This window comes from Pedobacter rhizosphaerae (assembly GCF_900111155.1).
Taxonomy (GTDB): Bacteria; Bacteroidota; Bacteroidia; order Sphingobacteriales; family Sphingobacteriaceae; genus Pedobacter; species Pedobacter rhizosphaerae.
Map to the genome: position 1 here is coordinate 57,672 of NZ_FOGG01000014.1, position 57,671 is coordinate 115,342.

Here is a 57,671-nt window from a genome sequence, read left to right on the forward strand (position 1 = left end):
CGTCCGGGTTGTAACCTTTGTATGGGTAACCAGGAGAAAGCAGCTAAGGGCGATACTGTAATGGCTACCTCTACACGTTTATTTCAGGGCCGTGTGGTAGAAGATAAAGATGGTAAAAAAGGAGAGTCTTTATTGGCCTCAACGCCAGTAGTGGTTCTTTCTGCTATTTTAGGTCGTATTCCAAGCATTGAAGAATATAAATTAGCAGTAGAAGGGATCAACTTAACCAAGTTTACACCTCTTTCTACGAAACAATAAGGTAGTTTATCTTGTTCAGCACGTACAATTAAGAACATTTAAAAATTTAAATATTATGGCTTTTGATATAGACATGATTAAAAAGGTTTACGCTAATTTTGGCAGCCGTGTAGATGCAGCTCGCAAAATTGTTGGCAGACCTTTAACATTATCAGAAAAAATATTGTATGCTCACCTTTGGGATGGAGATCCTAAGAAAGCATTCTCTCGTGGAACTGATTACGTAGATTTCGCACCAGACCGTGTAGCCATGCAAGATGCTACGGCTCAAATGGCGTTACTACAGTTTATGCAAGCTGGCAGGCCTAAAGTTGCTGTACCTTCAACAGTACACTGCGACCACTTAATCACAGCAAAAGAAGGCGCAGCAATTGACCTTCCTCATGCTAAAACGGAGAGTAAAGAGGTATTTGATTTCTTATCATCTGTTTCAAATAAATATGGCATTGGTTTCTGGAATCCGGGAGCTGGTATTATCCACCAGGTAGTTTTAGAGAATTATGCTTTCCCAGGCGGAATGATGATCGGAACTGATTCTCATACAGTAAATGCCGGCGGCTTAGGCATGGTCGCTATCGGTGTTGGTGGAGCTGATGCCTGTGATGTAATGGCTGGTTTACCCTGGGAGCTTAAATTCCCTAAGTTAATCGGTGTTAAATTAACCGGTAAATTAAATGGCTGGACTGCTGCTAAAGATGTAATTCTTAAAGTTGCCGGTATCTTAACTGTAAAAGGTGGTACTGGAGCTATTGTTGAATATTTTGGTGATGGTGCAACCTCTATGAGCTGTACAGGTAAAGGGACGATCTGTAACATGGGTGCAGAAATTGGTGCAACTACTTCAACCTTCGGTTATGATGAGAGCATGGAGCGTTATTTACGCGCTACAGACAGAAACGAAGTGGCTGATGAAGCCAACAAAATCAAAGCCTATTTAACCGGAGATTCAGAAGTGTATGCAAATCCTGAAAACTATTTCGATCAGGTAATTGAAATCAACCTGGATGAATTAGAGCCTTATTTAAACGGTCCTTTTACACCAGATTTAGCAACACCTGTTTCCCAAATGAAAGTGGAAGCCGAGAAAAACGGCTGGCCTTTAAAAGTAGAATGGGGATTAATCGGTTCTTGTACGAACTCTTCTTACGAAGATTTATCAAGAGCAGCTTCCATCGCTAATCAGGCCATTGCTAAAGGTTTAACTACAAAGGCAGATTTTGGTATTAACCCAGGTTCTGAGCAAGTTCGTTATACCGCAAACCGCGATGGTTTCTTAAAAACTTTTGAAGATTTGAATGCTACAATCTTCACCAATGCTTGTGGTCCATGTATCGGTATGTGGGACCGTGTAGGTGCAGAAAAAGCAGAAAAAAATACTATCGTTCACTCGTTTAACAGAAACTTTGCTAAACGTGCGGATGGGAACCCGAATACCTTTGCTTTCGTAGCATCTCCAGAAATGGTTGCTGCAATCGCAATTTCAGGTAACCTGGCATTTAACCCGCTAACAGATACCTTAACTAATGATAAGGGCGAGCAGGTTAAATTAGATCCACCAACGGGAGATGAATTACCTAAAAAAGGTTTCGCTGTGGAGGACGCCGGTTTCCAGGCTCCTGCTGAAGACGGTTCAAAAGTGGAGGTTTTAGTTTCTCCAACTTCTCACCGTTTACAATTGTTAGATCCTTTTACCCCTTGGGAAGGTACAGACCTTAAAGGCTTAAAACTATTGATTAAGGCTAAAGGAAAATGTACTACCGACCATATTTCTATGGCTGGTCCATGGTTAAAATTCCGTGGTCACCTGGATAATATTTCTAACAACATGTTAATCGGTGCAGTGAATTACTTCAACGATAAAACCGATACTGTTAGAAATGAATTGACTGGTGAATATGGCCCTGTTCCTGCAACTCAGCGTGCTTATAAAGCTGCTGGCTTAGGTTCAATCGTAATTGGTGATGAAAACTATGGTGAAGGATCATCTCGTGAACATGCTGCCATGGAGCCCCGTCACTTAGGTGTTCGTGCCGTATTGGTAAAATCATTTGCCCGTATCCACGAAACGAACCTTAAGAAACAAGGGATGTTGGGTTTAACTTTCGCCAACAAAGAAGATTACGATAAAATTTTAGAAGGTGATACGGTAGATATCTTAGGTTTAACTGAGTTTGCTCCGAATAAACCATTAACATTGGTTTTACACCACCTTGATGGTACTACTGAGCAATTTGATGTTAACCACAGTTATAACGACCAACAAATTGAATGGTTTAAAGCTGGTGGTGCATTAAATATCATTAGAGCTGAAGCTGCCGCTAAGGCTGGACTTTAACAGTCTAAAGTTTAAAATAAAAATCCCGTTTTGAGTAAAAATCAGAACGGGATTTTTATATTTTAGCCACAAGCTAACAAAGTTGGCGATAAAACCTTCTTTTCAGGTACCATCTTACACGAATAAGTTTATTTCAAATTATTCAGTTGTATTAGCAACTATTATAATTCCATTACTCAAACTCATGTCCACAGGTATAACAGTGATAACACTTGTTTGCCCCAACTGGATAAGTTGCGGTTAAAAAAGCCAGAATTTTGGCCCACAGTGTAAATTTATTCTTGGTGGCCATGCCAAATCCCACATTACTTGAGCCACATTTCTCGCAGAGGGTGGTTTCAACGGCATTACCTTGCGCCTGACCCTCATCCTCTACTTCTAAAACATTTTCTTCTGCTAGAAGCTGGTTTATTTGCTCAACGTCGCGCTCGAAAACAATTAGCTTCACTCCTCCAATCGCCTGATTATATAGCGGATTAAGCGTTGCTACATTTTCATCTGCCAAAAAGCAGGCAAAGCCGCTGTCATCCAGCCTGGCCTTAACAATATTAGCTTCAATGGGGTTATAATAAGTACTGTAAACTATGGTTCTGTCGTTCATTTAGATGCGCATTAAGTGTAATTATGACCTTAAGATACAATAATTGTTACACCTAAACCCCTAGCCCTAATGATCCAAAAATTCCTGCCACCAGTAACCTGATCTTTTAATCGTACGTTGTTGTGTTTTAAAGTCATTATACACCAGGCCGAACCTTGCATTATAACCTTCGGCCCATTCAAAGTTATCCATGAGTGTCCAGGCCATATAACCCGTAATATTAAGTCCCTCTTTTTTTGCTTTCAATACAGCCTCCAGATACAGTTGAAAGTAATGAATGCGTTCTGGATCATCCACTACATTATCAATCAGTTTATCGTGATAGGCAGCCCCGTTTTCGGTTATCATGATATTCTTTACGTTAGGATAAGCCGCAAACTGTTTGATAATATTGTAAAAACTATCGGCATTGATTTCCCAACCCATGGCAGTATGTGGCTTTTTCCTGCTTTTAGCCTTTACCTCCCAGGCCTGAATAACGGGAATAAAAGCATTGTATTTTACCGTTAGTGGAAAATAATTCTGGAGCCCTATAAAATCAAAATCAAATTTCATGCGGTCATTCTGCCTCCAGGTACCGTATTCCAATTGAAATTTCTCTAACACATCCCAATCAGCCGTTGGAAAACCCATGCCCAGTGTTGGTTCGATAAAAAATCGATTGATGAGGCAATCTACGCGTTTTGCTGTTTGAATATCATTATCGCTCTGGGTGTAAGGAATAATTTCGGAGCAGGAATAGGTGGTGCCAATATTGGCCATGTTAACTTCTGCACGAATAATTTTAGCCCCATCTGCTTGTGCCAGTGCAGTATGTAGCGCAGCAGAGAAAAAATTGCCTAATCCGGTTTTCCCGGGTGCATGCACGCCCAGCATGTAACCCAGCGAAGTAAAACCGAAGGGTTCATTCAGGATGATCCAGTTTTTAACCTTGTCGCCATACTCTAAAGCGCAGATGCTCACAAAGGTATTGAAAGCTGAATTGATGCTGAAAGTCGTCCAGCCCCCTTCCTCTTCTAATGCCTGGGGCAAATCCCAATGGTAAAGCGTAACATAAGGTGTAATGCCATTGGTTAAACATTCGTCAATGAGATTATGGTAAAAACGGATCCCCTGTTGGTTAACCTCGCCCCTCCCCATTGGTAAAATACGCGACCAGGCAATGGAAAATCTAAAAATTTTAAATCCCAACGTCTTAATCAGTGCAATGTCTTCCACATAGTGATGATAAAAATCGCATGCTTGATCTGGCTTATGCCCATTTTTAATTTTACCGCTTTTGGCTGAAAAAGTATCCCAAATGGATTTACCTTTACCATATTGCTCTGCTGCCCCCTCAATTTGAGCTGCTGCCGCTGCAATACCCCAATGAAAGTCTGAACCGAAATCGCTTGCCTTTATCATATCAATTAATTGCCAGCATAATTTGCAAGTTTAATATTAACAAATCATTAAAGATAAAGTTGATTTTTGAATTCCCGATGATTTAGGGTAATGGCGGTAATTCAGTCTCCTCCCTAGTCTTCCAATGCCATTAACTTAAGAAGGTCTTCGACAGGCTCAGACAGCATTTAGCTTAAGTTAATAGCATTGCCTAGTCTTCATCCAGCGATAGGCCGATCTGTTTCAGCAAAATACCGGCATTAAAGGTAGTACAAGGACCTTGTTTCAGCTTGTAATCAAATTTCATCTCGCCTGCCAGGAGCTGGATGTCAAAGTGAAAATTGCGAAGCGTTACGGGATTTTTGTCCTTTAAATCGGCCAATTGTAAATCGTGAGTGGCAAATAATGCAGGAGTCTTTTCGGCAATAAGCTTTTCTACAAAAACCTTCGAGCCCAGATATTTATCGCGACTATTGGTTCCACGCAACATCTCATCAATCAATACCAGGGTACTCTTATCCTTAACTACATGATCCAATATCATTTTCAGGCGGTTGAGTTCTGCCTTAAAGGTTGAAGTACTCTCGTTGAGTGAGTCTTTTATTCTCATATAGGTGTTCAAAGCAAAAACCGAAGCAGACATTTCGCTTGCACATACTGGTGCCCCCGCATAAGCCATAACCAAATTAATCCCAACAGTTCTTAAGAAAGTACTCTTACCCGCCATGTTAGAGCCTGTAACAATATCTACCGTGGGTTTTGCTTCAAAGTTAAAATCATTGTTCACCCGATCCTGAATCCTGATTAAGGGATGCCCCAAATGCTTGGCATCAAGTGTAAAAGATTCTACTAGCTCTGGGTAAACCCAGTTAGGCTGATTGTGAGCCAATGTGGCAATAGAGATGAGTTCTTCAAAGTCGCCAAGGTGATTAAGCGCAGACACCACGTCTTTACTACAGGATTGATACCATTTATCTAAGCTAATACTACACCTTAGGTCCCAAAGAAAAAGTGCGTTTAAGATCCCTCCAACAATAATATTTAATCGGGCATCGAAATTCTGAATAATTTTGGAAAGTGCCTTAATTTCTTTACTCACCGGGATTTTCGAATCAAACAGATTCAAGATATAGCTGCTTTTCCAATCGATCTTTTCTGTCCACAGGATAGCTTCAGCGTAACCATTCAACAGATTGGAGCCACCTCCAAAACCGTAGAAAACCTGGTTAATTTTTGCATTTAACAAAATATTCCAGCCCATATGGATGATTAAATAAATAACCAGGATGTTCCAAAATGCTCCACTAATCAAAATCCCCGACAAAATTAATCCCAATGAAATATAGGGCACTAACTTTACATAGAAGCGAAGAAAACCATGACGCACAAAATTTAGTTTTTTGTCCAGCTGATGCGTTAATTGTTCCTTGATTAATTCAATTTGATTCGACTCATGACCATGAAGGTTAGCCCTAAAATCAAAGATTTCGTCAATTTTAGTAGCTACTTCCTTTATTGCTTCTTGCCGTTGATGTATCACTGCCAGCGAGCCGGCTTTCGAGAGCTTGAGTGCCAGTTGATCATTTCCATTTTTAGTACTACACCTATTGATCAGGGCAAACAATGATGAGGAGCCAAATATGTCAAGGTCGGAAGTATAAGGATGCAACTCTGATTCATATTTAACACCATGGTCGTAGCCATTTGGCTTTCCGTTCAACACATTAGATTCATTCTGATAAACCCAAAGCAGGTCTTTTTGATAGGACACTTCAATATCTAATAAACTTTGCTTGCGTACAATAAAAGCAAAAACAAGAACTGGTATAACTAAGGCAATCTGAATAAGTGCGCGCCAGCCGTCGTTCTCCGACTTTAGCAATAACACAAAGAAAAAGATCTCCAGTAAAAACAGTCCTACTCTGTAAAGTGATAGCTTATCTATCAATTTTTGGAGTGCAGAAATATGTTTTTCTATCTCGCTTATTTTCTGGCTGTATCTGGCTAAAGTATTTTCTTGCATGGTCAACATGGTTATTGGGCGCTTTTAATCTATGTGTTGTGATCGATTAAATTGTTTTTTTAAAAAACAATTCTCTAAGTTTGAATCTCAAAAAAGCTAAGATAGGGAAATAATAGATGAAGATCACGCTTATTGCCATTGGTAAAACGGAAGATAAATATTTAATTGAAGGCATTGACAAGTACATCAACCGCCTGAAGCATTATATCAATTTTAATTTTCTGCCTATACCCGATGTAAAGAATGTTAAGAATTTAAGTGAGGCACAGCAAAAAGCCAAGGAAGCGGAGTTACTGCACAAACAAATCAATAATGGCGATGTTGTTATCTTATTAGATGAGAAGGGAAAGAAATACTCTTCGGTAGAATTTTCCAACTATCTAAATAAGCAAATGGTGGGCAGTGTTCAACACTTAATCTTTATTATTGGTGGCCCTTACGGTTTTGACGAATCGATTTATAAAAGGGCTAATGGGCTAATTTCGCTTTCGGATATGACTTTTTCACACCAGATGATCAGACTGTTCTTTGTTGAACAACTTTATCGTGGCTTTAGCATTTTAAAGGGCGAACCTTACCACCATGCTTAATGAATCTATGGAATACTTAAGCATTTATCATCATTAAAATAAAGACTATGTTATTAGATAAATATAAAAGAGAATACCGCTATAAAAGCAATCAGCGTGGCAACAGTAAAGCTTTATGGATCAGCATTATTATCTCGCTGATTATTGTAGCCATACTTTGGTATTTTTTTTAATAAAAAAAGAGGCTGTATCACAAAGATCAATTATCATCCTAAGCTTCCCGAAGTAAAACCGGGACAAGTTGCCGATGGACCTGATGAAGCTTTATTAAAGCGTTTCGGCAGGCTCAACGTGGCAGGTTAGAATGAGGATTAACTGGTGAAACAGCCTCTTTAAATAAGATTAAAAAGGCTTAAACGCCTTTTTTACTTGTCATGTTTGCTTTTTTAGCTGGCGCTGATGTTTTAGTGGTTGCCTTAGCATTAGCTGGCTTAGCTGCTGCTTTAGGTTTTTTGTCTAATTTCTCCTCAGCTATCTTCGTTTCCGCATCTGCAGCAGGTACTTCCGGAGCCTCTTCAGTAAACAAAGGAAGGTCTTTAAGTAAGTTAAACCAAGAAATGATTTTCTTCATATCAGAGGCATAAACTTTCTCCACATCGTGATTTGGCGCAACCTCATTGAAAAACGAACGCAATGTTGTTCCATCTGCCTTCACATCAGGAGTACTTCCTTTTGCAGAAATTCTGTTAAAAATATCTACCAGTTTAATCTCTTCGTCCTCACCATAAACAGTAATGTCTTCTAGTGATGCCAATTTGGTATTGGTCATGTTGGCTACGATTTTAGTTTTAGCCTGATCAAGACTTTCTAAAATATAACCCACTTTATTTTGACCTACCAGTTTGAATAGACCTGGTCTGCCTGAAACGGCAACAATTCCTCTTAAATTCATATTTTTTTGAGATATGAGATTTGAGCTATGGGAAATGAGCACTTACTCAAATCAAATAACTGAAACTCTTGTTCTTTATTAAATGAGATTGGGGCACAACCGAAGCAATCAAATCTCCAATCTAATGTCACCAATCTCACTTCTATATTTAGTCTTCTAAAACTTCAATATTTAAAATTTTATCGCCCTGGCGGATATCGTCAACCAAATCAACATTTTCTACTACTTTACCGAAACAAGTATGGTTACGATCTAAGTGAGCAGTATTGGCTCTGCTGTGGCAGATAAAGAACTGTGAACCACCAGTGTTACGTCCGGCATGGGCCATAGACAAAACACCACGATCATGATACTGATTATCACCATCTAACTCACAATCAATTTTATAACCCGGACCACCAGTACCTGCCAGGTGTGCTTTAGCTGGGTCTTTTGAATTTGGACAACCACCTTGAACAACAAAATTAGGGATCACACGGTGAAAGGTAATTCCATCGTAAAAGCCTTCTTTAGCTAATTTTTTGAAGTTTTCAACAGCTTTTGGTGCATCGTTATCGTAGAATTCTACGGTCATGTCACCTTTTTCAGTTTTTATTATTGCTTTACTCATGTCAATACGTTACTAATTACAATTATTAATCACACCCGAAAACTCAAGCGTTTTCAAAGTAGAGGGCAAAAATAACAAAATTGTGTAACTTATAACATCATTAAATTTTTCTAAGTAGTTTAAATGCGGTATTTTAGTGTTTTAAGCTTCTGCCGTTTTGATAAAGAAATTCTATATCCTGTTATTCTGTATCCTCTGTTCGTTAGGACTTAGGGCTTCCTCTCTGTTGGTTTATATGGACGAGGAGCAAAAAAACCATTTAAAAGCTTACGGTATTGCCTATTGGACTATTAGTAAACAGGTAGAAGTAGATTGGTTATTGAACTACAGGGGAGGAAGCTTCTTAATTAAATATAACAAGACCGTTGAAGACGAACTTAAAATCAGAGGCGTTTCTTACGAGGTTTTAGCGGATGGTAAAGTGATCAGTCTTCTAAATGAGATCAGCGATCCATCGGTAAACATGGAGATGGTTAAATTGGAGAAAACCCCGAAGATTGCCGTTTACTCACCAAAGAGCAAACTTCCCTGGGATGATGCAGTAACACTGGTTTTAACGTATGCTGAAATTCCTTATGATGTAATATACGATGATGATATTATTCAGGATAAGCTAAGTAAATACGATTGGTTACACCTTCACCATGAAGATTTTACAGGACAGTATGGGCGTTTTTGGTCTTCCTTTAGATATGCCAATTGGTACCAGGAAGATGTTAAAAATCAGGAAGCATTGGCCAAGCGCTTAGGCTTCAAAAAAGTTTCAGAAATGAAACTGGCCGTTGCCAGGCAGATTAAAGAATACTGCGCAGGCGGAGGCTTCCTTTTTGCCATGTGCTCTGGTACAGACAGCTTTGATATTGCTTTATCTGCAGATGGCGTAGATATCTGCGCACAGATGTTTGATGGAGATCCCGCCGATCCAAATGCCCAATCTAAGTTGGATTTCGGCAAAACACTGGCCTTCCAGAATTTCAGGCTAGACAACAATCCCATGAACTACGAGTTTTCTGATATTGATGTTACGCAAAACAGATCTTTGAACCAAGGCAACGATTTTTTTACCCTGTTTGATTTTTCGGCCAAATGGGATCTGGTTCCCACCATGCTTACCCAAAATCACGATAAAGTGATTAAAGGCTTTATGGGTCAAACGACTGCTTTCAGAAAAAGTTTGGTGAAGCCCAGTGTCACTGTGTTAGGAGAGAACAAAGGCGCGGCAGAAGTGAGGTATTTGCATGGAGAGATTGGCAAGGGTCAATTCACCTTTTATGGTGGCCATGATCCGGAGGATTATCAACATGCTGTAGGCGATCCACCCACTGATTTAAATTTACACCCCAATTCTCCTGGATACCGGCTCATTTTAAACAATGTGCTTTTTCCTGCGGCAAAGAAAAAACCTCAAAAAACATAAAGGCTTGCTTTTGGCACAACCATATGGTTTGAAAAATTAGGTGGTTTATTGCCAGATTCCTATTATCTATACAATAAAATCTCGGACGGCAGCTGTTGATGCCGCATGTTACAGACCTTCCTAAATATAAAAAAATACACTGTAAACCAGCAGGTTACAGCTGTTAAATGTAACACAAATAATACTTTGGCACAGCTTTTGGAATTGAACCTGATAATTAACAACAGGTTTTTACCTGATTTTGAAAACAAAGATTCTTTTACCTAAAGAAAATATTATGAAAAAGTTACTATTCGGTGCCACGGCACTTTTATTCACAACAGGTGCATTTGCACAAACAACTATGGGCGGAAATGATGCTAGATTTGGTTTAAAAGCTGGTGTCAATTTATCTAGATTTCATTTAAGCAACAACGACGCATTTAATGATAACATCAAAGATAATGTAGGCTTTAATGTTACAGCCTTCGGAGACTTCGGTGTTGGTAATAACTTCTTTATTCAACCTGGAATCTCTTTACAAAATAAAGGGGCGAAAACTGAATCAACTACTACCGTTGGAAATGTAACAACCACCAGTACGGGTAAAACCAATTTAATGGCTATTGAAGTTCCTATTAACGCAGTATTTCGTATCCCTACGGGCGATGCCGGAGCTATTCAAATCAGTGCCGGTCCGTATGTAGGTTTCAATATCTCTGGTAAAAACAAAGTAGAAAATACCATTACTGGAGGAAACTCAGCGGGAACAACCTCAACTGAAACGGATTTAGATTTTGGTAGTGGTACTGATAAAGATTTTTCAAGTACCGAATTTGGGGCCAACTTCGGCTTAGCTTACAGATTAAATTCTGGCTTTACAGTAGGTGCTAATTACGGCTTGGGGTTAACCAACCTTGTACCGAAAGACAATAGAGTGAATGACAACAAATTAACGAACCGTGTATTAGGTTTCTCTGTTGGTTATTCTTTCTAAGCTAACCTAAAAGAATAAAAAAGGCCTGTTGAAGTGATTCAACAGGCCTTTTGGTTTTTAATCGTAAAAGTTCCAGTAAACACCGAACTTGAGTAAGGCATCTTGCATAGGGTATCGGTTAACTGTATAATATCCTTTTTGAAAAAGCCCCTGGTTTACAAAGTCGTACTTAACAAACAGGTTAGCCCTTTTTAAATTCGCTTTTAAAAACACATCCACAATCGGTTTTGAGGTAAAGCTAACCGGATTCTTTTCGTCGATATAAAATTGTGCGGTTGCAGGCGAATAAAGGTAGTTCTCATATTCAGAGTTATACCTTACATCTATACCAATATCAGCCTTAAGCACCTTAACAAAGGTATTTCTAAAGTAAATACTGTTGTAGGTATAAAATTCAGGTGTTCTTAAAATGGCATTTTTATCTGTTTTCTGATAGGCAACATAATTTTCCATCCTAAACTTTCCAAATGACCATTTTTTAGCAACGTCAATACGGATCAAGCTGATATCGCTGGTTTCCTGTTTTGGCAAAATGGCATTGGTTCCATTAGAGTCATCAAGTGTAAAATATAAATAGTTGCTGGTTAGATAATATTTTGCGCCAGCTGTAAAGCCATACTTATCATTAATATAATTGAAAGATAGATTATTAACCTTGGTATTTTTTAAATCATTGTTGATCCACTGATAATGGTTACCCTGAAAATTCTGGAATAAAGCTGAAGGACTTTGATTCTGTGCATAAGCCCCTAGCTCAATTCGCCCGATCTTATTCCCGAGCTGGATATTACTTCTAGCCTCATATAGATAGTCACCACCATTCTCCCCTTGAAGGATCTGTTGAACATCCAGATTAAAATCTATGTTACTGGTAAAGCGATATCCCGCAGCCCCCAGAATAGTGATGTTCTGATAGGAATAGTCTGTGGTTAAGTAATTGTTTCCATCAGTTTTAATCCCCATAAACCGTTGATTGTAATGATCGTGACGAATCCCTGCATCAATTTTAAGCTCATTCTTAATTACTGCTGAATTTTTTGCTCTGAGAAAGAAGCTATAAATAAACTCATTTTTTAAATGCTGAACATGCGTAGAGTCATTGGTGAAGGTTGCATCTGCAACACCAGGAGGCAATACGTTATAGGTATCGACCTCGTTTTTATAAAAATCGTAACTATTATTATCCAGTTGTACCGTATAAGTAATTTTATTTGTAGGTAACACTGAAGATGCTTTGGAAGAGCTATCTATCCTGCCTACATAATAACTCTGTTTTAAAAAGAGTATATTTTTTTTATACATATTGCGGCTACTCGAAAGCTTAACTGCCTCGGCATCCCTGGCAATTTTGGTGTAGTTATCGGCAAAAATATCCTCCTCCACTACCGATCCATTTTCGTAAGCCCGCATCGTATTGAATATAGCCGATGCCCACATATTATATCTTTTGCTGGGCGATTGGTACCATGAAAACAAGGCAACATTTAAGTTATCCCCCCTTTGCCTGGCGTAAAAGCCCTTAGAATCGGCACGATTAAAGTTTAAACCAACGTTCCAGTTGGGTTTGATATTTTGCGTATGGATGGCCCTAAAAATTTGTTCCTTCTGTCCGGCACTAACAAAGTACAGGCTGGTGAAAGGTGTTCTGGCCTGATAAAAAATAATATCTTCGGGTGTTAAGGCATAATAATCTAATGAATGATAGCCTTCGTCATAACCAATTCGCTTACTGGGCTCGTATAATAAAGGACGTGCAGAAAGCCCCATATTTCCATTACTGATGGTGGGGTGCAGGGGTTGCAGCAAGGGGCTATAATTCTGGATGTTAACCGTTGAAGTATCCAGTGGCAAGAGGATAATACTATCCTTACTTAAAGCCAGCTTGGTAAATTTGATATATTTTGCGGTAAAAACAACAGAGTCTTTGCCTGCGTCGAGTTTTTTACGAACAGAGTCCATTTCTTTATTGGTACCCACATTTGTCTTCAGATCTTGCGCAAAGGCACCATTGAAGCCCAAAAAGAGCAGTATAAAGAAGCAGATATAAACGATTTTCCTCATCTTAAAGCTCAGCGATTAAACGCGTTAAAATTTCTGTCATTTTAGGTTCTGCCTTGGCTGCAGCTTCTAAGATCTCATCCAGATTAAAAGGCTGCAAATCTTCAGGAAAACCTTCATCGGTTAAAACAGATATGGCAAAAACAGGTAAACCAGCATGGTTGGCAACAATTACCTCTGGCACGGTACTCATTCCAACAGCATCGGCACCAATTAATCGCAAATATTTATATTCGGCCTTAGTTTCTAAGTTTGGACCAGAAACCGCAACATAAACACCTTTGTGGCACTTTACATCTACCGTGGCTGCAATATCCAGTGCTTTTGCAATGATTGAGCGTTTATAAGGTTCGCTCATATCGGGAAAGCGCGGGCCTAAAGAGCTTTCAATAATTCCGCGCAATGGATTATCGGGTTGAAGATTAATATGATCTTCGATAATCATCAGGTCTCCCTTTTTAAATTCCGGGTTAAGTGATCCGGCAGCATTAGAAACAATAAGATTTTCAATACCCAGGCCTTTCATTACCCTCACCGGAAAAGTGATCTGTTGCATGGTATAGCCTTCGTAGTAATGTAAGCGACCCTGCATGGCAATGATTTTCTTTCCGTTAAGTGTTCCAAAAATTAACTTGCCACTGTGAAACTCCAATGTTGAAATTGGAAAATTTGGAATATTAGAGTACATCAGTTGGTGCTCAACTTCTATTTCCTTCACCAGGCCACCTAAGCCCGTACCCAGGATAATACCAACTTCAGGTTTAAAATTTTCAGTTTTACGTTTTATATATTCAACGGTTTCTTCTATAGCTCTTAACATAGTTCAAAATAAGTTCATCAAAGGTAATCTTATCTTCCTCAAATAATTCAACCTCGATGGGTAAATAATATATCGGTAAATTTACCAGTAAATCCTCAAATCTAGTAGCTCTTAAACGCTGGCTATCCTTTTCTGTTGTGATGATGATTTTTTCTTTTCGATTCTCTGCCTCAAAAGCTTTTTTAAATCGTTTGATATCATCTGTTGTAAAGGCGTGGTGATCAGGAAATTCCTCGTGTTTAATATCTTTTGTATACTTGCCCAGTTCCTCAATCAGCGGGGCTGGATTGGCGATGCCTGTGATTAAAAAAAACGTATATCCTTTAACCGAATCTAACGAACGGGTATCATTTTGCTGGAGGTGCTGAAGCTGTCCGTATTTCAAATAGGAATGTAAAACCGGTTGATTTTTATTCGGCTGTAGTTCGTTTATCGATGCCTGCTGCGCCACATGCAGCAAGGGTACAGGAGATTTGGTTACCAGTAAAACATCAGCCCTTTTGCGGGCGGAAAAAACATCTCTCAAATTACCTGCAGGAAGTAAGAACTGTAAAGTACCGAGTTTCCTGAATTCAAAGAGTAAAATATTAAAACCAGCCTGTACTGCCCGGTGTTGAAAGGCATCGTCTAAAATAATAACCTCATGATTTTCCTTTAATTGATTAATTCCCTCCACCCGATCTTCGCATACCGCAACGGTAACCTCAGCAAATTTCTGATAATATTGCAGGGGCTCATCCCCTATTCTCTCTGCAGTAGCGGTAGCATCTGCGAGAATAAAACCTTTGGTTTTCCTACCATATCCCCTGCTCAGGATGGCCACCTTATAATTTTTTAATAACCGCAGCAAATATTCGGTAGTGGGTGTTTTACCAGATCCGCCTACTGCGAGATTTCCAACACAGATTACAGGTAAATCAAATTTAACCGAGCGCATGATTCCCCAATCGTAAAGTTTTTTACGAAGAATGATGGCCATTCCGTAAATAAGAGAAAAAGGGAGGAGTAAAAGACGTAAGTAATTTAATAGCATACCGAGTGTTTCAAAAGTACAGATTATTTAAAAAAGAATGGCATAACGATTAATGCCTTTAATTGCAACCGATAATCCCGAAAAAGGTTTGGCAAGAATGTTATAAGTGGTAGACTATAAGCCTGACAGTGCCTCCTTCAGCATTGCTGATTAAAAGCTTTTCAGCCTTAACCGCTCAACCTGAGCCTTAGGTGCTTAATGATGTTTCATTTTTGAGTTTAAGCAGATCTATCTCGCTGGAATAGCTCGTTATGAATGAAATTTCTTATTATTGTTGCTCATCAACCTATATTTTAATGTCTCAGAACAAACGCCTTGTAGTGGGCCAGGGCCAAATTAGTGGCTACATTTCTATTTTTTTAGCTGTTTTAGCCTTACTGGGAATCTTGTGTTTTCATTATCCGGAAAAGCTTACTACACCAGAGTTTCGTGAAGTTTACACCAAAGAAAGTATGGAAGTACTGATGCTTGGTGGCGTAATTGCATCCTTCTTCTTTTCTGCTTTAAGCCTTCTCTTAAGCAAAAAAATGAAATGGGCCTGGCCTGGATTTGTGCTTGCGGGATTGGCGGTGATACTGGGTGCCTTGAGTGTAGAGGGCAGAGATGTAGCGAAATCGAGCTGGCATTTTGGCTTAGACTGGATGATTTTAGATTTACTTTTAATGGTTGCTATTTTTGTTCCGCTCGAACTTTTCTTTCCCAAAAATAATGAGCAGACTAAATTTCATGAAGAATGGCGAACAGATTTAACTTATTTCGTGATTAGCCATCTTTTTATTCAGTTTTTCGGCATCATTACCCAAAAGCCGGCTATTTTATTCTTCGGATGGATGGGGTTGGATAAACTACATACCTGGGTACAAGGCTTACCTTTTATAGTGGCGCTATTTTTAGCCTTCTTTAGCACCGATTTATTTCAATACTGGGCGCACCGCATTTTTCATAGCCGCATTTCCTTATGGCGCTTTCATTCTATACACCACTCTACACAAAACATGGACTGGCTGGCGGGAAGCCGAACGCATTTTATCGATATCTTTTTCACCAGGGCGATGACATTTATACCGCTTTACATTTTAGGATTTTCCTCAACGGTGTTTAACGTGTATATCATTTTTATTGCCATCCATGCGGTGTTGATTCATGCCAATACCCGAATTAATTTTGGTCCCATCAAGTACATTTTTACCACCCCTCAATACCATCATTGGCACCATTGTGAAGACCCAAAGTATTACGGACATAACTTTGCCTCGATATTTCCTTTTATTGATATGATTTTCGGCACCTACCACTTACCGGGCAACGAATGGCCTGCCGGCACGGGCGTACATGAAGGCTCATACCCTAAAGGCTTTATTAAGCAATCTGTTTATCCTTTTACTAAAAGTCCGTTCGATACGGATTTAAACATGGAAGAAAGAAGCGACAGGTAGATTAAGGTTTCCCGCTGATCGAAAAGATTAAGGTTTAATCTCCTAAAACCAGCGGGATAAATCTATTTTTCGCCCTCTTTTTCCAACAAATCTACTTTGGGTGGCATAAGTTTATAAACCACTGGTGTAACAATTCTGGATAGTAAAGTAGAACTGATTAATCCACCAATCATCACAATGGCAAGAGGTGATATAAGTGGATTGCTAGAGAGTGCTATAGGCAACAATCCTCCAATTGCGGTAAAAGTGGTGAGTATAATGGGTAAAAACCTGATCTCCCCTGCTTCCTCAATGGCATCGTTTAAGGGCTTACCTTCCGCTCTGAGCTGGTTAGTAAAATCTACCAGCAAGATGGTGTTCTTCACCTCAATTCCCGCCAGGGCTACAATGCCAATGGTAGCCACAAACGACAATGAATTTCCCGTAATCAGCAAGGCCAATACTGCTCCAACTATCCCCAAAGGAATTACAGACAATACAATTAAGGTACTTTTAAAGGTTTTGAACTCCAGCACCAATACGGCGATAAACATGAAAAGTGTTACCAGCAATATGCTTCCAAAGCCACCAAACGACTGGTTACGGCTCTCAATTTCTCCTCCCATTTCAAATGTATAACCCGAAGGCAGTTTAAAGCCTTTCATTTGTCCTTCTACATCCTGAATCACCTTATCGTTAAGAAAACCTTTTTGCACAAATGCATTTACTGAAATGGTTCGGGTTTTATTGTGGTGGTTAATACTTAAGGGAGAGGTTTCCAATTTTAAAGTAGCCATTTGTAATAAGGGGATAGACAAGCCTTGGTTATTATTGATATACAAATTATTGAAAACCGTTAAATCTGGATAGGACGGTCTATTGGTAGTGAGCAAAATATTGTAATCGTCGCCCTTTGATTTTGGATTAATAAACTTACCTACCTCTAAACCTGCCACCGCCATTCTAACCGTTCTATCGATATTCACTGTAGCTACTCCGAGCGACTGCGCCTTATCTTTATCGATATCTACTTTAATATCCGATTTAAGATTCTTCAGAGGATTATTAACATAAATTGTTCCCTTGGTTTTCAGGAGCATGTTCTCTACCCTGCCAGCCAAATTCCTCAAAGTATCCAAATCATCGCCTAATAAACGAACTTCTACAGGAGATATAATGGGCTGCCCCTGCTCAAAATCCTTCACCTCAATTTTAGCTCCTGGATAAGGTGTCCATTTTTTACGGAGTTGTTCAATAATTTCAATTTTCCTGTCTGATTTAATATCTGGCTGGAGCAATACAAACAGCTCAGAAAAATCACTTCGCTCGTTTTGGGGTAGTACGTTATAATAAATCCTCGGATTTCCCTTTCCAACATTAGCAGCAAAATAGCGCACTTCCGGGATTGTTTTCAGTTCTTTTTCAATCTGTTTGGTAATAGAATCGGTATATTTCAGATTGGATTGCAGTGGTGTAGAAATATCAATCAGGAATTGTGGCTTTTCTGAAGCAGGAAAGAGGCTAAAGCCGATAACGGGAATTAAGGCAATAGAACCTATGAAAATCAGCACCGCAATAATGATAGTCATTACAGGTTTTGCCAAAGCTTTATCCAGTAATTTAGCATAAGAACCATGAATAATCTTCTGCAAGGTACGCAAGAAGATATTCCCCTGCTCGTGTGCATGTGGTTTCAATATTTTGCTCGAGAGGAAGGGTACAACGGTTAAAGCCACCAACATAGAGGCAATAACCGAACAGATTACCGCTATAGGCAAACTCCTGATAAATTCGCCCGAAGCTTCGGGCATGAACATCAATGGCATAAAAGCAATAACCAGCGTGGCGGTACAGCCCATAACAGCCATCCCTATTTGCTTGGTCGCTTTTAATGAGGCTTCCAGCCTGCTATAACCGTCACGCATCCAACGCTCTATGTTTTCCACCACCACGATGCTATCATCAACTAGTAACCCTAAAGAAACCACCAGACCAACGATACTGAGCTGGTTTAAGCTAAAACCTAGCATGCTGATGAGGATAACTCCAATGGCCAATGATAAAGGGATACTCACCATTACCACCAGGGATGCCCTTGTGCCCAAAGGCAATAGCGTAATCATAACCAATAAAATGGCGATTAAGAAGTCAGTGCCAAGTCCACCTAAACGGCTATTCACATTATCGGCCTGATCGAACATTAACTGCTGATCGATATTGGAAGGTAATGCCTTTTTAAAATTCTCGATAACAGGAAGGTAAGCCTTTTGAGCCTGTGTGATATTTCCCCCGCTTTTCTGCGCTGCTACAACAAACACACACCTGTAGCCATTTAACCTGGTGATGTCTTTTTCCTGGGAATAATCAAAATAAACATTGGCTACATCCTTTAGGGCTGTATTTTTCCCATTGCCGCTAAATACAACGGTATTTCTTATTTCATCAATATTCTGATAATTCCCACTGGTTTTAATGTTAAAAGATTTTGTTCCTGCATTAACACTACCTCCGGGAATATTGGCTACTTCACTTTGAATGGCATTGGCAATTAAGGTAACAGGTAGGTGTAATTGTGCCAGTTTCTCTAAATTCAAATCTACCCTTACCAATTGATCAGGAAGTCCAAATATTTCCACATTTTTCAGGGAAGAAACCTTTTCAAGTTCATCTTGAAGATCCTCAGCAGCACTTTTCATTTTGTCTCTCGAGGCATTTTCAGAAACCAGGGCAATCTGCAAAACATTCACATCTGATGGAGAAACCTTTTGAACTTCCATACTGTAGATCTCCTGAGGTAAATTTGCACGCTCTGCATTTACTTCCCTTACCAGTTCCTGATATTTATCATCAACATTTACACTGTACTTATACTCTACAAAAAGTACGGCCAATCCATCTCTAATGGTTGTTTTGATTGACTTGATATCATCCAGACCATAAATCTTTTTCTCCAGGGGCTTAACCACCAGTTCTTCCATATCCTTCGGACTGGCACCCGGGTAAACCACCACAACTGGGTAATTTGGCGCATTCATATCCGGATCTTCCGATCTTGGCATGTTAAAGATTGTGGTAATGCCCAGCGCCAAAACCATGAGCACCATAATTAAGGTGAACTGGTAATTTTTTACCGCATATTCTGATATTTTCATCTTTAATTACTTTATAATCCGAATGAATGACCCTTCAGTTAAATAGGCACTTCCCGAAACAATCAAAGAAGTTGCATTTTCCAGTCCTGCAGTGATATTGATTTTATCATTTTGAACTGCCCCCAACTGCACTTTAACCTTTTGTACCGTTTTATTATCGTTGGTAATGAATACATAGCCCTCATTTTCTCCACCATCCAGCAAGGCATCATAAGGAATGGTGAAAGAACTGGTCTTTTTAGTGGGAATAATAACAGCCTTACCGAATAACCCCGCAGCCAAACCGGGGGTATTGGTTTCATCAAGCGCCAACTCCACGTTAAAAGTTCCACTCTGCGGATCGATCCCCTCAGCTTTTCGGCTTACTTTTGCCGACAGAGTCTTTTGTGGAAGTGCATCTGTGGTGATGGTGGCCCGATCGCCAACCTTCAATACCGACCATTGCGTATCGCTCAAGCCAACTTTCAATATCCATTTGCTCTGCTTTGCTCCGTTAACTTGCAAAACAGGCGTACCTGGCCCAACCACCTGTCCATCACTGGCCAGTTTCTTTAACACGTAACCATTGCTTACTGCCCTTATTTCAGAATAGTTCTGATTAAATTTAGCCGCATCCAACTGTTGCTTTGCTACCTGAAAACCCGTTCTGGCATTTTGCAATTGCTCCAGGGTAGCTACACTATCCTTATAAAGCTGGCTTGCCCGTTTAAAATCGCGTTCTGCTTTTTGGTAAGCTAAGGTAACCTGCTGCACCTGCGCAGAAATTTCAGTAGGGTTTACAGCCGCCAAAAGCTGTCCCTTCTGTACAACATCTCCCTCTTTCACATAAATCCTGTTTATAATCCCCCCGTTCTTGAAAGAAAGAAAAGTTTCATCGTTAGTGGTAAACTGACCAGATGTAGCGATGGTATGGCGCGCATCTTCAACCTTAAGGGGAATAACCTTCACAGGGATCGTATCCTGACCTCCAATTGCAATATCTTTTTCTTTATGGTTTTTGCAGGCTCCCAGCCCTAAAACCATCAGTATAACCGTTGTAAAAATAAAATTCTTCATCATGATTAATTTATTGAGTAGGTAGCGGTTTCTCTTTCTAAATCGGCTAGTGCCGACAGTACTTTATATCTATTGATGTTCACCAGTAATTTCACGGAAGTGTATTGGTTGCGTGCATCAATGGTTTCAATGAAGGAATTGACCCCAGCTTTAAATCCTTTCTCTATCAGCCGCTGGTAGCTCGCCGCAGCCTCAAACTGCTTTAACGATGATTGATAGGATTGATAAGTAGCGCGTAAATTATTTTGCGCAGTTTTTACTGCCAGATTGAGTTGCTGAGCAGTGAGATTAGCATGGAGTGATGCATTCTTTAAATCCAGGTCGCTTTGCTTAACCTTAATGCGGTTTCTATTACCAGAAAAAATAGGGATATCCAGCTGTAAGCCCAGCATATAGTAACGGGTATTGTCATTAAAGTGAAACCCTTCCGACTGAGAGCCAAGATCTACAAATGCACCTAACTTGGGCACCGCAAACTGCCTGTTCATTTTAACTGCGGTTTTGTTGATGGATACCACCTGTTCCAATGCCTTCAACTCTTCCCTACCACTGGCGAGTGATAAATCTGTGAGTAATTTTTCCGCTTGGGTAATGCCATCTTTGTCAACAAAACTTACATTAATCTTCTCCTCTGAATTTCGGTTTAGCAGAAAGTTAAAATATAATCTCGCGTTAATCACTTGTTGTTCGGCACTAACCAATTGTGCATTCACATTTTCAACCTCGCTTTTCGAACGGAGTACATAAGCGGGCAAGCCTTTTCCACCCTCCAGCAGCTTTTCGTTTACCCTAAGTCCTTCCTGAGCCAGCGCCATACTAGATTGATACACCTCAACAGCTTGCATCGCATTCAAATAATTATAGTAAGCCGTTTTGACATCCTTAACCAGTTCACGCTTGTAAATCAACACCTCAAATCCTTGCAGGGTTACCTGTTGCTCCGATATGCGCTTGTTATTGATCAGATCAGAGTTGAGAATAGGCAAAGTAGTTCGCACTTTAGCATCATAATAATTCTTAGGCAAGAAATTAATGCTTTGATTCTCCAACATCGAAAAATTGTTAGTCGCTGTTAATTGATTTAAGGTACCATAAACCGGATTTAACAAATCTCCAAGAGGAAGTGGAATATTCCGGCCACCGTCTGCGGTAGACCAGCTTCCGGAAAAGGCAACAGTAGGCAAAAACAGGCTCTTCGCCGATTTCAGAGCATATTGTGCCTTCTCTAAAGAAATATTTTTCTGCTGTAGTACGATGTTATTCCTGAAAGCTTCAGCCACATACTCATCAAGTACCTGCTGTGCATTGACAGTAAAAACACTCTGCATAGAGAACAGCAAGAGCAAAATATTTTTTTTCCGTTTAATCAAAGCAACCATAATTAACAGTGTTAATTTTTTCTATTTTAATTTTTCCAACATGCTGATAAAACCATCAAAGGTTTGCTCCATCAGATTCACGTTATCGGGTAATGAAATTTTAGTAGAAGCCATATGATCCAAATGTCCCTGAAGTTTTAAGCCACACAAGCCATGCATTAACGACCATATATTTAAAGCAAAGGTGGTAGTATCAAATTGCACAAAATACCCGGCAGCCTTGCAGTGCTCTACCGTATTAATTAATGCGGTAAAAGCCTGCTCTCCTTCTTCCCATTCTTCATCATGACAATGATTTTTGACAAATTCGATAGGCTCTTTCATGATAAACATTAATTCGTAAAAGTCTGGATTACTGAGGGCAAAGCTCATATACACCCTTCCCATCGCCTTTAATCGTTCAAACGGCTCATGCACGTGTTGCAACACTAAAAACTGTGTTCCCAACAACTTAAACCCTTCCTGATGCAAGGCATACATAATATCTGTTTTATCCTTATAATAGAGGTAAATCGTAGTTGGGCTAAACTCTATTTTCTCCGCTATCTTCCGGATGGAAGTAGCATCATAGCCATCCTTCAAAAAAAGTTCCTTTGCAGCATCTAAAATCCGCTGCCGTAAATCCTCTTTATGCTTTTCTTTGCGCTCTTTTATTCCCATGATAAATATTTACAGTGCAAATATAGTTAACAGTGTTAATATTAAAAACATTTGGAAAGAAAAAAATAAAATGCAGTCTTGTTGTCGATAAGACTTTTTTGATTGGAAAAATGTTGAAACTTGATATCTGATCACATGAAGCCTATCCTATCTCAATAGATTTAGCGAATCCATGTAATAGATTACCATTTTACTCAAGGGCATTTCTACAGATATTCTTACTGTATCTACCGCAAGGATTTCATGGACAAGATGATACAAAAATTATGGTGCCAGGATCATCCCTTCACCCAATCAAACGTTTGCCCGATTTTCTTTACAGAAGAATAGATTTGCCTAGCTTAAAAAGCCTTATCTTTGCACAAATCATAAAAAATAACACTATGCTTAAAGGATTTTTTAACGTACCTGTTCCGGTAAACGAACCTATTTTAAATTATGGCCCAGGCAGCAAAGAACGTGCTTTATTAAAAGAGGCATTGGCTGAGGGCCGTTCGCACCAACAAGACATCCCGATGTACATTGGCGGCAAACAGGTTCATACCACCAAAAAAGGTAAAGTAGTTCCACCACACGATCACCAACATATATTAGCGCAATACAGTATCGGTGATAAAACCCATATCCAACAGGCTATTGATGCTGCTTTGGCAGCTAAAGCAGATTGGGAAAACCTTGCTTGGGAACACCGTGCGGCAATTTTCCTAAAGGCTGCCGATCTTATTGCCGGCAAGTACCGTTATAAATTAAATGCAGCTACCATGCTTGGTCAAAGCAAAAATGCTTACCAGGCAGAAATTGATGCCGCTTGCGAGCTCATCGATTTCTTACGTTTTAACGTAAGCTACATGGTAGAAATCTATAAACAACAACCACCAGTTTCGCCTCGCGGAAGCTGGAACCGTGTAGAACAACGCCCTTTAGAAGGGTTTGTGTTTGCACTTACCCCATTTAACTTTACCGCAATCGCAGCCAACCTGCCTGCATCTGCAGCCATGATGGGCAACGTAGTAGTATGGAAACCTGCCGATACACAGGTTTATGCTGCTAACCTTTTAATGGAAATTTTCCGTGAAGCCGGAGTTCCAGATGGAGTAATCAATTTGGTTTATGCCGACGGACCAGAAACCGGTGATGTTATATTTAATCACCCAGATTTTGCAGGTATCCACTTTACAGGTTCTACCAAAGTTTTTCAGGAAATCTGGAAGACTATCGGAACCAATATCCATAAGTACAAATCCTATCCACGCATTGTTGGTGAAACCGGAGGTAAAGATTTTATCCTGGTACATCCATCAGCGCAGATAGATATTGCCAATACCGCTATTGTACGTGGTGCATTTGAGTACCAAGGTCAAAAATGTTCTGCAGCCAGCCGTGTTTACATCCCTGAAAGCCTTTGGCCGGAAATTAAGAAATCAATGTTACGCGATATCGCTACCTTCAAAATGGGGGGTACCGAAGATTTCAGCAACTTTATCAATGCCGTAATTGATGAGCGTTCATTTGATAAATTAGCCAAATACATCGATCAGGCTAAAAAAGATAAAGGGGTAGAAATTATTGCTGGTGGTAACTACGATAAAAGTAAAGGATATTTCATTGAGCCAACTGTTTTAGTGGTTGATGATCCAAAATATACCACCATGTGCGAAGAGTTGTTCGGCCCTGTATTAACCGTTTATGTATATGCAGACAAAGATTTCGATCAGATTTTAACCACTATCGATAACACATCGCCATATGCCCTAACAGGCGCTTTAATTGCCCAGGATAGATATGCTATTGAGAAAGCCAGCCACGCTTTGCGTAATTCTGCCGGTAACTTCTATATCAACGATAAGTGTACAGGAGCAGTAGTTGGGCAACAGCCATTTGGTGGTGCCAGAGGCTCTGGTACTAATGATAAAGCAGGTTCAATGATCAATTTATTGCGTTGGGTTTCACCAAGAACAATAAAAGAAGTTTTCGAATCTCCAACAGATTATCGTTACCCATTCTTAGCAGAAGATTAATTCAAGCATTACTCTCCTTGAGTAACAACAATTAAAACAACACCTTTGGGCAACCGGAGGTGTTGTTTTTTTTTGAAAAGCCATTTTCTACACCATTACAACGTTAGCCGGGCTTTATGCTAAATCTTTTTGTCCCACCTCATCAGCCCGCCTTGGCCAAAAAGAATATCGCTCCAATCCCGTTTAAGGTGGAAAAGCCTGTACTACCTACACCGTCTGCAAATCGCCAGATTATCCAAACCAAACTCATTTTATAATGTTCTAATTAAGCACCTTAATACAGAAACAAAATGAAAAAGGAAGAAAATAAAAATCTCGCCGATCACCAGGAAAAGCAAGATGCGGTTAACTCCAATATGCCCTCCAATCAGGTTCCCAGATATAGGAGCAACAACAATGAGCATAAAAATATTGTAAAATCAGAGGCCGGAAATCTGGCCAGAGATTTCGGCAAGGGAGATTTTGGCTCAGAAGAAGCCAGAACTGATGCCGAAAGGGGGAATGAGGGCAATGCCGGAAATATGCCTAACACCGAAGAAAAATAAAGCCCCAACATGATGTCGGGGCTTTGCTAACAACTAAAAGACAACATCTATAAGATGTTATAAACTAACTTTAAAAGCTGCAGGTACACCTTCTATACCTGTACAGGTTACTTCTAAATCTTTAATAATTCCTGTTTTCAGGCTATATACCCAGGCATGTACAGATAGCTCCTGACCATTTGCCCAGGCATTTTGTACAATAGAGGTATTGGTTACATTTGCCGCCCCTTCAATAGCATTAAGCTCTACCAAACGATCAAACTTTTGTGTTTCATCTGTAATGCCCGATAATTCGCTTTCGTGAACACGATATACGTCGCGAATATTTCTCAACCAGTTATCAATAATACCAACCTGTTTGTTACCCAATGCTGCTTTTACACCACCACAACCGTAATGACCGCAAACAATTACATGTTTCACTTTCAAAACATTAATCGAATAATCTAAAACAGAAAGTAAATTCATGTCGGTATGCACAACAACGTTGGCAATGTTACGGTGCACAAAAATATCTCCTGGTCTGGTATTGGTAATTTGGTTAGCAGGAACACGGCTATCTGAGCAACCTATCCACAATACAGGCGGAGCCTGTCCTGCAGAAAGCTTGTCAAAAAATGCAGGGTCAGTCTGGATCATATCCTTAACCCAATCCTTATTGCCTTCTAATAAGCCTGCGTATGTTATATCTTTCGTTTCTATTGTTTTTGCACACATAATGTTAACTGTTAATTTCTTCTACAATTTTATTGGTTAGTTTCGGAACGTTATATTGTTTCTTTATATTTTCTAATGTTACAATAATACCCTTTGTATAGGCATTATGCTTGTAATTATAAATGGTTTCCAGCACATCCGGGTCAATAAACCTGGAGTTTGTACCGTCTATAATTACATTGGTTTCTTTTGGAATATTCATTAAAACTACTTGTATCGCTGCTTTATTCAAAAAGGACACTTCTTCTGCCAACTTGATTCTGATGTGCTTTTTATCTCCTTCGTTAGTAATGCGATAGAAAAACGGATTGCGCATATTGGTACGTAAAAGGTAAAAAACAGATACCAACATTCCAATAGCTACACCTTTAAGCAAATCGGTAAACAGAACAGCTAAAACAGTTACCACAAACGGCACAAACTGATCCCATCCTTTATGATACATGTGCTTAAACAAGCTTATTCTGGTTAGCTTATATCCTGTCATTAACAAAATGGCTGCTAAACAAGAAAGCGGAATCATATTGATAACCTGTGGAATAAACAGTAAAGATAGCAACAACCATGTTCCATGGAATATGGCTGACATCTTTGTTCTACCTCCTGCATTCACGTTAGCAGAACTCCTTACAATAACTGCTGTTAGTGGCAAGCCTCCGAGCATACCGCTGGTAACATTTCCTACTCCCTGTGCAATTAATTCCCTGTTGGTAGGCGAAACACGCTTGATTGGGTCTATCTTGTCTACAGCCTCAATACTCAGTAAAGTTTCTAAACTTGCTACTACCGCAATGGTTGCCGCAACAATGTAAACATCCTTATTGGCCAGGGCAGAAAAATCAGGCATGGTAAAGAGACCCAAAAATTCTGAGAAACCGCTAACAACAGGGATCTTAACGATCTGGTCAACCCTTAATGCATGAGATGTTCCGGCAAAAAGAAGGGTTCCTACTACACCTAATACCACCACTAATAAGGGTGCAGGTACAACGCTAAGCTTTTTAAATTTAGGCCAAACAATTAAAACGGCAATTGATAATCCACTAATCACTACCGCTGCCAAGCTAAAGTGCCCCAGTGCTGCGGTGATGGCAGAAAATGTATTTTCATGATCTTGTTGAAAGAATCCTTCATCACCACTAAAATTTGAATCTACACCCAAAGCATGTGGAAGTTGCTTTAAAATCAGAATCAAACCAATAGCCGCGAGCATACCTTCAATAACGCTGGAAGGGAAGTAATTTCCAATGGTACCTGCCTTAATTAAGCCTAATATTACCTGAAGAACCCCGGCAAGTACAACAGCCAGCAAGAAAACCTGGTAGCTCCCTAAAGAAGTGATCGCCCCTAAAACAATTACGGTAAGACCTGCCGCAGGCCCACTCACACTCAGTTGAGAACCGCTTACAGTAGATACCACGAGCCCACCAACAATACCAGTAATTAACCCGGCAAATAATGGGGCTCCAGAGGCCAGTGCAATACCCAAACAAAGTGGCAAGGCCACCAAAAACACAACGATACTTGAGGGTAAATCTTTTTTAAGATTCTTTTTTAAGAAATATTTCTTCACATCCGTACCAGTACTGGACGGGTTTAACTTTTGCATAACGATATAATTATCTAGTAAATTTTAACGAATAAATCGATGATGTTTAAAGTTTTCAATGCAGCGCAAAAAGCTATGCATAGCAAAACACTAGTCCCAATAAGTCGATTACAAAAAGACAATCAGGATTAAACACCAAAAAAAATACTAAATAAAGTTGGGAGGTGGTGTAGGAACAGTAGGGTGAAATGGATCAACGTACCGCTTAAAATGCTCAATAAAGCTACTCTTTAAAAAGAAGTGAGAAGAAGAGAACTCATAAGAAATTACTGGATGATGAAGTTCTACCAATTTGAAATCGGTAAATTTTGCTGTGTCTTTGGCGGAGTCTTTCCCGCCTTCATGCTCTAACTCGATCTGCATGATTACGGCGTTCAAAATTTCCTTATCCAGAGTGCTAAAAAATACAGGCGCACCAGATATACACATCTTTGCCATAAAGATGCCCATAAATGCGGCGACAATAATATATCTGTATTTTCTTAAAAGCATATCGCAATTCTAATGCTATTCTAATCTGCTATTACAAAAATAAGCGCATAATTGGTTTTTCAATGCTTTAGGGTGTAAAAAAATTGCAATATAAGTCATAAAAAACCTTAAAAACACTGACTATCAACCTCTTTAATACCAAAAATAAAATAGAAATATTCTAAACAACAACCACAATAAGTCTTGTAGCTATCCTTGTAAATCGCCAAAAAATGGAAAACATCCCAGCAACCAATCATCACTGAACCAATGACTATTGAACTAATGACTATTGAACTAATGAACCATTGAACAAATGAAACGACCTAGTTAACGAACGAGCTATTGAACTAATGAAACAAATCACACTTGTAATACCGCCTGTAATTTTTAATTTTAAAATCTAAAGCATCGGTATGGAAAAGAAACTAGCCTTATTACAAGATAAAATTAAGCAAGCTAAACTGGGTGGCGGACAAGCACGAATAGATGGCCAGCATAAAAAAGGAAAACTTACCGCGAGAGAGCGCATACATTTTTTATTAGATGAGGGTAGCTTTGAGGAAATCGGCATGATGGTTAGCCATCGGAGTACCGATTTCGGTATGGAAAATGAAAAATACCTTGGCGATGGTGTGGTTACGGGCTATGGAACGATAAACGGCAGGCTAACCTATGTATTCTCTCAAGATTTTACTGTATTCGGTGGTTCCTTATCTGAAACCCACGCCGAAAAAATCTGCAAGCTAATGGATATGGCCATGAAGAATGGCGCACCACTGATTGGCTTAAACGATAGCGGAGGAGCCCGGATCCAGGAAGGCGTGGTTTCTTTAGGCGGCTATGCCGATATTTTTTATCGCAATGTTCAGGCATCTGGTGTTATTCCGCAATTATCTGCCATCATGGGGCCATGCGCTGGTGGTGCTGTATATTCTCCAGCCATTACCGATTTTATCTTAATGGTGGAAAATACTTCCTATATGTTTGTCACTGGCCCTAATGTGGTTAAAACCGTTACCCATGAAGAAGTAACCTCCGAAGAATTGGGAGGCGCGAATACGCATGCCACCAAATCAGGGGTAACTCATTTTGCCTGTGCAAATGAGATAGAAGCCATTAATCATTTGAAAAAGTTGTTGAGCTATATGCCTCAGAATTGTGAAGAAACAGCCAGTTTTCTTCCATATGAAATCTCCGATGAAGAACGCAACAGCCTCAATACCTATCTGCCAGAAAATGCCGCTCAACCTTATGATATGAGGGAGATTATTAGTGAGGTGGTAGATACAGATAGTTTTTTAGAGGTACATGCGGCATTCGCAGAAAATATTGTGGTAGGCTTCGCCCGATTGGCAGGGAGAAGTATAGGCATTGTGGCCAATCAACCCGCTTATTTGGCAGGGGTGTTAGATAGCAACTCTTCTACCAAAGCCGCACGCTTCGTTCGTTTCTGCGATTGTTTCAACATCCCTTTGCTGGTTTTTGAAGATGTTCCGGGTTTTTTACCGGGTACCGATCAGGAATGGAACGGAATCATTAGTAATGGTGCCAAGCTATTGTATGCCTTTAGCGAGGCTACTGTACCCCGTATCACAGTTATTACCCGAAAAGCTTATGGCGGTGCTTACGATGTGATGAACAGTAAGCATATAGGTGCAGATATGAATTTTGCCTGGCCTAGTGCAGAGATCGCTGTTATGGGCGCTAAAGGTGCCGCCGAGATTATCTTTAAAAAGGAAATTACCGCAGCAGAAGATCCACAGGAAAAATGGCTGGAAAAAGAAAAATTATATTCTGACATTTTCGCCAACCCCTATCGGGCAGCCGAACGCGGCTTTATAGATGAAGTGATTGAACCTGCCCAAACACGCATAAAGTTGATAAAAGCTTTCAAGATGTTGGAAAATAAGGTGGTCAATACGCCCAGAAAAAAACACGGCAATATACCTTTGTAAAAATGGAAGAGGGCAAAATGGAAAATCCAGACCACCGTGCATTTTCCAGCTAAACAGCTTACATAAAAAAAATGGAAGAGGGTTGAATGGAAGAGGGCAAAACGAAGGATCCCGACCATCGTCCATTTTCTATGTAAACAGCTTACATAAAAAGAATGGATATTCCGGCTTTATTAGCCCTTTTCCATCAAAACATTTTACATTAATACCGAGCTATGTTAAAAAGAATAGACATCCTCATCATGGCCTTCTGCACAGGCCTGATTGTAGCGAACATATATTATTGCCAACCCTTAGTTATCCTCATTGCAGAAGACTTTAAGTTAAGCGAAACCAATGCAGGCAAAATCACATATTTAACCCAGATTGGTTATGCCCTTGGCTTATTTCTGCTTGTGCCGTTGGGCGATATGTTTGAACGTAAAAAGCAGATCCTGGTTATTACTACCCTGGCTATTGCAGCACTACTAGTTGCCGCTGTTTCCAAAACCTTTTTTTTATTGGAATTTGCCTCCATACTAATCGGCGCATGCTCCATTGTACCGCAACTCATTTTACCCCTGGCGGCTAATTTAAGTACCGATGAGAATCGTGGAGCCAATATTGGCATGATTATGAGCGGCTTATTGGTTGGAATTCTCGCTTCGCGTGCAGTAAGTGGAAGTATTGGATTTTGGTTGGGCTGGAGGGCAATGTACTATATCGCTGCAGCCATTTGTGCGCTGCTCCTATTGCTTATGGCTAAACGCTTCCCGCAAAGCTACCCTAATTTCAAGGGAACCTACAAACAATTAATGAGTTCTATGTTTGGCTATATTAAATCTCAACCCGCACTAAGAGAAGCCTCCCTCATTAATTTTTTTGCCTTCGCCATCATTAGTGCCTTTTGGACCACCATGGTGCTTTTTCTGGCCAACCCACCATTTAATTTCCAGACTTTACAAATCGGTTTATTTGGCATTGCCGGAGCTGCCGGAGCTTTAGCCGCACCTTTGGTTGGCAAACTGAGTGATGGAAATAATCCACGAAAAAACCTGATGATTGGATTTATCCTGCAAATCGTTAGTCTTGCACTCTTCTACTTCACCGGTGCCAATCTATTGGTATTTGTAATCGGAATTATCTTAATTGATATTGCCCAGCAAGCCATCCACGTCACCAACCAAACCAAAATTTATACGTTAATTCCCGAGGCCAGAAACCGGCTAAATACCATTTTTATGTCGGTTAGTTTTATTGGTGCCAGTTGTGGTTCTGCGCTCGGCTTATGGCTATGGGGTCAGGGTGGCTGGAATCTTTTCTGCTATGGCATGACTGCTATTGTACTGTTAAACATCATGATCTATCAGTTTTACGGAAAGAAATTTAACACTAAATAACATGGCGCTGGTACAAATAGAACAAATATTTCCTTCTCTTACCTGGCGAATTCGTCACGAGACCATGTACCCTGATCAGCCTTTCGATATTGTTAAACTGAAGGACGATTTTGAGGGTATCCATTTTGGTCTCTATGCCGATCATAAGCTTACAGGTGTTGTATCTTTATTTCATGAAGGATCAGTTTATCAATTTAGAAAACTTGCCGTACTGCCCAACGCACAAAAATCTGGCTATGGCACACGCTTAATAGATTATATATTAGATTTCTGTAAAATTCAACGGGCAACTAAACTATGGTGCAACGCCCGTGTAAATGCTAAAGAATTTTATTTTAAATTTGGCTTCCACGAAACCAATTCTACCTTTTCTAAAGACGGGCAGGATTTTGTAATTATGGAATTAATCTTAAATTACGAACTCCAGTAACATAACCTGGAGGATTTGTAAAAAAATATAAAATTTGAGCGGGTTGAAGTAATTATATTCATAATCCAATCATCCACGCATTCAATAATTAGATAAATATGGCAAAGAAAAAAGACGACGAAAAGAGAAAACACCATGCGGTAGTAACCAAAAAATCGCTCCAGTTTTTAGAAGAATATATAAACAACCCTGCTCCTACTGGTTATGAGTGGGAAGGTCAAAAATTATGGCTTAACTATTTAAAACCATATATCGACGAACATTTTATCGATAATTATGGTACTGCGGTAGGTGTTATCAATCCGAAGGCAGAATACAAAGTAGTTATCGAAGCCCATGCCGATGAAATTTCCTGGTATGTAAATTATATTACTGCTGATGGTTTAATTTATGTGATTCGTAATGGTGGTTCTGATCATCAGATTGCTCCCTCAAAACGTGTCAATATCCACACTGAAAAAGGTTTGGTAAAAGCAGTTTTCGGATGGCCGGCTATCCATACCCGTCATGGTGAAAAAGAACAAACGCCTGAGTTAAAGAATATCTTTTTAGATTGTGGCTGTACTTCTAAAGAGGAAGTTGAACAATTAGGTATCCATGTGGGCTGTGTAATTACTTACGAAGACGAGTTTATGGTATTAAACGATCGCTATTATGTGGGCCGTGCTTTAGATAACCGCGTTGGTGGCTTTATGATTGCAGAAGTAGCGCGTTTATTGAAAGAAAATAAGAAAAAACTTCCATTTGCCTTGTATATTGTTAATTCGGTTCAGGAAGAAATTGGTTTAAGAGGGGCAGAAATGATTGCTCAACGCATTAAACCTCATGTTGCCATCATTACCGATGTAACTCATGATACAACTACGCCAATGATCAACAAAAATATTCAAGGTGAATTGTTCGCTGGTAAAGGCCCCGTGGTTTCTTACGCACCTGCTGTACAAACAAACCTCAATAAGTTGTTAATCAAAACTGCCGAAAAAAACAATATTCCTTTCCAACGTCAGGCTTCATCCAGATCAACTGGTACAGATACCGATGCCTTTGCTTATTCTAATGGTGGCGTACCTTCAGCACTGATTTCTTTACCATTGCGCTACATGCATACAACTGTAGAAATGGTGCATAAAGAAGATGTAGACAATGTAATTAGCTTAATTTACGAAAGTTTATTAAACATTAAAGACGGTCAGGATTTTAGAGAATTTAAATAACTGAATCCATGAGTGATTTAAATAACGACAAGATACCTCATGGTAAAATCATCATCAGTACGCTGTTAAAGGTACTGATGATGATTGTGATTATTATCACCCTGAACTCTTGGCCTTCTATAAAGCAAAGCTTCAACGGACAGGCACCTCCTTTTGAATATTGGCTTGATCACAGTATAAAACCCAGCAACATTATTTTGATTCTGGGCTTCGGCGCTTATTTCTATTATAAGGATTTGACCGACCGAAGAGAAAAGTTGAAAGCGTAATTCAAATAAAGATCCCTAATGTTTATTTCAAGATGGGAGAATCCTAATGTATTGAAAGCGTATGATAAATTCAAGGCAAAGGGTTTTACTGTTGTGGGTATTTCCATTGATCAGGATAAAGTGCGAGCAAATCCTTAGTAGTGATGAGTCATAGCCTTTTATCTCTACTAGTGATAAATTAATAGTTTTTATCACTAGTAGAGAATACTAGTACAAATTATGTTAGATGGCAACATGTTCAGCCTCTTTTAAGATATGTGGCCCAATATATTTGCTTAATGATTGAGGTGTAACCACTTCCACCTTTCTACCAAGCAAATCTTCTAGAAAGAAAGATAAGTCCATGAAATTATCATAACTTTTTTGCTTCGGATCAAAATCTACTAAAAGATCGACATCACTATCAGCATTGTATTTACCTGAAATAAACGAGCCAAAAACACTGAGACTTGAAACCCCATACGATCTCAACTTCTGACCATTAGCCTTAAGCAATGAAATTAATATCTGTTTATTTTGAACAGCAACACGCATATCACAAAGATACCCAATGAGAGCATATATAACAAGTATTATATATTATGGTAAAAAAACATCGTTTGACCATGATCTTACGTCCGCGCGGTTCCTCAGGTTTTGATATTGAAATCAGCTCCCCCAATAATTACAATTAACCCAATCTGAATGAAAAACAAAGAGTACGGAAAAAAAATAGAGCAAAATTCTCAGATATTAACATTATCCACAGGATGTGTAAAATTTTTAGATAAAACAAAACCAACTAATGCGTAAATTGTTATCAACAAAAAGAGATACAAAAGTCCTGTGAGCGGGATATCCGCGGAGGGCAGGCACACCATAAAAAGAATTATTCTTTTAACTAAATAGCTGCTCCTGGGGTGGCTATTTTTGTTTTGGGGGAGAAAAAAAATGAAGCAGAACCTTTAAACTCTTTCAATTATTAACGGGACACATTAATCAAGATCAAAGTTCTACTTCACAAGTCAGATCGTACGTTTAAAAATTAGTTACTTTTTTAAAGTACTGTTTAGAGGGGATACTGAAGCGTTGCTTATCAGGCAAACATTCCATTACTGATACAAAAAAGTGTCTGTTCTCTTATTCCTAAGCGGCAGATCTTTTGAAATTGGATCAAGCAATAATTTTTGTTCCTCAGCACTTAGCAAATCATTGTATTTTTCTAGCAAGTGAATGTACTTGTTCATCCAGAAATACACTGAGTTTCCATCAGCGCTTACCATTTTTCCATCAGATTGACCATCCTGTTCCATGTTTTGTTTTGGAAATGCATCCGGAAAGGAAGTCGATAAATCCTGGCCCAATAAGTTTCCTACCTGCCAGATGATTTCATGATTTAGACGATCCTGTCCAAACCAATTGTAAATGGTTCTGCGGCTAACATTCAGCTTTCTTGATAATTCGCTAATGCCCATCCGATCACGGCGTACTAACCGCTCGAGAATTTCTCCTTGTTTTAGTGTTTGTGGTGTCATAGAGTTAATTTATTTTTAAGGGATGACTAAAAATAATTAAATCTGTATCAGGGACGATTGACAATACGAATGTAAGTAAAAGAGTATAACTTTGTATAAAACATGCGCATTTTTTGACATATGTCAAAAATTTAGACTAAAAAACTGTGAACAGACTGTATTCCCCCACATCATTCCTGTGCCAGTGCTGCTTAAAACTAACACTTTATCCATGACCTGATCTACTAATTTGCAAATTTTGTATCTTTAAACTAACTAAATTGGTAGAAATGGCACAGAATAAAACCGTAGAGACAGAAAATAGCGCTACAGATTTTTTGAATACCCTTGGTGATGAAATCAAAAAAAACGACAGCCTTCAGCTTTTAAATCTTTTTGAGGAGGTTACAGGGTTTAGGGCCAAAATGTGGGGACCTGCCATTGTTGGTTTCGGAACCTATCATTACAAATACGACAGCGGAAGAGAGGGAGATGCACCTATAGTTGCTTTCTCTCCAAGAAAACAAGCCATTAGTCTTTATCTGAGCACAGAATTCAAAGACAAGGAATTCCTTTTATCACAGTTAGGCAAACATACCAAAGCAAAAAGCTGCATCTACATCAAAAAAATTTCAGACATTAATACCGACATTCTCAGAAAAATGATTGCTAATTCTATTGCTGAAGAAAGTAAATCTTGTTAATACCGTCAGGTAAATTAGCAGTTACGAAAATTGGGAACTGCCTATTTTTTCCAATATTTGAATAATCCCCCATCAGGCGAGCTATAAACTAACTTAAAATGATAAAAAGACTACATCTCTATTTTTTAATAGCAGGATCCTTCATGGCCTTACATGCAAAAGCCCAGGATGCCATCAGCTATCAAACTCCACCAAAAGAAATTGCCGACCTCCTACTCGCAAAACCAACACCAGGCGTGAGTATAAATGGCAAAGCAGAGTGGATCTTATTCAGCGAGCGTAACTCCTACCCTTCAGTAGAAGAATTGGCCATGCCCGAATACAGAATCGCTGGCTTGAGGTTAAATCCTAATAATTATTCTCCAAGCAGACAGAATTTCATCAATAACTTCAGCTTAAAGAATATCAAAAGTGACCAAACCTTCCCGGTTACGGGTTTACCTGCTCCTTTATATGCAGGCAATATGTTATGGAATCCTGCAGAGAATAAAATAGCTTTTACCAACACCACCCAAAAAGGAGTTGATTTATACGTGATCGATATTGCGACTAAAAAAGCGACCAAAATTAATAAGGCATATTTAAATGTAGTATTGGGTAGTGGCATTACCTGGTTAAATGATAACACCATCATTTATCGTACCGCTACGAAACCAGCAAGCGCCGCCCCAACCAAACCGTTGATGCCTAAGGGACCTACCATTCAGCAGAATTTAGGTAAGGCCGCTCCCAGCGCAACCTATCAGGATTTGATTAAATCTCCTTTTGACGAACAGCTTTTTGAATTTTTCGGCACTTCTCAATTAGTAAAGAACACCAACGGCGTTGAAACGCCAATAGGGAAACCCGCTATTTATGCGAACGTGAATCTTTCTCCGGATAAGAATTACATGATGATAGAAACCATACGCAAGCCATTCTCTTATTTGGTTTCTGCAGGAGGCTTCCCTTCAACAGTTTCAATTACAGATTTGACAGGCAAAACCGTTAAGGTAATTGCCGAGCTCCCATCGGCAGAGGGAACCCCATCTGGTTATGATAACACACAAAATATTGCCAGAGGTTTCGATTGGCGTGATGACGAGGCTGCCACTGTAATTTGGGCCAAACCTTTAGATAGCGGATTGATTAAGAAAAATGTTCCTTTCCATGATGCTGTTTATGCTTTAAGTGCCCCCTTTACCGGATCTGAAAAAGAATTGTTTAAAACTCAAACGCGCTACCGTGGCGTACAATGGGGTAATGCTACCCTTGCGCTGGTAATGGAAGGCTTAAGAAGTAAACAAACCAATAAAGTTAGCATCTACAATCCAACAACTGGAAATATTGAAGAACTCTACACCAGAAACCAAACTGATGCCTATGGTAATCCCGGAACCCCGGTAACCACCAAAAATAAGTTTGGTCGCCAGGTTGTTCATTTAGTGGATAACGGAACCAAAATTTTGATGAATAATCCTGTTGGGTCATCAGAAAAAGGCGATTTACCATTCCTCGCTAAGTTTGATTTAGCCTCTAAAAAGAATGAGATTATCTGGAGAAGTGCGGAAGGAACATACGAATTTGTTAGCGATGTGATAGATGCAGATAAACTGATCTTACTCACCCGAAAAGAGAGTCAGAAATTAGTTCCCAATTATTATATTAAAAACCTGATTTTGAGGGTAGCAGATCGCCCCGTTACCAACTTTAGCAATCCTTACCCTTCATTAGATGGAATAACTAAAGAAAAAATTTCTTACAAAAGAGCTGATGGTGTAGACTTAACCGGCGATTTGTACCTTCCAAAAGGTTATAACAAAGAAAAGGATGGGCCACTACCTACACTCATCTGGGCGTATCCAAGAGAGTTTAACTCTGCGGCAGATGCGGCACAAATTCGTGGTTCTAAAGATAAATTTACCGCCATTAGCTGGGGTTCGCCTATTTATTGGGTAACCAGAGGCTATGCCATATTAGATAACGCTGAGATGCCGATTGTAGCCAAAGATGGAAAAAAACCTAATGACACTTTCGTAGAGCAGTTAAAGCTCAATGCAGAGGCTGCAATTAATAAATTAGCCGATCTGGGTGTAGGAGACAAAAAGCGTATGGCCGTTGGCGGACATAGCTATGGTGCCTTTATGACAGCCAACCTATTGGCACATACAGATCTTTTTGCTGCTGGAATTGCCCGAAGTGGAGCCTATAACCGAACATTAACACCTTTTGGGTTCCAAAATGAAGAGCGTACCTACTGGCAAGTGCCACAGCTGTATTATGAGATGAGTCCATTCAGCTATGCCGATAAAATAAAAACACCTATCTTGCTGATCCATGGCGATTCTGATGATAACCCGGGTACATTCCCTATCAACAGTGAACGTTTATTCAATGCGATTAAAGGAGCTGGCGGAACCACCCGTTTTGTCTTTTTACCTTATGAAGCTCATGGTTATCGTGGAAAAGAAAATATTCTTCACACCTTATGGGAAGAAGACCAATGGCTGGAAAAATATGTTAAAAATAAAAAGTAATCTCTCTACTGTCTAAATAAAAAAATGCTTCCAAATGGAAGCATTTTTGGTTTAAAAGCAATTTATTAAACCGCTTGAAACCTTCTACCATAAAGCTTAATTTTAGCATGCAGAATATGAACATTCGCAGTAATTATTTGTTAAGCAATTATGGACTACATAGACTACTATAAAATTCTCGAACTGAAGAAAGATGCAAGCACCGAGGATATAAAAAAAGCCTATCGAAAACTCGCCAGAAAACACCATCCCGACCTGAACCCCAACAATGCAGAGGCCAATAAAAAGTTTCAGCAGATTAATGAGGCCAATGAGGTTCTAAGCGATCCGGAAAAAAGAAAGAAGTATGATAAGTATGGCAAGGACTGGCAGCACGCAGATCAATTAGATGCACAGCAAGAACAACAGCGTCGATATCAATCGCAAAATAGTAATGGCGGATACTCCAGTTACGGTGGAGGCTTTGATGGTGGCGATTTTTCAGATTTCTTCTCTTCTATGTTTGGTGGGGCTGGCAGCAGAAGTAGTGGTCGCTCTCCATTTAAAGGACAAGATTACAACGCCAATTTAGCGCTCCAGCTTATTGATGCCTACACTACCCACAAGCAAACCTTAACCGTTAATGGTAAACAAGTACGGATAACCATCCCGGCAGGTGTAGAAAACGGACAAAAAATTAAGCTTTCGGGCTTCGGGGCCCCAGGCGTAAACAATGGTCCTCCCGGAGATCTATACATTACTTTCGACATTGCTGAAGATGCCAAATTTAAACGCAAGGGCAATGACATTTACCTGCAGGAAGAGATAGATTTATACACAGCTATTTTAGGCGGAGAGAAAATTGTAGAAACGCTTAACGGAAAAGTTAAACTCAAGATTCCGGCAGAAACCCAGCCCGACACCACCCTTCGTTTAAAAGGCAAAGGCTTCCCTGTTTATAAAAAAGAAAATCATTTTGGCGATTTATATGTTAAATGGCAGGTGAAGTTACCAACCAATCTTAATGCAGCGCAAAAAGACCTGTTTGAAAAACTTTCTAAACTATAATGAGATGGAAACAAAATTAATTTCAGTTAACGAGGTCTGCTTACACCATAAGGTAGAAATCCAATTTATACAATCGCTGGAAGAAATAGGATTAATCCATACCCAAACGGTTAAGAGATCCACTTATATAGACCTGGATGAATTAAACAAATTAGAGCGTTATCTGCGTTTAGCGCAGGATTTAGAGATCAATTTAGAGGGCTTGCACGCCATCTCAATCCTTTTGACACAAATTGAAAAGATGCAAAATGAGCTGTTGACACTCAAAAATGAATTAATCTATTATAAAAAAATCAATTAGTGGCACCATGTATTCACACTTTACAGAATTACCTGTCTGTTGTTTACATTTCTGAGCCTTAACACAAAAAGACTTTACTTTTAAGATTAGTTTCTTAAATTGTGCACTAAAATATTCAATCTATGAGCAATACGTCTGCTAAATTTATCGAAAAAATAAAATCATCCTACACCCCAACAGGTTCTTTTATATACTTAGGTGCCGGAATTTTAGACGGACAGGTTTATAGTGAGGCAGAGGTTAACTTATCTTTAAAAATGATGAACAGGCACGGCTTAATTGCCGGAGCTACAGGTACCGGTAAAACCCGTACTTTACAACTGTTGGCAGAGCAATTATCAGATGCCGGTGTTCCGGTTTTCATGCTTGATGTTAAAGGTGATTTATCTGGTTTAAATCAGCCAGGAGCCATTAATCCTAAAATCGAGGAAAGATCTAAACAACTTAATAAACCTTTCTCTCCATCTGGTTTCCCCTTAGAAATTTATTCATTATCAGGGAAATTGGGTGCACAAATGCGTGCAACAGTTTTAGAGTTTGGACCAACCTTGTTATCAAAGGTATTAGACCTAAACGATACGCAAGCTGGCGTTATGGCAGTAATTTTTAAATATGCCGACGATAACAAAATGCCTATCATTGACCTCAACGACCTTAAAAAACTAGTTTCCTATCTTTCTGAGGGCGCTGGTGCGGCTGAAATTAAAAGTAGCTATGGCAGCATTTCAACTGCAACATCGGGTACGATATTGAGGAAAATAGTGGCCATAGAACAGCAGGGATTAGGTGGCATGTTCTGTGAAAAATCATTCGATATTGATGATTTATTTGAGCGTGTGGATGGAAAAGGCGTAATCAGTTTATTGAATATCGCAGATGTTCAAAATCAACCCGTTCTCTATTCTACTTTTTTATTAAGTCTTTTAGCTGAATTATTTAATACCATGCCAGAAGTTGGCGATTTGGACAAACCAAAGCTGATTTTCTTCTTTGATGAGGCCCATTTATTATTCAAGAATTCGTCTAAAGCATTTTTAGAGCAAATCGAAACCATTATCAGGTTAATTCGTTCTAAAGGGATTGGGGTTTTCTTTTGTACACAGGCGCCAACAGATGTTCCTGAAAGTGTTTTAGGCCAACTCGGAAATCGCGTTCAGCATGCGCTCCGTGCTTTTACCCCAAATGATGTAGATGCACTTAAAAAAACGGTAAATACCTACCCCAAATCTGAGTTTTATCAGATAGACCAAATCCTTACTTCTTTAGGTACAGGACAGGCACTGGTTACGGTACTAAACGAAAAAGGTATTCCTACGGAAGTATCAGCAACGATGCTTACTCCGCCACGAGCTGTAATGGGACCTTTAACCGCTGCTGATTTTGAAGGATTGGTACATGGAAGTCAGATATTTTCAAAATATAAAGATGTTGTAGATCCAGAGAGTGCTTATGACATCCTCACCAAGAGAATAAATGAACAAACTCAGGCAGCTGAACAAGCCAAGCAAGAGGTTGAGGCACAAAAACAGGCAGAGGCCGAAAGCAAACCTAAGCCAGGAGAAAAAAGCTTGGTTGAGCAAGTGATGGGTGCAACCATTACCAGACAAATAGGCAAAGAAATTGTGAGGGGAATATTCGGAATGCTCACTGGAAAGAAAACCCGATCTAAAAGTGGCGGTGGACTATTTGGATTTTAAGTTTAACAATAATATCAATTATAACAACTCAATTACTATTTTCGCATCATGTACTTCGCTTTAGCTCAACGTTCTCCTAACAAATTAAGGTTAGCGCATTGCAAGTACTATAAAATCAATAATAATTAATGAAACCAACCCTATTAATATTGGCCGCTGGAATGGCGAGCCGCTACGGAAGTATGAAACAAATTGATGGTTTTGGCCCTAATGGCGAAACCATTATCGATTATTCAATTTATGATGCCATCAACGCTGGCTTTGGTAAAGTTGTTTTTATCATTAAAGAAGAGTTTGTAGACAATTTCAAAGCCATTTTCGAACCTAAATTAAAAGGTAAAATCGAAACTGATTATGTTTTTCAAAACTTTGATTTAAAACAGTTCGGCATTGAAGAAGAAATCTACAGAGAAAAACCCTGGGGCACTGCCCATGCTATTCTTTCTGGTAGAAATGCCATTAAAGAGCCATTCTGCGTTATTAATGCAGATGATTACTATGGTTTTGATGCTTTCAAGAAAATGGTTGATTTCTTAACTACAGAGGTAACCGATAGCAACTATTCTATTATCGGGTACCAGATCGGAAAAACACTTTCTGAGTTTGGAGCCGTTTCGAGAGGCGTTTGTCAGGTAGATGCTTCAGGTAACCTAACAGAAATTGTAGAACGCACGAAAGTTTATCCAAAAGATGGTGCCATTTTCTACGAAGAAGATGGTGAGGAATTCCCATTAGATTATGAAACTCCTGTTTCTATGAATTTCTGGGGTTTTACTCCTGCAGTTTTCCCCATTACAGAAGAACTTTTCGTAAAATTTGCTGAAGAAAACAAAGATAAACCTAAAGCTGAATTCTTTATCCCACTGATTGGAGAAAAGTTGGTTAAAAGCGGACAAGCATCCTTCAAAGTTGTTCCAACGGCTAATAAGTGGTTTGGCGTAACTTATAAAGAAGATAAACCTTTTGTTCAGGATAGTATTGATCAGCTGATTAAAAGCGGTGCATACCCTGAAAACTTGTGGAACTAAGCTTAGATGAAAATATCTTAAAAGCTTATAACCTAAAAAAGGAGCATTTAAAAATTAGTCAGGTAGGTTCGGGATTAATAAATCGAACCTATCTGATCTTTTCTATTCCTGAAAACAAACGATATATTCTTCAGAATATCAATTCGGGAGTATTTCAGTCTCCACAGCTCATCGCTGATAATCTGAGGCTCATTTCAGATTACCTTATCTTAAAACATCCTGAATATCTTTTCCTCAAACCTGTAAAACCCATTGCGGCTGAAGAATTGATGCACATTGATGGTGAATATTGGCGAATGCTGCCTTTTGTTGCCAATATGGTGTCTAGAAAAACAAGCTTATGAAGCGTCCAAACAGATCCGTAAGCTCAGTAGCATGCCAAATGGCTTTAAAACTGATCAACAGCACACTACAACCCCATGTTTTCACGACTTTAACTTAAGGTATCATCAATTTATACTGACACAAAAAAATGCTGAACGTAGAGTAAAAGTCCAGGCAGATAAAGAGCCTAAAAAAGTAATTGACTACCGTCACATCCTGACTTACAGTATGAACCTCCAGATTACACCAATCAACGTAAAGAAAAATCCGCGGCAATCTCCTTAAATCAGCGGGAATAAAAAAAGCGTTCCTGAAATGAATCAGAAACGCTTCTCTTATATTCAAGACTTTCGTCTTTTGCTTTAAACTTATTTTACTTCTTCGAAGTCAACGTCAGTTACATTGTCACCACCTTGAGGTTGTGCTTCAGCTTGTGGTTGTTCAGCGCCACCTTGAGGTTGCTCACCACCTTTGTACATCTCTTCAGAAGCTGCATTCCAGGCGTTTTGTAACTCTTCTTGAGCAGCATCGATATCTGCAAAGTTACGAGATAAGTGAGCTGCTTTTAATTTCTCTAAACCAGCTTCGATTGGCGCTTTTTTATCAGCAGATAATTTATCACCAAACTCTTTTAGTTGTTTCTCTGTAGAGAAAATTAAAGCATCAGCACCGTTGATTTTATCAGCTTCTTCTTTTGCTTTAGCATCATCTGCTGCATTAGCTTCTGCTTCTTCTTTCATTTTCTTAATCTCAGCATCAGTTAAACCTGAAGAAGCCTCGATACGGATTTTTTGCTCTTTACCTGTAGCTTTATCTTTCGCACTTACGTGTAAGATACCATTTGCATCGATATCAAAAGCAACCTCCACCTGAGGAACTCCACGAGGTGCTGGTGGAATACCATCTAAAATGAAACGACCAATTGTACGGTTCTGAGCAGCCATTGGACGCTCTCCTTGTAAAATGTGGATCTCTACTGATGGCTGGTTGTCAGCTGCAGTGGAGAAAGTTTCAGATTTTTTAGTTGGGATCGTTGTGTTAGACTCAATTAATTTAGTCATTACACCACCCATAGTTTCGATACCTAATGATAAAGGCGTAACGTCTAATAACAATACATCTTTTACATCACCAGTTAACACACCACCTTGAATTGCAGCACCAATTGCAACTACCTCATCAGGGTTAACACCTTTACTTGGCTCTTTACCGAAGAAAGCTTTAACAGCATCCTGAATAGCAGGAATACGGGTTGAACCACCTACTAAGATAATTTCATCGATATCACCTGTACTTAAACCAGCATTTTTCAAAGCAGATTTACAAGGATCGATAGTACGCTTGATTAAGCTATCAGCTAATTGCTCAAATTTAGCACGTGTTAATGTACGCACCAAGTGTTTAGGGCCGCTAGCATCAGCAGTAATATATGGTAAGTTAATTTCAGTAGAAGTTGTGCTTGATAACTCAATTTTAGCTTTCTCAGCAGCTTCTTTTAAACGTTGTAAAGCCATTGGATCTTTGCTTAAGTCCATGCTGTTTTCAGCTTTAAACTCAGCGTTTAACCAATCGATAATTACGTGGTCAAAGTCATCACCACCTAAGTGTGTATCACCATCAGTAGATTTTACTTCAAAAACACCATCACCTAATTCTAAAACAGAAACGTCATGTGTACCACCACCACAGTCAAACACAACAATTTTCATGTCTTTGTGTGCTTTATCTAAACCATAAGCTAAAGCAGCTGCAGTAGGCTCGTTAATGATACGTTTAACTGTTAAACCAGCAATCTCACCAGCCTCTTTTGTAGCCTGACGTTGTGCATCGTTGAAATATGCAGGTACAGTGATTACTGCTTCTGTAACTTCCTGACCTAAGAAATCTTCAGCAGTTTTTTTCATTTTCTGCAGAATCATTGCAGAGATCTCCTGAGGAGTGTATTTTCTGTCGTCGATCTCGACACGTGGAGTGTTGTTATCGCCTTTAACCACTTTGTAAGGTACACGACCAGCTTCTTTCGAACTCTCGTCATAACTGTTACCCATAAAGCGTTTAATTGAATATATCGTTTTAGTTGGGTTAGTTATAGCCTGACGTTTAGCAGGCTCGCCAACCTTACGCTCACCGTTTTCTGCAAAAGCAACAATAGACGGTGTAGTACGTTTACCCTCACTGTTCGCAATAACTACAGGCTCATTACCCTCCATTACTGCTACGCAAGAGTTTGTTGTTCCTAAGTCTATTCCAATAATTTTTCCCATTGTATTATGTATTTTCTTTCTTTTTTAATTTTAATTCTACTCCTATTAAACAATGCTTGTGCCAATTGGTTTTTGTCAGTTAAATCTCTCCAAACCCTGAAAAAATGTAAACAAAACTGTAAATTAATACTGACAGCATGACAGAAAAGGTAGTTTGTCTTGCTGGATAAAGGGCAAGTCTTGAGTCGGTAGTCCATAGTTATGAGTACTGGATGCAACCCCTGCCCTGTCCGTAGAGTTAAGCGCCGCGCCTCTACGGATTAAAGCATATCGTTGAGTTTCATAACTCAACATTACTTAAACCGAGTCAAAGACTCTCCTCCATTAAACAATCCGTAGAACTCCTGCGGAACTCGACGGACAGGATTGAGGAGGTTTAGTCCTCAGTCTAGAGTCTAGAGTCGGTAGTCTGGGTTCTGAGGATTTAGTTTGGAGAAGGGACTTTTTAGATTGGAGTTTTATGCACCTACCCTGTCCGTAGAGTTAAGCGCAGCGCCTCTACGGATTACAACATACCGTTGAGTTTCATAACTCAACATTAATTAAACCGAGTCAAAGACTCTCCTCCATTAAACAATCCGTAGAACTCCCGCGGAAATCGACGGACAGGATTAGCAAGTCTTGAGTTGTAGTCCATAGCCATAAGTCTGGATGCAACCCAAGCAAGAAAGAAAGAAAGAAAGAAAGAAAGAATACCGTACAAATCCTTAACTTTCCTTAATTCCTTAATGTTTAAATTTAGAAGCGATGGGATTTGTACAACAAAACAACCAAAGACAAACGAGTAAAGGATATTCGCGGGACTTATTTTTAAATACCAAATGAACAATGCTTCACAGCTGTGGTAAAAAAGTTCACTATGCTGAACAACCCGAAACAAAACTTTGATTTACAGACAATTATTTAGTAAATTTCAGTAACCTAATTTTACTGTTATGAAAATTGTAAAACATTTACTAGACACTAAACAGAATCGGATAATTTCGGTTTCTGAAAACATCTCCGTATTAGATGCACTTAAAGTTATGACTGAGAAAAATATCTCTGCAGTATTGGTGATGGAGAATGATCAACTTCGGGGTATCTTTACCGAACGGGATTATGCACGCAAAATTATCTTACAAGGCAAGGCCTCCAAAGATACACTCATCATAGAAGCGATGACCGCAAACCCCATAACCATTTCCCCAACCGACAATATAGACTTTTGCATGGAGCTAATGACCGAGAGGCACATCCGCCATTTACCTGTAGTAGCCAATGAAGAAGTTAAAGGAATGGTTTCCATCGGCGATGTGGTAAAGTACATTATTGAAGACCAGAAACAAACAATATCGCAACTGGAAAGCTATATTAGTGGATAATTAACTACCACCTCCATTCTCCGGCAATCATTAAAGGCTCCTTTAAGTTTTGAGCTTCTAAGAATGCTTTCAGTTCTGCCTCCCCTTGTACGCCTACAGGGATTTTTGGAGTATTGGCCAAAGCGTAAGTAAGCATGGCACTGTAACGTACTGTGTTTTTTAATTCCTGCTCATCAACCAACTGGAACGAATCACCATCTGAGTGATAAAACGGACCAGCGTTATTAGGTAATTTACCACCAAATCCCCCACCTGTTGGGATTCCTTCTAACATAAAGGGCTGGTGATCGCTGTGTAAACCCGCTCCAGCATTAAATAAATTTTTAAAGCCTGTATCAATCTTGGCAATGTCTGCTCCCCATGCCGCAAATAACTCCTTCATTTCAGCTCTCGAAGTAGAAAAACCCTTAGGATCATTCGTCATGTCGTAATTGAGCATAAACTTTATTTCCTTCAGCGTTCCAGCTTTCTTAGCTTGTTCTACATAGGCTTTAGAACCTAACAAACCCTGTTCTTCGCCCATAAAGAGCACAAACTCAATAGTACGCTTGGTTTGTAGGTTAAGTTTCTTAAAAGTCCTCGCCATATCGATAATAGCAAAAGAACCGATTCCGTTATCTATTGCGCCCGTAGCCAGATCCCAGCTATCTAAATGTCCACCCACAACTATCTTCTCCTTTGGAAGCGCTGTACCTTTGAAAGTGGCGATTACATTTCTGGCTTTTATCATTCCCGAAAAATTGGTCATGGCAATATGCGCAGTCTGTGAACCCGATTTTAATTTTTCCTTCAAGGCCATTCCGTCTTCTAAACCAATACAAACAGCAGGTATCGGAATCAGTTTCCCTGTAACAGAAGCCGTTCCGGTTAACAACACACCACCTTTCACCGTATTGATAATGATCACGCCTTTGGCACCATATTTAGTAGCTATAGCCGTTTTTTCAGAGCGGTGCAAAGACTTTGTTCCTTCGGCAGATCCTCGCAAAACACCTAAATAAATCAGGGCAATCTTACCTTTAAACTGACCAGGTTTGGCTTCATAATCAGCTTCTAATCCATTCCCGACATCTACAATATCTCCAGTAACATTCGCACTAACCGGAGAATGTGCCAGCGTTACCGCCTTCACTTTAACCAGGCTGTTCTTATCCTTGCCAACTTCCACGCTGATGCTTTTTCTGCTCCAGCTTTCTACTTCAAAAGGTTGAAATTTCACTTCACAACCGTAAGACCTTAACAAATTAAAAGCATACTGCTCTGCTTTTGCCCCATTTGCAGAACCCGTTAATCGATGACCAATGGTTTCGGTTTCGTACTTTAAATTCTGGTAAGCGCTGGAGTTTTGCTGAACATCTGCATTAATTTGTTTAAAAACAGTAGAAAATTGATCTTGTGCATTGCCAAACAGCGCCGAAAAAACCAGCGCAGCGGAAAAGAAGTACTTCATAGGAATAATTTATCCGCTGAAATTACAAATAATAAGGAAAGGAAGCCCGCTGTAACGTATATTTTGCGTTATCAGCAAACATGTGGAAAGCGCGCTTAAACTCTAATAAATTTAATGTGAATGGCTTTTCTTTTTAGGAAATACCAAAGAAGCGACCACACTAATCACCAGAATACTTAAAATAATAATAAGCGAATGCTCGGTGGTGAAGCCCCATTTCTCCAAATAAGAATGCCCCAGCATTTTGATGCCAATAAAGGTAAGCAAGAAGGCCAGACCAGTTTTCAGGTAATGGAATTTATGAATAATATTCACCAAAAGGAAGAACATAGAACGTAAACCCATGATGGCAAAAATATTAGAGAAAAATACGATATAAGGATCTTTAGTTACTGCAAAAATCGCAGGAATAGAATCTACCGCAAAAAGTAGATCGGTAAATTCTACAATCAGCAATACCAGGAAAAGCGGTGTAACCATTCTTTTATGGTTAATTTTCACAAAGAAGTTTCTGCCTTCGTATTTAGGGTGAATAGCAAAAATCTTCGAAGCCCACTTCACTACCGGATGGTTCTCGGGATCAATCTTATCATCGCCCTCTTTACTGAAAAACATTTTTAACCCGGTAAAAACCAGGAATGCACCAAAAAGGTAAAGAATCCAGGCAAACTTAGTAATTAACGCTGCACCTACGAAAATGAAGATGAAACGCATAATGATTGCTCCTAAAATCCCCCAGAATAAAACCCTGTGGTAATATTTTTCCTCCACTGCAAAAGCAGAAAATATCAATACAATAACGAATATATTATCAACAGAAAGAGCGTACTCTATCACATAGCCGGTTAAAAACTCTAATCCTAAATTCTGTTTATAAACAGCCAAACTCTGCTCAAAATCATCTGGAATGAGCTTGATATGATGCTGATGCCTGACTACAATTTCCTTTAAATGGGCAAAATCTTTGATTCCATGCAGCTGCTGACCTTCAGTGAGTAAAATGAAATAGAAACCAAGTGCTAGCCCCACCATGATTAAGCTCATCACGCCTGCTTGCTTTAAACTCACTACATGTTCCTTCTTACTAAAAAGCCCTAAATCTAAGGCTAAAATAAGTACAATAAACAAAAGGAAGCCGATGCTGAAAAGTAGTTCGTTACTCATTATTTTTTTCGTTCAGTGGTATATAAAACAAGCTCCTCCAATCCCGTTCTGGCTTCACCAGGCTCAAATTGATGGAGAATTTCAAAGGCTTCCCGTTGGTAGGCCAGCATTTTTTGATTAGCATAGTGCACGCCTTTCTTTTCGTTCACAAAATCAATAATCTGTTGAATTTTCACCGGATCATCCTGATGATTCTTCACTAAATTAATAATTCGCTTACGCTCCGGCTTATCGGCATTGTTAAGGGCATAAATTAAAGGTAAAGTTACTTTCTTCTCTTTAATATCAATCCCTAATGGCTTACCAACATCATCTGTTCCAAAATCAAAGGTATCATCTTTAATCTGAAAGGCAATTCCAACCTTTTCGCCAAACAAGCGCATTTTCTCAATTGTGGCATCGTCAGCTCCCGATGATGCCGCTCCCGCAGCACAACAAGAAGCAATTAATGATGCCGTTTTCTGACGAATCACATCATAATACAATTCTTCAGAAATATCCATTCGCCTCACCTTTTCCACCTGCAAAAGCTCGCCCTCACTCATCTGTTTGACTGCCTCCGATACAATTTGTAACAAGCGATGTTCATTATTGTTTACTGAAAGCAACAAACCCTTCGCCAAAAGGTAATCGCCCACCAAAACAGCTATTTTATTCTTCCACAAAGCATTAATAGAGAAAAAACCTCTTCGCTCATAGGCATTATCCACCACATCATCATGTACCAAGGTTGCGGTATGCAAAAGCTCTACCAATGCAGCACCACGATGCGTTGATTCTGTAATTCCACCGCACAACTTAGCAGCAAAAAACACAAACATCGGACGCATTTGCTTCCCTTTTTGCTTTACAATATAGTGGGTAATCCTATCCAGCAACGGGGCGTCGCTGTGCATAGAGTCTTTAAAGGTTTTTTCAAACGCTTTAATATCAGCAGCAATAGGTCTTTTTATCTGTTCGATTCCCGGCATTAAGTCGAAAAATTTTGATTGCAAACTTAAACTAATTTCCCTTAAAAAGATAATCTATCCACTTATTAATAGGAATTGGAAATTAAGGGGCAGAATAATTCGGCCACTTTCGTCCTGCTATCGCCTGTAGTCCTCGCCCTCATTCTTCGTGCTTGCGGGCTACCGGGCTCTATCAGGTTTACCTACCAGGGCAAGTGATGATAATTCCCCTCAAACGAACCGATTATATTCGATAAAAATCTAGCTTTTTTTCAAGCAAAAGTTTACATTTAAACCACCATAATCAGGTTGATGAAAAAACGCTACAAAGCATTCTGGGCGCTTACATTGGGTTTGATTGTAGGCTATCTTTTAGGTCCAAAACCCAAAAGACCAGTCTACAGCGAAGTGCTACCCCTTGTTCCTGATTTGCCTGATTTAGAAGATTACATCAACCAGTTTGAAGGTAAGCACAAAATAAAACCTGGAAACGAGGCCGAGATTGTTTGGGCATCTCCAAATCGTCAACAAACAGAATATGCACTCGTTTACCTGCACGGTTTCTCTGCCTCAAAAAACGAAGGTAACCCGGTGCACCTCAATCTGGCCAAAAAGTTAAAAGCCAATTTGTATCTTCCCCGCCTGGCCGAACATGGACTGGAAAGCCTGGCTCCTATGCAATATCTTACCGCTGATAGTTTATGGGAAAGTTGCAAAGAAGCTTATGTAGTAGGTCAAAAATTAGGCAAAAAAGTAATCCTCATTGGCAGTTCTACCGGTGGAACAATGGCACTCAAACTAGCGGCAACTTATCCGGATGTCCACAGCCTCATCCTGATTTCGCCCAATATAGAAATTAACGATAAAAATGCCTGGATGCTAAACGACCCATGGGGTTTGCAGATTGCCAGACGTGTTTTAAAAAGCGATCAACGGAAAACTGACGACAGAACCGAAGAGTTTAAAAAATATTGGTACACCAGCTATAGAATAGAATCTCTGGTACAATTACAAGAACTTGTAGAGGGTACCATGACTAAAAAACTCTTTCAAAAGGTAAAGCAGCCTGTTCTGATGTTGTATTATTACAAAAATGAATTAGAGCAAGATCTCATTGTGCGCATTAAGCCCATGTTAAAAATGTTTGATCAATTGGGTTCCATACAAAAAGAAAAAGTGGCTATACCTAATGGAGGTAATCATATTCTTTCCTCCTATATCATTTCTAAAGACCTGAAAAGTGTAGAGCAGGCCATTGAACAGTTTGTAAGAAAGACATTAAAAATTAAAATTTCTAAGAATGCTCAAATCTAATAAACATATCAGTAGATTTTCATGGCTGCTATATGCAGTATTAGCCACGTTTTTAATTTACACGCTAATTTCTAGAAAGCAGTTTTTGGAAAGGACTGTTGACATTAATATTTCTGATACTTATTATATCATCGGAATAGAGTATATCTTAATCCCCTTATTTATCATCAATAGTTTAATATTTTTTCTACGTGAAAGAAGAAAAAAGGGTAATTAATCGTACGAGGGTGGCAAGAGATACTGAAATAAATTCAGCAAGACGAGATCTTATTAGGATTTTTAATTAGATTTCTACCGGATTTACGATCGACTTAACTATCAGCTCTGCATGTACCCTGGAGTTTTCGATAAATAGTTTGTGCGTATCCATACCTCCGCATACCACACCTGCCAGGTATAACCCCTTAACATTCGTTTCCATGGTATTTTCGTTGTATACAGGACAAAGGCTATCAGGGAGCTCAATCCCAAATTTTCTTAGCATATTAAAATCGGGCTGATAACCAGTCATCGCGATTACAAAATCATTAGGAATGGTCTTTATTCCCTCCTGAGTTTTAATATCCACTTCGTCTGTTCTGATTTCTAAAACTTCAGCATTAAAATAAGCCGTAATTTCTCCTTCTTTAATGCGGTTTTCAATATCAGGACGTACCCAGTATTTAACGTTTTTACCCAGTTCCGCGCTCCGTACCACCATCGTTACCTTAGCTCCCTTGCGGTAAGTTTCTAAAGCCGCATCAACGCCTGAATTGTTGGCTCCAACAACCAGCACATTCTGAAAAGCATATAAGTGTGGGTCTTTATAATAATGGGTTACTTTTGGAAGTTCCTCTCCCTTTACGTTCATTAAAAGCGGAACATCATAGAAACCTGTAGCTACAATTACATTTTTTGCTGTATAATCAGCTTTAGCCGTATTTACATGAAAGGAATCGCCATTTTTAGTTACTTGTTGAACCCTTTCAAACAGATTAATGTGCAGATTAAATTTCTCTGCCACCCTTCGATAGTACTCTACAGCCTCATTTCTATTGGGTTTAGGGCTGATGGTTACGAAAGGCACCCCTCCAATTTCCAAACGTTGAGAAGTAGAAAAAAACGTCATGAACACCGGATAATTGAAAAGACTGTTCACCAACGCTCCTTTTTCTATAATGATATAGCTCAGGTTTGCCCTTTGTGCTTCAATGGCGCAGGCCATCCCAATTGGGCCAGCCCCGATAATTAAAATATCGTAATGGTTGTGATTTTCTGACATTCAGTTTTTTTAGGATGTAGGTAGATTCAACGAATTTAAACTTTCATCGCCTTGCTGGGGCAGGCAAAATCGGTTCTTTTTAAGTTAGTACCTTTTATAGCGCCGTAACCTCCTGCCACATCGATAACATTTTCTACTCCGCGAGATTTTAAAATAGAAGCGGCAATCATTGAGCGATATCCGCCTGCACAATGGATATAATAGGTAGATTTCGGATCTATTTCAGACATCCAGTCATCAATATAATCTAAAGGGCGGCTAAGGGTAAATTCTAAATGCTCCGATTCATACTCACCAGGTTTACGTACATCAAGCGCAATCACTTCAGCTTCACTCGCTGCCGTTTCAAAGGCTGTGGCAGAAATCGATTCGATGGTATCAATTTCCTTTCCTGCAGCAATCCAGCTTTCAAATCCTCCATCTAAATAACCAATGGTATTATCATAACCTACACGGGTTAAACGGGTGATGGTTTCTTCTGCTTTTCCTTCTTCTGTAATCAACAAAATAGGTTGTTGCAAATCAGTAATCAAAGCACCTACCCAAGGCGCAAACTGACCATTTAAACCAATGTTGATAGAATTGGGAATAAATCCCTTAGCAAACACCTGCGGATCGCGGGTATCTAACAAAATTGCCCCGGTTTGATTGGCAGTATCTTCGAAAGCCTGAGGTATTAAGGCATTTAAACCTTTCTCAAAAACTTCTTCAATACTTTCTACACCACCTTTATTAATTGCTGCATTTTTAGAAAAATATTGAGGCGGAGGCATAATACCGTCCGTTACCTCTTTTATAAACTGTTCTTTTGTTGAAGCTTTTAAAGCATAATTCACTTCTTTCTGGTGACCCAAAGTATCAAAAGTTTCCTTACTCATGCTTTTACCGCAAGCAGAACCCGCTCCGTGTGCGGGATAAACAATCACGTCATCTGCCAGAGGCTTAATTTTATGGTTTAAAGAATCATAAAGCATTCCTGCTAAATCCTCCATAGTGAGCTCTCCCTTTTGGGCTAAATCCGGGCGACCAACATCACCGATAAAAAGTGTATCCCCACTAAAAATACAGTGGTCTTTACCATTTTCATCGGTCAATAAATAAGTGGTAGATTCTAAGGTATGCCCGGGTGTATGTAAGGCAGTAATGGTTACCTTACCGATTTTAAACTGTTCGCCATCCCGGGCGATATGTGATTTGAACGCTGTTTTTGCTGTTGGCCCGTAAATAATCTCGGCACCAGATTTCTCAGCCAAATCTACATGACCGGAAACAAAATCGGCATGAAAATGGGTTTCGAAAATATATTTAATCTTGGCTCCGGCCTTTTCTGCCTTTTTCAGATAGGTTCCAACTTCTCTAAGCGGATCAATAATTGCAGCTTCGCCATTACTTTCTATATAATAAGCGGCTTCTGCCAGGCAACCAGTATAAATTTGTTCTATTTTCATTCCTTCTAAGCATTATAGCTCCGAATTTATTTCCGAGCCAGATCGATGCTGAAATAAATTCAACATGCCATATAAGCTATTAGCAAAAATAGGGCTAAATAGCGACAACCCGAATGACGCAGGTCATAATTGCAGAAGTTTTACTTAAAATGAATATTAAAAATGGAATCAGGTATTTTCTGGCGTTAATTCACCACGAATAGATTTTTCCATCAACCTGCAGCTTTCTTCAACAGGCAATCCCAACCCCATTACAAACATTAATTTAGTAACTGTGGCTTCAAAAGTTAAATCATGTCCGCTTAAAACACCCATTTTTTGCAATTCGCGACTTGTTTCATATCTACCCAATTGTACCGAACCTTTTTTACATTGTGAAATGTCTACAATAATTTTCCCATTATCGATAGCCTTTTTCAAACAGCCTAAAAACCAATCGGCAGTAGTGGTATTTCCAGAACCGAAAGTTTCCATAATAATGGCATCTACTTTCGAATCGGTGATCGCCTGAACAGCTTGTGGAGTAATACCAGGGTATAGTTTCAAGACACCGATATTGGAATTAAAATTGGTTCTTAAATTCAGCTTTCCGTCTGGAACTTTTAAAATGTAGTTTTTATAGAATTGAAGATGAACGCCAGCTTCTGCCAAAATTGGATAATTTGGCGAACGGAAAGCTTCAAATTTTTCGATGTTGTATTTAATAGAGCGGTTCCCGCGAAACAGTTGGGCATCAAAATAGATACACACTTCCGGTACAAGTGCCTTACCATCTTCCTTGGTGGCCGCAATCTCTAGTGCAGTGATTAAATTCTCCTTTGCATCCGTACGAATCTGACCGATAGGCAATTGCGAACCCGTTAAAACTACAGGCTTAGCCAAATTCTCCAACATAAAGCTCAACGCTGAAGCCGTAAAAGCCATGGTGTCAGAACCGTGAAGAATTACGAAACCATCATATAAGTCGTACTTTCTGTAAATTAGTTCTGCTAAGGTTTTCCAGATTACCGGATCCATATTAGACGAATCGATAACAGGATGGAATGAATGAACATCCAAGTGATAGTTTAAACGTCCTAATTCAGGAACGTTATCTTTTATCTGCTCGAAATCAAAAGGGACGAGAATCCCATTGGCATCATTTACCATACCGATGGTACCACCAGTATAGATTATCAGGATATTATTCATTTGGCTAAGTTAGTTGCTCAGCGCAAAAGAACGCAAAAGATTTCTATTTGGCTAATTTAAGGGCAAAGAAACACACACCCTAAATGAACTATTTTCAGCTCCATGAAGATAACTCGCCACTAAAACGTTTAAACTCCAAAAATCTTAACTGAATTTGCTGTAGTCACTTCTGCAATCTCCGATACAGGCTTCTGGTAAATGTCTGCCAGTTTTTGAGCAATGTAAATCAGGTAACTGCTTTCGTTTGGTTTACCCCTGAAAGGAACAGGAGCTAAATAAGGAGAATCTGTTTCCAAAACCAGATTTGACAGCGGAATTTCAGAAAGTACCGCATCCAAACCCGCCTTCTTGTAGGTTACCACCCCGCCTATACCCAGATAAAAATTCAAATCAATGGCTTGTTTTGCCTGAGCTACGTTACCTGTAAAACAGTGAAAAATTCCTCTTAACTTTTCATCTTTCTCACTTTCCAACACCTCAAAAACCTCGTCAAATGCCTCTCTGCAATGAATCACAATCGGTAACCCAAGTGCTTTTGCCCAGGCAATTTGCTTATGAAAAGCATCTTGCTGAATGCCCAATGTAGTTTTATCCCAATACAAATCGATCCCGATTTCACCAATGGCGTATATTTTTCGGGGCGCAATACTTTGATAAATTTCGTCTAAAACGCTTAAATAATCTTCTTTTACATCGCAGGGATGTAATCCTGCCATTGCAAAGCAATTGTCGGGATATTTCTCAATTAGGCCGTCAATCATCGCTATTGAAGCAACATCTACGTTTGGGAGGAACAATCTGTTTACACCGTTTTCAAAACAGCGTTCCATTAATTGAGTTTGTTTTTCTAAGTCTTGCTCGTAATATAAATGGGTATGGGTATCGGTAAAAATCATGATAAAATATTCTTCGTAAATTTTTCTGGTTGCTGAGGACACCAATGCTATTAACTTAACGAGAAAACTAAAATGGATTGTCATCCAGAGCCTGTCGAAGGGTAATCCATTTTAGTTTTCGACTTGTCAAGAAGGTCTTCGACTACTTGTCCCGATTTCACACCGGGAAGCTCAAGGATGACATGGTATCCAATTAGCCTTCCATTTCCTTTTTCAAAAACTTTCCTGTTAAGCTAATTGGATTTTGAATCAGGCCCTCAGGCGTTCCTTCAAAAAGAATTCTGCCTCCTCCTGCTCCACCTTCTTCTCCCAGATCAATTACCCAATCGGCTACCTTTACCACATCTAAATTGTGTTCAATAACCAATATGGTATTTCCACGGTCGACCAGTTGATTTAATACACCTAGCAAAACATTAATATCTTCAAAATGCAAACCAGTAGTAGGTTCATCTAAAATGTAAAAAGTTTTACCTGTATCTTTCTTAGAAAGTTCTGTAGCCAGCTTCACCCGCTGGGCTTCTCCTCCTGATAGGGTAACAGAAGATTGACCTAAAGTGATGTAACCTAAGCCCACATCCTTAAGTGTTTTGATTTTGCGATAAATAATTGGAATGTGCTCAAAGAAAGTACAAGCATCCTCAATACTCATATCTAAAACATCACTAATCGACTTTCCTCTATATCGTACCTCTAAGGTCTCTCTATTATACCTTCTGCCACCGCATTCTTCGCAAGGCACCTGTACATCAGGCAGAAAGTTCATTTCAATTACTTTCATTCCTGCTCCCTGGCAGGTTTCACATCTTCCACCTTTTACGTTAAACGAAAAACGGCCAGGTTTGTACCCTCTTATTTTAGCCTCTGGAAGCTGAACAAACAAGTTTCTGATGTCAGAAAATACACCTGTATACGTAGAAGGATTAGATCTTGGTGTTCTACCAATCGGTGTCTGGTCAATCTCAATTACTTTATCTATCTCCTTTAAACCCGTAATCTTCTCGTATGGAAGCGGTGTTTTCTTCGCCCTGAAAAAATGGTGATTTAAAATAGGATATAGCGTCTCTGCAATCAAACTCGATTTTCCACTTCCGGAAACTCCGGTAACGGCAATAAATTTACCTAGAGGAAAATCTACTGAAACATCTTTTAAGTTATGACCACTGGCTTTAATGATGGATAATTTATGTCCATTACCTTTTCGCCTTTCTTTAGGAATTTCAATACTTTTTTTACCGTTGAGATAGGCTGCCGTTAAGGTTTTGGATTTCAAAATATCCTTAGCTGTTCCTTCAGCAACAATCTGTCCGCCATGAATACCGGCACCCGGGCCAACATCAATTACCCAATCGGCTTCCAGAATCATATCCTTATCGTGCTCTACCACTAAAACCGTGTTCCCTAAATCACGTAAATTTTTCAGTGCATTAATAAGGCGCTCATTATCTCTCTGATGAAGCCCAATACTTGGCTCATCCAGAATATACATTACATTCATTAACTGAGAACCAATCTGCGTAGCTAAACGAATGCGCTGAGCTTCTCCACCAGACAAAGTTCTCGCTGTACGATCTAGGGTTAAATAGGTAAGTCCAACATCAGTTAAAAATCCGATCCTGGCTTTAATTTCCTTTAAAATCTCTTTGGCAATGATATTCTGACGATCAGAAAGACGGCTATCTACATGTTCAAACCAGGTCCTCAATTGGTTGATGTCCATGGAAGACAAATCGAAAATGTTCATTCCATCTACCTTGAAATGTAAGCTTTCTTTTTTCAAACGTGCTCCGTTACATTCCGGACAGGTTTTCAGTTTACGGAAAGTCTCCATATCATCTACCGCAGCCTCGCCACGCTTCTCGTTCTGTTCTTCCAGCATCTTGATGATACCATCAAAAGTAATGTTGTAGTTCTGAACGTTCCACTTGTTGTATTCTACGGCTACACTGATCAAATCATGAGAACCATTTAAAATGATATTGATAACCTCA

49 protein-coding genes (2 of these 49 cut by a window edge) are annotated in these 57,671 nt (G+C 39.4%); 23 read left to right on the forward strand and 26 right to left on the reverse strand.

Features of this window, described 5'->3' with window-relative positions; genetic code table 11:
- Positions 1 to 258: the final stretch of a bifunctional aconitate hydratase 2/2-methylisocitrate dehydratase gene (locus BMX11_RS12705; RefSeq protein WP_090884837.1), read on the forward strand. The gene continues 2,508 nt to the left of window position 1, outside the view; 258 of the gene's 2,766 nt are visible here — the last part of the coding sequence; its start codon lies off the left edge, out of view; it ends in the stop codon at positions 256 to 258.
- A 55-nt stretch (positions 259 to 313) separates the two neighbouring features.
- Positions 314 to 2,593 carry an aconitate hydratase gene (locus BMX11_RS12710; protein ID WP_090884839.1) on the forward strand — a complete coding sequence of 760 codons (2,280 nt, stop codon included), beginning with the start codon at positions 314 to 316 and terminating at the stop codon, positions 2,591 to 2,593.
- A gap of 172 nt (positions 2,594 to 2,765) precedes the next feature.
- Here the strand turns inward: BMX11_RS12710 and BMX11_RS12715 are convergent, their stop codons facing one another.
- The 3 genes from BMX11_RS12715 to BMX11_RS12725 all read right to left on the reverse strand — a co-directional run bounded on the left by BMX11_RS12715 (position 2,766) and on the right by BMX11_RS12725 (position 6,600).
- The gene (locus BMX11_RS12715; protein WP_090884841.1) at positions 2,766 to 3,194 is read right to left on the reverse strand and encodes a putative signal transducing protein; all 429 of its coding nucleotides are present in this window, start codon (positions 3,192 to 3,194) and stop codon (positions 2,766 to 2,768) included.
- Between the two features lie 66 nt (positions 3,195 to 3,260).
- Positions 3,261 to 4,598, reverse strand: coding sequence for a GH1 family beta-glucosidase (locus tag BMX11_RS12720; protein WP_090884843.1), 1,338 nt, complete (start codon positions 4,596 to 4,598; stop codon positions 3,261 to 3,263).
- Positions 4,599 to 4,788: 190 nt separating this feature from the next.
- Positions 4,789 to 6,600 (reverse strand): MutS-related protein, encoded by a 1,812-nt coding sequence (locus BMX11_RS12725; protein ID WP_245738660.1) that lies wholly within the window; start codon positions 6,598 to 6,600, stop codon positions 4,789 to 4,791.
- 116 nt (positions 6,601 to 6,716) lie between these two features.
- On the opposite strand from BMX11_RS12725, the gene rlmH reads away from it, so the two are divergent.
- A complete protein-coding gene (gene rlmH / locus BMX11_RS12730) occupies positions 6,717 to 7,190 on the forward strand; it encodes a 23S rRNA (pseudouridine(1915)-N(3))-methyltransferase RlmH (RefSeq protein WP_090884847.1) in 474 nt (157 codons plus the stop codon).
- A gap of 47 nt (positions 7,191 to 7,237) precedes the next feature.
- Positions 7,238 to 7,363, forward strand: a complete 126-nt coding sequence (locus BMX11_RS24730; RefSeq protein ID WP_262502418.1) for a hypothetical protein — start codon at positions 7,238 to 7,240, stop codon at positions 7,361 to 7,363.
- Positions 7,364 to 7,542: 179 nt separating this feature from the next.
- On the opposite strand, the gene BMX11_RS12735 is transcribed toward BMX11_RS24730, so the two are convergent.
- Complete coding sequence (locus BMX11_RS12735; RefSeq protein WP_090884849.1) at positions 7,543 to 8,082, reverse strand: DUF5606 family protein; 540 nt, start codon at positions 8,080 to 8,082, stop codon at positions 7,543 to 7,545.
- Positions 8,083 to 8,230: 148 nt separating this feature from the next.
- On the reverse strand, positions 8,231 to 8,692 hold the full coding sequence (locus BMX11_RS12740) for a peptidylprolyl isomerase (RefSeq protein ID WP_090884850.1): 462 nt from the start codon (positions 8,690 to 8,692) through the stop codon (positions 8,231 to 8,233).
- 235 nt (positions 8,693 to 8,927) lie between these two features.
- Here BMX11_RS12740 and BMX11_RS12745 point away from each other — a divergent pair, with 235 nt between their 5' ends.
- Together BMX11_RS12745 and BMX11_RS12750 are read left to right on the forward strand one after the other, a co-directional pair.
- On the forward strand, positions 8,928 to 10,109 hold the full coding sequence (locus tag BMX11_RS12745; RefSeq protein ID WP_090884852.1) for an asparagine synthetase B: 1,182 nt from the start codon (positions 8,928 to 8,930) through the stop codon (positions 10,107 to 10,109).
- 277 nt (positions 10,110 to 10,386) lie between these two features.
- On the forward strand, positions 10,387 to 11,085 hold the full coding sequence (locus tag BMX11_RS12750; RefSeq protein ID WP_090884854.1) for a porin family protein: 699 nt from the start codon (positions 10,387 to 10,389) through the stop codon (positions 11,083 to 11,085).
- 57 nt (positions 11,086 to 11,142) lie between these two features.
- Here BMX11_RS12750 and BMX11_RS12755 read toward each other — a convergent pair whose 3' ends face one another.
- The 3 genes from BMX11_RS12755 to lpxK are packed head-to-tail and all read right to left on the reverse strand — an operon-like array spanning position 11,143 to position 14,996.
- Positions 11,143 to 13,146: a putative porin gene (locus tag BMX11_RS12755; RefSeq protein ID WP_090884856.1), complete on the reverse strand. Its 2,004-nt coding sequence runs from the start codon at positions 13,144 to 13,146 to the stop codon at positions 11,143 to 11,145.
- Between the two features lies 1 nt (position 13,147).
- Positions 13,148 to 13,963, reverse strand: coding sequence for a purine-nucleoside phosphorylase (locus BMX11_RS12760; RefSeq protein WP_090884858.1), 816 nt, complete (start codon positions 13,961 to 13,963; stop codon positions 13,148 to 13,150).
- Positions 13,935 to 14,996 carry a tetraacyldisaccharide 4'-kinase gene (gene lpxK, locus BMX11_RS12765; RefSeq protein ID WP_090884860.1) on the reverse strand — a complete coding sequence of 354 codons (1,062 nt, stop codon included), beginning with the start codon at positions 14,994 to 14,996 and terminating at the stop codon, positions 13,935 to 13,937. Before lpxK ends, BMX11_RS12760 begins: the two co-directional genes overlap by 29 nt.
- 296 nt (positions 14,997 to 15,292) lie before the next feature.
- On the opposite strand from lpxK, the gene BMX11_RS12770 reads away from it, so the two are divergent.
- Entirely contained in the window at positions 15,293 to 16,432 is a 1,140-nt protein-coding gene (locus BMX11_RS12770; RefSeq protein ID WP_090884863.1) for a sterol desaturase family protein, read from the forward strand.
- A gap of 62 nt (positions 16,433 to 16,494) precedes the next feature.
- Here BMX11_RS12770 and BMX11_RS12775 read toward each other — a convergent pair whose 3' ends face one another.
- From BMX11_RS12775 to BMX11_RS12790, 4 genes are read right to left on the reverse strand one after another with little or no spacing between them, the layout of a single operon-like run.
- Positions 16,495 to 19,563: an efflux RND transporter permease subunit gene (locus BMX11_RS12775; protein ID WP_090884865.1), complete on the reverse strand. Its 3,069-nt coding sequence runs from the start codon at positions 19,561 to 19,563 to the stop codon at positions 16,495 to 16,497.
- Between the two features lie 6 nt (positions 19,564 to 19,569).
- Positions 19,570 to 20,622: an efflux RND transporter periplasmic adaptor subunit gene (locus BMX11_RS12780; RefSeq protein WP_090884867.1), complete on the reverse strand. Its 1,053-nt coding sequence runs from the start codon at positions 20,620 to 20,622 to the stop codon at positions 19,570 to 19,572.
- Between the two features lie 2 nt (positions 20,623 to 20,624).
- On the reverse strand, positions 20,625 to 21,989 hold the full coding sequence (locus tag BMX11_RS12785) for a TolC family protein (protein ID WP_245738661.1): 1,365 nt from the start codon (positions 21,987 to 21,989) through the stop codon (positions 20,625 to 20,627).
- 30 nt (positions 21,990 to 22,019) lie between these two features.
- Complete coding sequence (locus BMX11_RS12790) at positions 22,020 to 22,658, reverse strand: TetR/AcrR family transcriptional regulator (protein ID WP_090884869.1); 639 nt, start codon at positions 22,656 to 22,658, stop codon at positions 22,020 to 22,022.
- Positions 22,659 to 23,041: 383 nt separating this feature from the next.
- Between BMX11_RS12790 and pruA the strand changes: the two genes are divergently transcribed.
- Positions 23,042 to 24,676, forward strand: coding sequence for an L-glutamate gamma-semialdehyde dehydrogenase (gene pruA, locus BMX11_RS12795; RefSeq protein WP_090884870.1), 1,635 nt, complete (start codon positions 23,042 to 23,044; stop codon positions 24,674 to 24,676).
- Positions 24,677 to 24,966: 290 nt separating this feature from the next.
- Entirely contained in the window at positions 24,967 to 25,221 is a 255-nt protein-coding gene (locus BMX11_RS12800) for a hypothetical protein (RefSeq protein WP_090884872.1), read from the forward strand.
- A 57-nt stretch (positions 25,222 to 25,278) separates the two neighbouring features.
- Here BMX11_RS12800 and can read toward each other — a convergent pair whose 3' ends face one another.
- The 3 genes from can to BMX11_RS12815 all read right to left on the reverse strand — a co-directional run bounded on the left by can (position 25,279) and on the right by BMX11_RS12815 (position 28,039).
- Positions 25,279 to 25,938: a carbonate dehydratase gene (gene can, locus BMX11_RS12805; protein ID WP_090884874.1), complete on the reverse strand. Its 660-nt coding sequence runs from the start codon at positions 25,936 to 25,938 to the stop codon at positions 25,279 to 25,281.
- Positions 25,939 to 25,942: 4 nt separating this feature from the next.
- The gene (locus BMX11_RS12810; protein ID WP_090884876.1) at positions 25,943 to 27,547 is read right to left on the reverse strand and encodes a SulP family inorganic anion transporter; all 1,605 of its coding nucleotides are present in this window, start codon (positions 27,545 to 27,547) and stop codon (positions 25,943 to 25,945) included.
- A 147-nt stretch (positions 27,548 to 27,694) separates the two neighbouring features.
- Positions 27,695 to 28,039, reverse strand: a complete 345-nt coding sequence (locus tag BMX11_RS12815; RefSeq protein ID WP_090884878.1) for a hypothetical protein — start codon at positions 28,037 to 28,039, stop codon at positions 27,695 to 27,697.
- Positions 28,040 to 28,434: 395 nt separating this feature from the next.
- Between BMX11_RS12815 and BMX11_RS12820 the strand changes: the two genes are divergently transcribed.
- The 5 genes from BMX11_RS12820 (at position 28,435) to BMX11_RS12840 (ending at position 33,268) form a co-directional block, all read left to right on the forward strand.
- The gene (locus tag BMX11_RS12820; protein WP_090884881.1) at positions 28,435 to 29,976 is read left to right on the forward strand and encodes an acyl-CoA carboxylase subunit beta; all 1,542 of its coding nucleotides are present in this window, start codon (positions 28,435 to 28,437) and stop codon (positions 29,974 to 29,976) included.
- 215 nt (positions 29,977 to 30,191) lie between these two features.
- Entirely contained in the window at positions 30,192 to 31,355 is a 1,164-nt protein-coding gene (locus BMX11_RS12825) for an MFS transporter (RefSeq protein WP_245738662.1), read from the forward strand.
- 1 nt (position 31,356) lies between these two features.
- Positions 31,357 to 31,785: a GNAT family N-acetyltransferase gene (locus BMX11_RS12830; protein WP_090884883.1), complete on the forward strand. Its 429-nt coding sequence runs from the start codon at positions 31,357 to 31,359 to the stop codon at positions 31,783 to 31,785.
- Positions 31,786 to 31,883: 98 nt separating this feature from the next.
- Positions 31,884 to 32,999 (forward strand): M42 family metallopeptidase, encoded by a 1,116-nt coding sequence (locus BMX11_RS12835; protein WP_090884885.1) that lies wholly within the window; start codon positions 31,884 to 31,886, stop codon positions 32,997 to 32,999.
- 8 nt (positions 33,000 to 33,007) lie between these two features.
- The gene (locus tag BMX11_RS12840) at positions 33,008 to 33,268 is read left to right on the forward strand and encodes a hypothetical protein (RefSeq protein WP_090884887.1); all 261 of its coding nucleotides are present in this window, start codon (positions 33,008 to 33,010) and stop codon (positions 33,266 to 33,268) included.
- 222 nt (positions 33,269 to 33,490) lie between these two features.
- Here the strand turns inward: BMX11_RS12840 and BMX11_RS12845 are convergent, their stop codons facing one another.
- The gene (locus BMX11_RS12845) at positions 33,491 to 33,802 is read right to left on the reverse strand and encodes a nucleotidyltransferase family protein (protein WP_090884889.1); all 312 of its coding nucleotides are present in this window, start codon (positions 33,800 to 33,802) and stop codon (positions 33,491 to 33,493) included.
- 557 nt (positions 33,803 to 34,359) lie between these two features.
- The gene (locus tag BMX11_RS12850) at positions 34,360 to 34,782 is read right to left on the reverse strand and encodes an HTH domain-containing protein (protein ID WP_090884892.1); all 423 of its coding nucleotides are present in this window, start codon (positions 34,780 to 34,782) and stop codon (positions 34,360 to 34,362) included.
- Between the two features lie 269 nt (positions 34,783 to 35,051).
- Here BMX11_RS12850 and BMX11_RS12855 point away from each other — a divergent pair, with 269 nt between their 5' ends.
- The 7 genes from BMX11_RS12855 (at position 35,052) to BMX11_RS12885 (ending at position 42,398) form a co-directional block, all read left to right on the forward strand.
- Positions 35,052 to 35,465 carry a DUF1801 domain-containing protein gene (locus BMX11_RS12855; RefSeq protein ID WP_090884893.1) on the forward strand — a complete coding sequence of 138 codons (414 nt, stop codon included), beginning with the start codon at positions 35,052 to 35,054 and terminating at the stop codon, positions 35,463 to 35,465.
- A gap of 98 nt (positions 35,466 to 35,563) precedes the next feature.
- Complete coding sequence (locus tag BMX11_RS12860; protein WP_090884895.1) at positions 35,564 to 37,981, forward strand: alpha/beta hydrolase family protein; 2,418 nt, start codon at positions 35,564 to 35,566, stop codon at positions 37,979 to 37,981.
- A gap of 150 nt (positions 37,982 to 38,131) precedes the next feature.
- Entirely contained in the window at positions 38,132 to 39,028 is an 897-nt protein-coding gene (locus BMX11_RS12865) for a DnaJ C-terminal domain-containing protein (RefSeq protein ID WP_090884897.1), read from the forward strand.
- Positions 39,029 to 39,032: 4 nt separating this feature from the next.
- Positions 39,033 to 39,329: a chaperone modulator CbpM gene (locus BMX11_RS12870; protein WP_175474555.1), complete on the forward strand. Its 297-nt coding sequence runs from the start codon at positions 39,033 to 39,035 to the stop codon at positions 39,327 to 39,329.
- A 122-nt stretch (positions 39,330 to 39,451) separates the two neighbouring features.
- A complete protein-coding gene (locus BMX11_RS12875) occupies positions 39,452 to 41,026 on the forward strand; it encodes a helicase HerA-like domain-containing protein (RefSeq protein ID WP_090884901.1) in 1,575 nt (524 codons plus the stop codon).
- Positions 41,027 to 41,154: 128 nt separating this feature from the next.
- The gene (locus BMX11_RS12880; RefSeq protein ID WP_090884903.1) at positions 41,155 to 42,054 is read left to right on the forward strand and encodes a nucleotidyltransferase family protein; all 900 of its coding nucleotides are present in this window, start codon (positions 41,155 to 41,157) and stop codon (positions 42,052 to 42,054) included.
- Positions 42,045 to 42,398, forward strand: coding sequence for a hypothetical protein (locus tag BMX11_RS12885; protein ID WP_090884905.1), 354 nt, complete (start codon positions 42,045 to 42,047; stop codon positions 42,396 to 42,398). Before BMX11_RS12880 ends, BMX11_RS12885 begins: the two co-directional genes overlap by 10 nt.
- A 348-nt stretch (positions 42,399 to 42,746) precedes the next feature.
- Here BMX11_RS12885 and dnaK read toward each other — a convergent pair whose 3' ends face one another.
- Complete coding sequence (gene dnaK, locus BMX11_RS12890; protein WP_090884907.1) at positions 42,747 to 44,642, reverse strand: molecular chaperone DnaK; 1,896 nt, start codon at positions 44,640 to 44,642, stop codon at positions 42,747 to 42,749.
- A gap of 935 nt (positions 44,643 to 45,577) precedes the next feature.
- On the opposite strand from dnaK, the gene BMX11_RS12895 reads away from it, so the two are divergent.
- On the forward strand, positions 45,578 to 46,006 hold the full coding sequence (locus tag BMX11_RS12895; protein WP_090884910.1) for a CBS domain-containing protein: 429 nt from the start codon (positions 45,578 to 45,580) through the stop codon (positions 46,004 to 46,006).
- A gap of 4 nt (positions 46,007 to 46,010) precedes the next feature.
- On the opposite strand, the gene BMX11_RS12900 is transcribed toward BMX11_RS12895, so the two are convergent.
- The 3 genes from BMX11_RS12900 to BMX11_RS12910 form a co-directional block, all read right to left on the reverse strand.
- Positions 46,011 to 47,456 (reverse strand): M20/M25/M40 family metallo-hydrolase, encoded by a 1,446-nt coding sequence (locus BMX11_RS12900; RefSeq protein ID WP_090884912.1) that lies wholly within the window; start codon positions 47,454 to 47,456, stop codon positions 46,011 to 46,013.
- A gap of 111 nt (positions 47,457 to 47,567) precedes the next feature.
- Positions 47,568 to 48,620 (reverse strand): TerC/Alx family metal homeostasis membrane protein, encoded by a 1,053-nt coding sequence (locus BMX11_RS12905; protein WP_090884914.1) that lies wholly within the window; start codon positions 48,618 to 48,620, stop codon positions 47,568 to 47,570.
- The gene (locus BMX11_RS12910) at positions 48,620 to 49,591 is read right to left on the reverse strand and encodes a polyprenyl synthetase family protein (protein WP_090884917.1); all 972 of its coding nucleotides are present in this window, start codon (positions 49,589 to 49,591) and stop codon (positions 48,620 to 48,622) included. The genes BMX11_RS12905 and BMX11_RS12910 overlap by 1 nt, the downstream gene beginning before the upstream one ends.
- Positions 49,592 to 49,882: 291 nt before the next feature.
- Between BMX11_RS12910 and BMX11_RS12915 the strand changes: the two genes are divergently transcribed.
- Positions 49,883 to 50,884, forward strand: a complete 1,002-nt coding sequence (locus BMX11_RS12915) for an alpha/beta hydrolase (protein ID WP_090884919.1) — start codon at positions 49,883 to 49,885, stop codon at positions 50,882 to 50,884.
- A gap of 283 nt (positions 50,885 to 51,167) precedes the next feature.
- Here BMX11_RS12915 and BMX11_RS12920 read toward each other — a convergent pair whose 3' ends face one another.
- The 5 genes from BMX11_RS12920 to uvrA form a co-directional block, all read right to left on the reverse strand.
- Positions 51,168 to 52,145 (reverse strand): YpdA family putative bacillithiol disulfide reductase, encoded by a 978-nt coding sequence (locus tag BMX11_RS12920; protein ID WP_090884921.1) that lies wholly within the window; start codon positions 52,143 to 52,145, stop codon positions 51,168 to 51,170.
- 35 nt (positions 52,146 to 52,180) lie between these two features.
- Positions 52,181 to 53,593 (reverse strand): MBL fold metallo-hydrolase, encoded by a 1,413-nt coding sequence (locus BMX11_RS12925; protein WP_090884923.1) that lies wholly within the window; start codon positions 53,591 to 53,593, stop codon positions 52,181 to 52,183.
- 168 nt (positions 53,594 to 53,761) lie between these two features.
- On the reverse strand, positions 53,762 to 54,784 hold the full coding sequence (locus tag BMX11_RS12930; protein WP_090884925.1) for an asparaginase: 1,023 nt from the start codon (positions 54,782 to 54,784) through the stop codon (positions 53,762 to 53,764).
- Between the two features lie 128 nt (positions 54,785 to 54,912).
- The gene (locus tag BMX11_RS12935) at positions 54,913 to 55,680 is read right to left on the reverse strand and encodes a TatD family hydrolase (RefSeq protein WP_090884927.1); all 768 of its coding nucleotides are present in this window, start codon (positions 55,678 to 55,680) and stop codon (positions 54,913 to 54,915) included.
- A 193-nt stretch (positions 55,681 to 55,873) separates the two neighbouring features.
- Positions 55,874 to 57,671 carry the 3' portion of an excinuclease ABC subunit UvrA gene (uvrA, locus tag BMX11_RS12940; protein ID WP_090884929.1) on the reverse strand. 1,046 nt of this gene lie beyond the right edge of the window, so the window shows 1,798 of its 2,844 coding nt (coding positions 1,047–2,844); its start codon lies off the right edge, out of view — the gene reads right to left on this strand; it ends in the stop codon at positions 55,874 to 55,876.

Coding starts and splice junctions, on each gene's coding strand:
- BMX11_RS12710 (WP_090884839.1), top strand. CDS start 314: ATGGCTTTTGATATAGACATGATTAAAAAGGTTTACGCTAATTTTGGC.
- BMX11_RS12715 (WP_090884841.1), bottom strand. CDS start 3,194: ATGAACGACAGAACCATAGTTTACAGTACTTATTATAACCCCATTGAA.
- BMX11_RS12720 (WP_090884843.1), bottom strand. CDS start 4,598: ATGATAAAGGCAAGCGATTTCGGTTCAGACTTTCATTGGGGTATTGCA.
- BMX11_RS12725 (WP_245738660.1), bottom strand. CDS start 6,600: ATGCAAGAAAATACTTTAGCCAGATACAGCCAGAAAATAAGCGAGATA.
- rlmH (WP_090884847.1), top strand. CDS start 6,717: ATGAAGATCACGCTTATTGCCATTGGTAAAACGGAAGATAAATATTTA.
- BMX11_RS24730 (WP_262502418.1), top strand. CDS start 7,238: ATGTTATTAGATAAATATAAAAGAGAATACCGCTATAAAAGCAATCAG.
- BMX11_RS12735 (WP_090884849.1), bottom strand. CDS start 8,082: ATGAATTTAAGAGGAATTGTTGCCGTTTCAGGCAGACCAGGTCTATTC.
- BMX11_RS12740 (WP_090884850.1), bottom strand. CDS start 8,692: ATGAGTAAAGCAATAATAAAAACTGAAAAAGGTGACATGACCGTAGAA.
- BMX11_RS12745 (WP_090884852.1), top strand. CDS start 8,928: ATGGACGAGGAGCAAAAAAACCATTTAAAAGCTTACGGTATTGCCTAT.
- BMX11_RS12750 (WP_090884854.1), top strand. CDS start 10,387: ATGAAAAAGTTACTATTCGGTGCCACGGCACTTTTATTCACAACAGGT.
- BMX11_RS12755 (WP_090884856.1), bottom strand. CDS start 13,146: ATGAGGAAAATCGTTTATATCTGCTTCTTTATACTGCTCTTTTTGGGC.
- BMX11_RS12760 (WP_090884858.1), bottom strand. CDS start 13,963: ATGTTAAGAGCTATAGAAGAAACCGTTGAATATATAAAACGTAAAACT.
- lpxK (WP_090884860.1), bottom strand. CDS start 14,996: ATGCTATTAAATTACTTACGTCTTTTACTCCTCCCTTTTTCTCTTATT.
- BMX11_RS12770 (WP_090884863.1), top strand. CDS start 15,293: ATGTCTCAGAACAAACGCCTTGTAGTGGGCCAGGGCCAAATTAGTGGC.
- BMX11_RS12775 (WP_090884865.1), bottom strand. CDS start 19,563: ATGAAAATATCAGAATATGCGGTAAAAAATTACCAGTTCACCTTAATT.
- BMX11_RS12780 (WP_090884867.1), bottom strand. CDS start 20,622: ATGATGAAGAATTTTATTTTTACAACGGTTATACTGATGGTTTTAGGG.
- BMX11_RS12790 (WP_090884869.1), bottom strand. CDS start 22,658: ATGGGAATAAAAGAGCGCAAAGAAAAGCATAAAGAGGATTTACGGCAG.
- pruA (WP_090884870.1), top strand. CDS start 23,042: ATGCTTAAAGGATTTTTTAACGTACCTGTTCCGGTAAACGAACCTATT.
- BMX11_RS12800 (WP_090884872.1), top strand. CDS start 24,967: ATGAAAAAGGAAGAAAATAAAAATCTCGCCGATCACCAGGAAAAGCAA.
- can (WP_090884874.1), bottom strand. CDS start 25,938: ATGTGTGCAAAAACAATAGAAACGAAAGATATAACATACGCAGGCTTA.
- BMX11_RS12810 (WP_090884876.1), bottom strand. CDS start 27,547: ATGCAAAAGTTAAACCCGTCCAGTACTGGTACGGATGTGAAGAAATAT.
- BMX11_RS12815 (WP_090884878.1), bottom strand. CDS start 28,039: ATGCTTTTAAGAAAATACAGATATATTATTGTCGCCGCATTTATGGGC.
- BMX11_RS12820 (WP_090884881.1), top strand. CDS start 28,435: ATGGAAAAGAAACTAGCCTTATTACAAGATAAAATTAAGCAAGCTAAA.
- BMX11_RS12825 (WP_245738662.1), top strand. CDS start 30,192: ATGTTAAAAAGAATAGACATCCTCATCATGGCCTTCTGCACAGGCCTG.
- BMX11_RS12830 (WP_090884883.1), top strand. CDS start 31,357: ATGGCGCTGGTACAAATAGAACAAATATTTCCTTCTCTTACCTGGCGA.
- BMX11_RS12835 (WP_090884885.1), top strand. CDS start 31,884: ATGGCAAAGAAAAAAGACGACGAAAAGAGAAAACACCATGCGGTAGTA.
- BMX11_RS12840 (WP_090884887.1), top strand. CDS start 33,008: ATGAGTGATTTAAATAACGACAAGATACCTCATGGTAAAATCATCATC.
- BMX11_RS12845 (WP_090884889.1), bottom strand. CDS start 33,802: ATGCGTGTTGCTGTTCAAAATAAACAGATATTAATTTCATTGCTTAAG.
- BMX11_RS12850 (WP_090884892.1), bottom strand. CDS start 34,782: ATGACACCACAAACACTAAAACAAGGAGAAATTCTCGAGCGGTTAGTA.
- BMX11_RS12855 (WP_090884893.1), top strand. CDS start 35,052: ATGGCACAGAATAAAACCGTAGAGACAGAAAATAGCGCTACAGATTTT.
- BMX11_RS12860 (WP_090884895.1), top strand. CDS start 35,564: ATGATAAAAAGACTACATCTCTATTTTTTAATAGCAGGATCCTTCATG.
- BMX11_RS12865 (WP_090884897.1), top strand. CDS start 38,132: ATGGACTACATAGACTACTATAAAATTCTCGAACTGAAGAAAGATGCA.
- BMX11_RS12870 (WP_175474555.1), top strand. CDS start 39,033: ATGGAAACAAAATTAATTTCAGTTAACGAGGTCTGCTTACACCATAAG.
- BMX11_RS12875 (WP_090884901.1), top strand. CDS start 39,452: ATGAGCAATACGTCTGCTAAATTTATCGAAAAAATAAAATCATCCTAC.
- BMX11_RS12880 (WP_090884903.1), top strand. CDS start 41,155: ATGAAACCAACCCTATTAATATTGGCCGCTGGAATGGCGAGCCGCTAC.
- dnaK (WP_090884907.1), bottom strand. CDS start 44,642: ATGGGAAAAATTATTGGAATAGACTTAGGAACAACAAACTCTTGCGTA.
- BMX11_RS12895 (WP_090884910.1), top strand. CDS start 45,578: ATGAAAATTGTAAAACATTTACTAGACACTAAACAGAATCGGATAATT.
- BMX11_RS12900 (WP_090884912.1), bottom strand. CDS start 47,456: ATGAAGTACTTCTTTTCCGCTGCGCTGGTTTTTTCGGCGCTGTTTGGC.
- BMX11_RS12905 (WP_090884914.1), bottom strand. CDS start 48,620: ATGAGTAACGAACTACTTTTCAGCATCGGCTTCCTTTTGTTTATTGTA.
- BMX11_RS12910 (WP_090884917.1), bottom strand. CDS start 49,591: ATGCCGGGAATCGAACAGATAAAAAGACCTATTGCTGCTGATATTAAA.
- BMX11_RS12915 (WP_090884919.1), top strand. CDS start 49,883: ATGAAAAAACGCTACAAAGCATTCTGGGCGCTTACATTGGGTTTGATT.
- BMX11_RS12920 (WP_090884921.1), bottom strand. CDS start 52,145: ATGTCAGAAAATCACAACCATTACGATATTTTAATTATCGGGGCTGGC.
- BMX11_RS12925 (WP_090884923.1), bottom strand. CDS start 53,593: ATGAAAATAGAACAAATTTATACTGGTTGCCTGGCAGAAGCCGCTTAT.
- BMX11_RS12930 (WP_090884925.1), bottom strand. CDS start 54,784: ATGAATAATATCCTGATAATCTATACTGGTGGTACCATCGGTATGGTA.
- BMX11_RS12935 (WP_090884927.1), bottom strand. CDS start 55,680: ATGATTTTTACCGATACCCATACCCATTTATATTACGAGCAAGACTTA.